51 protein-coding genes, 1 pseudogene and 1 riboswitch (1 of these 53 only partly in view) are annotated in these 54,859 nt (G+C 38.1%); of the genes and pseudogenes, 17 read left to right on the top strand and 35 right to left on the bottom strand.

Features of this window, described 5'->3' with window-relative positions; translation table 11 throughout:
• Nucleotides 1-602: IS3 family transposase (locus ACIQ2D_RS05500; RefSeq protein WP_402860603.1), on the top strand; the 602-nt coding region annotated here is incomplete at its 5' end.
• A gap of 93 nt (nucleotides 603-695) precedes the next feature.
• Here the strand turns inward: ACIQ2D_RS05500 and ACIQ2D_RS05495 are convergent.
• The 13 genes and pseudogenes from ACIQ2D_RS05495 to ACIQ2D_RS05435 form a co-directional block, all read right to left on the bottom strand.
• Nucleotides 696-1,952, bottom strand: coding sequence for a nucleoside permease (locus ACIQ2D_RS05495; RefSeq protein WP_402860600.1), 1,257 nt, complete (start codon nucleotides 1,950-1,952; stop codon nucleotides 696-698).
• Between the two features lie 50 nt (nucleotides 1,953-2,002).
• On the bottom strand, nucleotides 2,003-2,938 hold the full coding sequence (locus ACIQ2D_RS05490; RefSeq protein WP_402860597.1) for a nucleoside hydrolase: 936 nt from the start codon (nucleotides 2,936-2,938) through the stop codon (nucleotides 2,003-2,005).
• Nucleotides 2,939-3,181: 243 nt separating this feature from the next.
• A riboswitch (purine riboswitch) is annotated at nucleotides 3,182-3,283 on the bottom strand.
• A 476-nt stretch (nucleotides 3,284-3,759) separates the two neighbouring features.
• Nucleotides 3,760-3,954, bottom strand: coding sequence for a hypothetical protein (locus ACIQ2D_RS05485; RefSeq protein ID WP_402860594.1), 195 nt, complete (start codon nucleotides 3,952-3,954; stop codon nucleotides 3,760-3,762).
• A gap of 609 nt (nucleotides 3,955-4,563) precedes the next feature.
• A complete protein-coding gene (locus ACIQ2D_RS05480) occupies nucleotides 4,564-5,436 on the bottom strand; it encodes an AraC family transcriptional regulator (protein ID WP_402860591.1) in 873 nt (290 codons plus the stop codon).
• A 374-nt stretch (nucleotides 5,437-5,810) separates the two neighbouring features.
• Nucleotides 5,811-6,326, bottom strand: coding sequence for a DUF4871 domain-containing protein (locus ACIQ2D_RS05475; RefSeq protein ID WP_402860588.1), 516 nt, complete (start codon nucleotides 6,324-6,326; stop codon nucleotides 5,811-5,813).
• A 272-nt stretch (nucleotides 6,327-6,598) separates the two neighbouring features.
• On the bottom strand, nucleotides 6,599-6,982 hold the full coding sequence (locus ACIQ2D_RS05470) for a hypothetical protein (protein WP_402860585.1): 384 nt from the start codon (nucleotides 6,980-6,982) through the stop codon (nucleotides 6,599-6,601).
• Nucleotides 6,983-7,496: 514 nt separating this feature from the next.
• Nucleotides 7,497-7,856, bottom strand: coding sequence for a YhjD family protein (locus tag ACIQ2D_RS05465; protein ID WP_402860582.1), 360 nt, complete (start codon nucleotides 7,854-7,856; stop codon nucleotides 7,497-7,499).
• Complete coding sequence (locus ACIQ2D_RS05460; protein ID WP_402860579.1) at nucleotides 7,849-8,190, bottom strand: YolD-like family protein; 342 nt, start codon at nucleotides 8,188-8,190, stop codon at nucleotides 7,849-7,851. Before ACIQ2D_RS05460 ends, ACIQ2D_RS05465 begins: the two co-directional genes overlap by 8 nt.
• Before the next feature lie 15 nt (nucleotides 8,191-8,205).
• Nucleotides 8,206-9,462, bottom strand: a complete 1,257-nt coding sequence (locus tag ACIQ2D_RS05455; protein ID WP_402860576.1) for a Y-family DNA polymerase — start codon at nucleotides 9,460-9,462, stop codon at nucleotides 8,206-8,208.
• A gap of 20 nt (nucleotides 9,463-9,482) precedes the next feature.
• Nucleotides 9,483-9,638, bottom strand: coding sequence for a hypothetical protein (locus tag ACIQ2D_RS05450; protein ID WP_402860573.1), 156 nt, complete (start codon nucleotides 9,636-9,638; stop codon nucleotides 9,483-9,485).
• A gap of 478 nt (nucleotides 9,639-10,116) precedes the next feature.
• Nucleotides 10,117-10,257: pseudogene (locus ACIQ2D_RS05445) on the bottom strand (DDE-type integrase/transposase/recombinase); the annotation flags it as partial.
• Between the two features lie 22 nt (nucleotides 10,258-10,279).
• Nucleotides 10,280-11,836, bottom strand: coding sequence for a class I adenylate-forming enzyme family protein (locus ACIQ2D_RS05440; RefSeq protein WP_402860566.1), 1,557 nt, complete (start codon nucleotides 11,834-11,836; stop codon nucleotides 10,280-10,282).
• Nucleotides 11,837-11,962: 126 nt separating this feature from the next.
• The gene (locus tag ACIQ2D_RS05435) at nucleotides 11,963-12,910 is read right to left on the bottom strand and encodes an alpha/beta hydrolase (RefSeq protein ID WP_402860563.1); all 948 of its coding nucleotides are present in this window, start codon (nucleotides 12,908-12,910) and stop codon (nucleotides 11,963-11,965) included.
• Nucleotides 12,911-13,837: 927 nt separating this feature from the next.
• Here ACIQ2D_RS05435 and yfkAB point away from each other — a divergent pair.
• Nucleotides 13,838-14,950 (top strand): radical SAM/CxCxxxxC motif protein YfkAB, encoded by a 1,113-nt coding sequence (gene yfkAB / locus ACIQ2D_RS05430; RefSeq protein WP_402860560.1) that lies wholly within the window; start codon nucleotides 13,838-13,840, stop codon nucleotides 14,948-14,950.
• Between the two features lie 134 nt (nucleotides 14,951-15,084).
• On the opposite strand, the gene ACIQ2D_RS05425 is transcribed toward yfkAB, so the two are convergent.
• Nucleotides 15,085-15,510 (bottom strand): hypothetical protein, encoded by a 426-nt coding sequence (locus ACIQ2D_RS05425; protein ID WP_402860557.1) that lies wholly within the window; start codon nucleotides 15,508-15,510, stop codon nucleotides 15,085-15,087.
• Between the two features lie 420 nt (nucleotides 15,511-15,930).
• Between ACIQ2D_RS05425 and ACIQ2D_RS05420 the strand changes: the two genes are divergently transcribed.
• The 6 genes from ACIQ2D_RS05420 (at nucleotide 15,931) to ACIQ2D_RS05395 (ending at nucleotide 22,248) form a co-directional block, all read left to right on the top strand.
• Entirely contained in the window at nucleotides 15,931-16,698 is a 768-nt protein-coding gene (locus ACIQ2D_RS05420; protein ID WP_402860554.1) for a TSUP family transporter, read from the top strand.
• 235 nt (nucleotides 16,699-16,933) lie between these two features.
• Nucleotides 16,934-17,452 carry an RNA polymerase sigma factor SigV gene (locus ACIQ2D_RS05415; RefSeq protein ID WP_402860551.1) on the top strand — a complete coding sequence of 173 codons (519 nt, stop codon included), beginning with the start codon at nucleotides 16,934-16,936 and terminating at the stop codon, nucleotides 17,450-17,452.
• Nucleotides 17,445-18,335 carry an anti-sigma-V factor RsiV gene (gene rsiV, locus ACIQ2D_RS05410; RefSeq protein ID WP_402860548.1) on the top strand — a complete coding sequence of 297 codons (891 nt, stop codon included), beginning with the start codon at nucleotides 17,445-17,447 and terminating at the stop codon, nucleotides 18,333-18,335. Before ACIQ2D_RS05415 ends, rsiV begins: the two co-directional genes overlap by 8 nt.
• Nucleotides 18,336-18,509: 174 nt before the next feature.
• Nucleotides 18,510-19,634: an endospore germination permease gene (locus tag ACIQ2D_RS05405; RefSeq protein WP_402860545.1), complete on the top strand. Its 1,125-nt coding sequence runs from the start codon at nucleotides 18,510-18,512 to the stop codon at nucleotides 19,632-19,634.
• The gene (locus ACIQ2D_RS05400) at nucleotides 19,634-21,094 is read left to right on the top strand and encodes a spore germination protein (RefSeq protein ID WP_402860639.1); all 1,461 of its coding nucleotides are present in this window, start codon (nucleotides 19,634-19,636) and stop codon (nucleotides 21,092-21,094) included. Before ACIQ2D_RS05405 ends, ACIQ2D_RS05400 begins: the two co-directional genes overlap by 1 nt.
• Nucleotides 21,091-22,248, top strand: a complete 1,158-nt coding sequence (locus ACIQ2D_RS05395) for a Ger(x)C family spore germination protein (RefSeq protein WP_402860542.1) — start codon at nucleotides 21,091-21,093, stop codon at nucleotides 22,246-22,248. Before ACIQ2D_RS05400 ends, ACIQ2D_RS05395 begins: the two co-directional genes overlap by 4 nt.
• A gap of 78 nt (nucleotides 22,249-22,326) precedes the next feature.
• On the opposite strand, the gene ACIQ2D_RS05390 is transcribed toward ACIQ2D_RS05395, so the two are convergent.
• Nucleotides 22,327-24,081 (bottom strand): ABC transporter ATP-binding protein, encoded by a 1,755-nt coding sequence (locus ACIQ2D_RS05390; protein WP_402860539.1) that lies wholly within the window; start codon nucleotides 24,079-24,081, stop codon nucleotides 22,327-22,329.
• Nucleotides 24,082-24,546: 465 nt separating this feature from the next.
• Here ACIQ2D_RS05390 and ACIQ2D_RS05385 point away from each other — a divergent pair, with 465 nt between their 5' ends.
• Nucleotides 24,547-25,305 (top strand): TerC family protein, encoded by a 759-nt coding sequence (locus tag ACIQ2D_RS05385; protein WP_402860536.1) that lies wholly within the window; start codon nucleotides 24,547-24,549, stop codon nucleotides 25,303-25,305.
• Nucleotides 25,306-25,349: 44 nt separating this feature from the next.
• On the opposite strand, the gene ACIQ2D_RS05380 is transcribed toward ACIQ2D_RS05385, so the two are convergent.
• The gene (locus ACIQ2D_RS05380; RefSeq protein WP_402860534.1) at nucleotides 25,350-26,105 is read right to left on the bottom strand and encodes an alpha/beta fold hydrolase; all 756 of its coding nucleotides are present in this window, start codon (nucleotides 26,103-26,105) and stop codon (nucleotides 25,350-25,352) included.
• Between the two features lie 187 nt (nucleotides 26,106-26,292).
• Here ACIQ2D_RS05380 and ACIQ2D_RS05375 point away from each other — a divergent pair, with 187 nt between their 5' ends.
• The 3 genes from ACIQ2D_RS05375 to ACIQ2D_RS05365 all read left to right on the top strand — a co-directional run bounded on the left by ACIQ2D_RS05375 (nucleotide 26,293) and on the right by ACIQ2D_RS05365 (nucleotide 28,721).
• The gene (locus ACIQ2D_RS05375) at nucleotides 26,293-26,928 is read left to right on the top strand and encodes a Bax inhibitor-1/YccA family protein (RefSeq protein WP_402860531.1); all 636 of its coding nucleotides are present in this window, start codon (nucleotides 26,293-26,295) and stop codon (nucleotides 26,926-26,928) included.
• Nucleotides 26,929-27,068: 140 nt separating this feature from the next.
• Complete coding sequence (locus ACIQ2D_RS05370; RefSeq protein ID WP_402860528.1) at nucleotides 27,069-27,578, top strand: ferritin; 510 nt, start codon at nucleotides 27,069-27,071, stop codon at nucleotides 27,576-27,578.
• 162 nt (nucleotides 27,579-27,740) lie between these two features.
• A complete protein-coding gene (locus ACIQ2D_RS05365; RefSeq protein ID WP_402860525.1) occupies nucleotides 27,741-28,721 on the top strand; it encodes a DUF4030 domain-containing protein in 981 nt (326 codons plus the stop codon).
• A gap of 408 nt (nucleotides 28,722-29,129) precedes the next feature.
• Here ACIQ2D_RS05365 and ACIQ2D_RS05360 read toward each other — a convergent pair whose 3' ends face one another.
• Entirely contained in the window at nucleotides 29,130-29,312 is a 183-nt protein-coding gene (locus tag ACIQ2D_RS05360; protein WP_402860522.1) for a hypothetical protein, read from the bottom strand.
• Between the two features lie 65 nt (nucleotides 29,313-29,377).
• Here ACIQ2D_RS05360 and ACIQ2D_RS05355 point away from each other — a divergent pair, with 65 nt between their 5' ends.
• A complete protein-coding gene (locus ACIQ2D_RS05355) occupies nucleotides 29,378-30,061 on the top strand; it encodes a DNA alkylation repair protein (protein ID WP_402860519.1) in 684 nt (227 codons plus the stop codon).
• 101 nt (nucleotides 30,062-30,162) lie between these two features.
• On the opposite strand, the gene ACIQ2D_RS05350 is transcribed toward ACIQ2D_RS05355, so the two are convergent.
• The 17 genes from ACIQ2D_RS05350 to ACIQ2D_RS05270 form a co-directional block, all read right to left on the bottom strand.
• Nucleotides 30,163-32,022, bottom strand: coding sequence for a dynamin family protein (locus ACIQ2D_RS05350; RefSeq protein ID WP_402860516.1), 1,860 nt, complete (start codon nucleotides 32,020-32,022; stop codon nucleotides 30,163-30,165).
• A gap of 252 nt (nucleotides 32,023-32,274) precedes the next feature.
• Nucleotides 32,275-33,192 carry a ribose ABC transporter substrate-binding protein RbsB gene (gene rbsB / locus ACIQ2D_RS05345; RefSeq protein WP_402860513.1) on the bottom strand — a complete coding sequence of 306 codons (918 nt, stop codon included), beginning with the start codon at nucleotides 33,190-33,192 and terminating at the stop codon, nucleotides 32,275-32,277.
• A 15-nt stretch (nucleotides 33,193-33,207) separates the two neighbouring features.
• Nucleotides 33,208-34,149, bottom strand: a complete 942-nt coding sequence (gene rbsC / locus ACIQ2D_RS05340) for a ribose ABC transporter permease (RefSeq protein WP_402860510.1) — start codon at nucleotides 34,147-34,149, stop codon at nucleotides 33,208-33,210.
• Nucleotides 34,136-35,632 (bottom strand): sugar ABC transporter ATP-binding protein, encoded by a 1,497-nt coding sequence (locus ACIQ2D_RS05335; RefSeq protein WP_402860507.1) that lies wholly within the window; start codon nucleotides 35,630-35,632, stop codon nucleotides 34,136-34,138. The genes rbsC and ACIQ2D_RS05335 overlap by 14 nt, the downstream gene beginning before the upstream one ends.
• Before the next feature lie 17 nt (nucleotides 35,633-35,649).
• Nucleotides 35,650-36,039 (bottom strand): D-ribose pyranase, encoded by a 390-nt coding sequence (gene rbsD / locus ACIQ2D_RS05330; RefSeq protein WP_402860504.1) that lies wholly within the window; start codon nucleotides 36,037-36,039, stop codon nucleotides 35,650-35,652.
• Nucleotides 36,036-36,917, bottom strand: coding sequence for a ribokinase (gene rbsK, locus ACIQ2D_RS05325; RefSeq protein ID WP_402860501.1), 882 nt, complete (start codon nucleotides 36,915-36,917; stop codon nucleotides 36,036-36,038). Before rbsK ends, rbsD begins: the two co-directional genes overlap by 4 nt.
• A 4-nt stretch (nucleotides 36,918-36,921) precedes the next feature.
• Nucleotides 36,922-37,899 (bottom strand): LacI family DNA-binding transcriptional regulator, encoded by a 978-nt coding sequence (locus ACIQ2D_RS05320; RefSeq protein WP_402860498.1) that lies wholly within the window; start codon nucleotides 37,897-37,899, stop codon nucleotides 36,922-36,924.
• 311 nt (nucleotides 37,900-38,210) lie between these two features.
• Nucleotides 38,211-38,801, bottom strand: a complete 591-nt coding sequence (gene leuD / locus ACIQ2D_RS05315) for a 3-isopropylmalate dehydratase small subunit (RefSeq protein ID WP_402860495.1) — start codon at nucleotides 38,799-38,801, stop codon at nucleotides 38,211-38,213.
• A 33-nt stretch (nucleotides 38,802-38,834) separates the two neighbouring features.
• Nucleotides 38,835-40,244 carry a 3-isopropylmalate dehydratase large subunit gene (leuC, locus tag ACIQ2D_RS05310; RefSeq protein ID WP_402860492.1) on the bottom strand — a complete coding sequence of 470 codons (1,410 nt, stop codon included), beginning with the start codon at nucleotides 40,242-40,244 and terminating at the stop codon, nucleotides 38,835-38,837.
• 16 nt (nucleotides 40,245-40,260) lie between these two features.
• Nucleotides 40,261-41,361 (bottom strand): 3-isopropylmalate dehydrogenase, encoded by a 1,101-nt coding sequence (gene leuB, locus ACIQ2D_RS05305; RefSeq protein WP_402860489.1) that lies wholly within the window; start codon nucleotides 41,359-41,361, stop codon nucleotides 40,261-40,263.
• A 129-nt stretch (nucleotides 41,362-41,490) separates the two neighbouring features.
• Entirely contained in the window at nucleotides 41,491-43,032 is a 1,542-nt protein-coding gene (locus ACIQ2D_RS05300) for a 2-isopropylmalate synthase (RefSeq protein WP_402860486.1), read from the bottom strand.
• Nucleotides 43,019-44,053 carry a ketol-acid reductoisomerase gene (ilvC, locus tag ACIQ2D_RS05295; RefSeq protein WP_402860483.1) on the bottom strand — a complete coding sequence of 345 codons (1,035 nt, stop codon included), beginning with the start codon at nucleotides 44,051-44,053 and terminating at the stop codon, nucleotides 43,019-43,021. Before ilvC ends, ACIQ2D_RS05300 begins: the two co-directional genes overlap by 14 nt.
• Before the next feature lie 105 nt (nucleotides 44,054-44,158).
• The gene (gene ilvN / locus ACIQ2D_RS05290; protein WP_402860480.1) at nucleotides 44,159-44,674 is read right to left on the bottom strand and encodes an acetolactate synthase small subunit; all 516 of its coding nucleotides are present in this window, start codon (nucleotides 44,672-44,674) and stop codon (nucleotides 44,159-44,161) included.
• Entirely contained in the window at nucleotides 44,671-46,434 is a 1,764-nt protein-coding gene (gene ilvB, locus ACIQ2D_RS05285) for a biosynthetic-type acetolactate synthase large subunit (RefSeq protein ID WP_402860477.1), read from the bottom strand. Before ilvB ends, ilvN begins: the two co-directional genes overlap by 4 nt.
• A gap of 412 nt (nucleotides 46,435-46,846) precedes the next feature.
• Nucleotides 46,847-48,517 (bottom strand): dihydroxy-acid dehydratase, encoded by a 1,671-nt coding sequence (ilvD, locus tag ACIQ2D_RS05280; protein ID WP_402860474.1) that lies wholly within the window; start codon nucleotides 48,515-48,517, stop codon nucleotides 46,847-46,849.
• Between the two features lie 345 nt (nucleotides 48,518-48,862).
• Nucleotides 48,863-50,185 carry a D-arabinono-1,4-lactone oxidase gene (locus ACIQ2D_RS05275; protein ID WP_402860471.1) on the bottom strand — a complete coding sequence of 441 codons (1,323 nt, stop codon included), beginning with the start codon at nucleotides 50,183-50,185 and terminating at the stop codon, nucleotides 48,863-48,865.
• Complete coding sequence (locus ACIQ2D_RS05270) at nucleotides 50,173-51,348, bottom strand: amino acid deaminase/aldolase (RefSeq protein ID WP_402860468.1); 1,176 nt, start codon at nucleotides 51,346-51,348, stop codon at nucleotides 50,173-50,175. Before ACIQ2D_RS05270 ends, ACIQ2D_RS05275 begins: the two co-directional genes overlap by 13 nt.
• Before the next feature lie 423 nt (nucleotides 51,349-51,771).
• On the opposite strand from ACIQ2D_RS05270, the gene ACIQ2D_RS05265 reads away from it, so the two are divergent.
• Entirely contained in the window at nucleotides 51,772-52,317 is a 546-nt protein-coding gene (locus tag ACIQ2D_RS05265) for a cysteine hydrolase family protein (protein ID WP_402860465.1), read from the top strand.
• Nucleotides 52,318-52,442: 125 nt separating this feature from the next.
• Nucleotides 52,443-52,700, top strand: coding sequence for a GlsB/YeaQ/YmgE family stress response membrane protein (locus ACIQ2D_RS05260; RefSeq protein ID WP_402860462.1), 258 nt, complete (start codon nucleotides 52,443-52,445; stop codon nucleotides 52,698-52,700).
• Nucleotides 52,701-52,769: 69 nt separating this feature from the next.
• Here ACIQ2D_RS05260 and ACIQ2D_RS05255 read toward each other — a convergent pair whose 3' ends face one another.
• A complete protein-coding gene (locus ACIQ2D_RS05255; RefSeq protein ID WP_402860459.1) occupies nucleotides 52,770-53,462 on the bottom strand; it encodes a lytic transglycosylase domain-containing protein in 693 nt (230 codons plus the stop codon).
• A gap of 176 nt (nucleotides 53,463-53,638) precedes the next feature.
• Here ACIQ2D_RS05255 and mscL point away from each other — a divergent pair, with 176 nt between their 5' ends.
• On the top strand, nucleotides 53,639-54,028 hold the full coding sequence (mscL, locus tag ACIQ2D_RS05250; protein WP_402860456.1) for a large conductance mechanosensitive channel protein MscL: 390 nt from the start codon (nucleotides 53,639-53,641) through the stop codon (nucleotides 54,026-54,028).
• A gap of 689 nt (nucleotides 54,029-54,717) precedes the next feature.
• Nucleotides 54,718-54,859, top strand: partial view of a methionine biosynthesis PLP-dependent protein gene (locus tag ACIQ2D_RS05245; RefSeq protein ID WP_402860453.1) — the start only. Its footprint extends 974 nt past the window's final position; 142 of the gene's 1,116 nt are visible here — the first part of the coding sequence; the start codon lies at nucleotides 54,718-54,720; the stop codon falls past the right edge of the window.

Raw genomic sequence — 54,859 nt, 5'->3', positions numbered from 1 at the left:
TTCAACGTGTGATGCAAAAATATGGTTGGCAATGTCGAGTGAAGGTGAAGAAACGTAAGCGTACAGGGCAACCCGCATATGTAGCACCGAATTTACTGAGACGAGATTTCACGGCAACAAAACCATTGGAGAAGCTTGTCACGGATATTACTTACTTGCCCTTTGGTCAATCTATGATGTATCTTTCAAGTATTCTAGATGTCTACAATGGTGAAATTGTGGCGCAAACAATTGGTTCTACACAAGATACGTCATTCGTTTTGGATACTTTAAATCAATTACCTGATTTACCGCAAGGCTGTATCTTGCATAGCGATCAAGGTTCTGTGTACACATCATATGCGTATCAAAAAGCAGTCAAAGAAAAAGGAATTACCATGAGCATGTCGCGTAAAGGCACGCCCGCTGATAATTCCCCAATTGAAACGTTTCACTCCTCACTAAAGTCTGAAACGTTCTATCTCGACGGAATCTACCGCACGACAAATGCGCATATGATTCAAATCGTCGAAGACTACATTACCTATTATAACAATATCCGTATTCAAACAAAATTAAACAGCCAGTCTCCGGTAAAATACCGTAAACTGGCTGTACAATAAGGTGTTTTCTTATTGTCTCAAAAAAGACAGGCAGTGCCAAATTAGCTGCTTTTTTTATAACTCATATCCTAATTTCATTCTAAATCATACAGATCAGGTAGTTTTATGTACATGGTTCACTGTATTTTGGCTATTTTTATATTTAAAACTTAGCGCAAAAATGATTCCAAGAACGAGGGTATAGGTTGCAAAAACTAACCAGATATTCTGCCAGTCTTTTAGGCCGTCAACCGTAAAATAATCCACTATTTTTCCACTAATCACAGCGCCTAAATAAACCCCTAGGCCGTTCACCATTGTCATGAATAGGCCCTGTGCACTCCCACGAATACGGTGATCTACTTCTTTATCTACAAACATCGATCCAGAAATATTAAAGAAGTCAAATGCTGCACCGTAAACGATCATGGAAAATAGTAATAAGAGGAACCCGAGTCCAGTTGGGTCTCCAAAAGCTAATAAACCAAATCGCAATGTCCAAGCCGCTATACTCAAAAGCATGACTGTTTTAATCCCAAATTTACGTAAGAAAAATGGTATAGCAAGAATAAAGATTACTTCTGAAAATTGTCCAATTGATAATAAAATCGCTGGGTATTTCACAGCTAGACTTTCTTCATAGTCAGGATTTTGCGCAAAATCATGAAGGAATGGATCAGCAAATGTCACGTTAATTTGCAGTGCAGCACCGATCAGCATAGCAAACACGAAGAAGATGGCCATTTTCTTTTGTTTAAATAGGACAAAAGCATCGAGTCCTAAACGACTTACCAACGACTTATCCTTCCTAACACTTGATGTTGGACAATCAGGCAATACAAATGAAAAGAGTGCTAGTAAAATGGCAGCCCCTGCTGCAATGTATAACTGGATATTACTTAACTCAAATCCACCAATACTAATGATCCACATGGCAAGAATAAAACTAACGGTTCCATATACACGAACGGCTGGGAATTCTTTCGTCGTATCGAGCCCTTCTTTTTCTAAACTAATATAGGAAATAGTATAAGATAATGAAATCGTCGGTATGAAAACCATAGCATTAAATAACATCACCCAAAACATAGCGGTTGGGTCCGAAATTTGTGCGGCTATCAATAAGCAAATCGCACCAATAAAATGACAAATCCCATACAATCTATTCGCTTTCATCCATCGGTCAGCGATCACCCCTATAAGACTTGGCATTATAAGAGAAGCAAGTCCAGATGCGCCATAAACCGCCCCTACTTGTGAGCCAGAAAAATGTAATGTATTGATCATATACGAGCCAAGTGTAATTAGCCAACATCCCCAAATGAAAAACTGGAGAAAGATCATAATTTTAAGTCGATTTTTAATTGTCATTGTTTCCCTCTATCTAAGTTGTTAGTGTCTGCGCTGTAATTTTCTAGTCTTTAAGCCTTTTTAGCTAGTTCAGTAATATAATCAAAGAATGCATCGCGATTCACATCATAAACGACATTCACAGGTCGTCCCTCAGCGGTTTCAACTGTACGGCCTTGGCTTGGACCGTCTGTGTGTACAATGCTGTTAATCGTTTGTACTTTCACAAGATCACGATTGCCAACAAATGCAGTTGTTAACACATCCCATAAATAGTATGTAGAGTTCGTTGAAAAGTGAACAAGTGGTGGTACCATCGCATAACATTGTCCAATAAAATCAACACCCAGGTATTTGCGTTCTTTAGCCCAACGTTCACGTACATCTAAAGTTAACGGTACTTGGTTTGTACTTTCAAGCGCCACTAAATTAATTTCTATGCCGGTATCCCATACACGAGCGGCTGCTTCAGGATCCCAAAACACGTTCCATTCCGCTGTTCCATCATGTTCAGGTTCATGTACGTTTCCTGCTTCACGGAATGTACCACCCATCCAAACAAGTCTTTCGATTTTCTCTTCAATTTCAGGAGCTTCATCTAATGCACGAGCGAGATCAGTAAGCGGGCCTGTAAATAATAAAGTTGTTTTTTCTTCAGTTGCTAAAACCGTATCGATTAAATGCAGATGTGCTGGTTTATCAGCCACTGGTGTTACAACTATTCCAGATTCATTTAAAATCGGTAGGGCATCAACATAAAACGCATGCATACGCCAATCTTTTGGAAAAGGGTTTTTCGGGCGTGAATTTGACTCAGCTACGTCAAGGCCGCCGTTGCCAAAGCGATCAATAATTTTTCGGCTCGCAAACATTGCTGGTTCTAAATAACAATCTGCTGGAATGACTGAAACACCTGTGAGCTCAACCGTGTCCATTTTTAGTAATAAAAATAGCGAAATAAGATCATCAACTCCGCCATCATGATTAAAGTAAATTTTTTCTTTCAATTTTCTCGATCCCTTCGTGGTGAATTTTTCTAAGTTGTTTGGGATTCACCTAACTGTTTTATTGTTGAAACACTCGAATAACGTCACACTTTGTTCCACACCAAGCTCCACCGAAATCCCCTATCGTTCCATATTTTGTGATAAAGGTGACTTTTACACCTTAAAATATAAAAAATGCTCCGATAGCTACCGGAGCATTGACTAGGGCATGTATAAATACAAAAAGAAGAATTGATCGCCTCTTCCATTTAACACTTACCTCGTAGTCAAGCCCTTTATGGTGGCTTGGTAGAAACTTTTGGGCCATATCCCCAATTTTATACGACATTATTCTAATATTATTTCAGAATTATAATAACAATAGTTCAGGGTTTCGTCAACTAAATTACGAACATTTCAAATCAATGTATATGTTTTGTTCGCTTTTAAAGCATTTACACTATTATTCCCGCTAAATTTCTTTCGTATTTTTACAAATATGGGGTGATCCAAATCCATCGACTGCTATATTCAGCAAAAGTGGATCGCAGTGCCTCAGCGTTTTATTTTCTATAAAAACAGCGACAAACACCGATTTAACAGTGTTTGTCGCTGTTTGAAAATCCTTGTTGCACTAAAGCACCTCGTTCGTATCATAGGGTCAGCCAGAGAAATCTGGTTGACTATTTTTTATTCACTTTTTAGATTGATAATAGCCGGAATAGAACGTAAGCACCCATGGGATTTGATCCCGACAACTAACTGGTTCACCCTGTACTTGTACACACGTGATTAGTACAATACCATATAGCTTAATAGGAAAATTACTAGTACCTTCATCACTATTTTAAAATAAAAAAAATGGATTTCTTGTCATTTTTAAAATTTCGTACCTCCTCTACAAGTAAAGCTATAAATATTAAAATGAATGCAACTTCTGTTAAATTATCATAAGCAAACCCAAGGATACCTAGTAGTAATGCGACGCTAGCAATAACAATTTGTATCTTATTTAACTTAGTGAAAGTCCTTTTCATCGTTTCTCCTTTTCACCTTCATTTAAAACAAATTTTACCACAAGTAACCGTGACTTCTCGCACTTATCTGCGCCATTAGTTGAAGAAAGAATGTACCCAAAGCGTCCTTTTGTAACATTTCATTGAGATTCTATTTATATGTTACCGCCATTCAGCACAAGTCGAGCGTAGCGTCTCAGCTTGTTATTTTCTATAAAAAACAGCGACAAACACCGATGTAACAGTGTTTGTCGCTGTTTGAAATGTTATAAAGCTTACGTTTGGAAACGTTTATTAGGTTTACTTTATGAATCCTTGTTTCACTAATGCACATGCTATTTTAAGACGAAAAACAACACATATGGAATTCATAAACTCTTTGTGAAACTGCATCAGTTAGTTTTATATCAGGCGAATTGATTAGGGAATAATTGTATGGTTTTTATCTTTATTCTTCATAATTTCTGTGAAAAATATCCAAATTTATAATACCAACTTTAAAGATTGTCGCGAAGGGCTACTCGACTCTCGTGGGAAAGCGAAGCGTTAGCGGCAAAGCAAGTAGCCCGTAGTGGAAATCCACCTTTTCTATTATCAGCATTGGGTAAAATTAGTTAATCAACGCACCTATTACCTTTTCAAAACTGGAATCCAAATTTCACTTGTGACAGATGATGAAGTTAAATCTTTGGTTTTAATCGACAAGATTTCTGGTCCTACTGCTACTTGATAATTGGAAGATGGAAACCACTCAGAATAAATCCTTCCCCAAGTCTCCTGTAGTGTAGTAGGAAAAGGTCCGGTTGATTCAAATATCGCCCAAGTTAAGGCAGGAACTTCAAGTTTTGAAAAGTTTTCAGGGCATTCTTGTGTTGTTGCTACTCCTATATACTGATCAAGTTCCCCTTTTTCTTCCATACGCCCTTCAGAAAAGTTTGTCGATGCTTGAATAATCCCTACCGGTTCAACGTTTGAAAGCGTTTTTAATTGCTCTATTTTTTCCATCGTCAAGGATTTCCACATCGCCGTAATTTCCGGATTTTCCCCTTCAAAAATAATTGGAACTCTTTTCATAATACCAACTATATTAAACCCCACTTTTTCTTCAATTCGGTAATTCATTTCATTTCCTCCTTTAATTGATAATTGGAAGGTCATAGGTGGAAATGTTTTTAATTGCTGTCCGTTATTCCTTGCTTCTGATGGTGTTACACCATGAAAATTTTGAAAAGCTCTAGTAAAAGAGTCTGGTGAATTGTATCCATATTTAATCGCAATATCAATTATTTTTAAATTGATATTTGTAAGCTCAAATGCCGCCAAGCTCATTCGTCTACGGCGAATATATTCTGATAATGTTATTCCTGCAAGAAAAGAAAACATTCTTGTAAAATGATATTCGGAACAATTAGCAACTCTTGCCACCATTTTGAAATCTATTTCGCTAGTGAGGTGATCCTCAATATATCTCATTGCATCATTCATGCTCTTTAGCAAATCCATTAAATGACCTCCTTACATCAATAGAATAACAGGAATTGAATGTGTCAGTCCGACATTTCAGTCACCATTTTGTCGGATTAATACTCTGTTTTACGAAACTGTCATCGTATCATTTTAGAAAAGAATAGTATGCTTGTTCTTAAAGCTCCCTTCACAATCTGGCCCCATTACTGAAAAGGCACAATTCCAATTCAAGAAAATGCGCCCGATTGTTGAAGATCGTTATTCAAAGGAAAAACCAAGAAATGTTGGTTTAACAGCATTTCTTGGATTCCGGCCTCATTCCAAACTTGCATTTGGGAACATTTATTGGGTTTATTTTGTATACGTTATAAACCTTTGTTGCACTAAAGCCCTCGTTAGTCAAATTAGTTTTAACTATTTTCCACGTTTATAACTAGTTCCCCAAATAATTTCTCATTAAAATATATTTCTAATTTCCATAATCCACTTGTAGGGAACACCATATTCGATGGGATATGGGAATCAGCACCATCATTAGGGCTAATAGGAGTGTTGGGATATTGCCACACTGTTTTACTTTCAGATACCAACACAGGATGTTCTTTTCCCTTTTCGTCCGTGCCGACTATTTTAAAATCACCACTGATCGTTTCAGAATCTCCCCAAAAATGCCACATATACTTACTTTCTTTATTAGCAATAATCTTTTCTTCTACTACTTCACCTGTTTTACCCGATCCGACCAATAAACCAACTTTCCCTTCTTCGCCAATAAACAAATACTCACCTTCTGTCCCGTCACCAAAAGTAAAAGGTAGTGAAAAAGTAGAACTTAACTCCCGAGTTTCGTTCTTATCAGTATTGTTACAACCAACAAGTGTCATTAAGAATAGCAAAGAAATCAACATAATCATTTTGTTCCTCATATTGCCCCCCCTTATCAACTAGACATTTCCTGTTATTAAATAAGTTAGTTAAATTCTTCTTAGATGAACGATATTCTTTGTACTACTTCAACAATCTTGTAAAAATCCCTTTTTATTCAACTAACCTAACCTGTTAGCCATCCATGTCGCGTAAAATCAACGCTACACCACAGAATATGAAAGATTATTACGTTCTTTCATGGAAGTTGAATTAAAAAGCATCTAAAGCGAGGTTTGGTAACTTTTATCCTTAATTTCGTATTTCAATAAGGTTACTTATTATTTTTAGGGAAGAATTTAATACAGCTATTTTCATTTTCATTTAAGAATTGTAAATCTTCAATTGTTATTTGCTGTGGATTTATTCGATGTATGTTTTTAGAAGGCACTTTTTCACTGTGCCATATTGACCAAAATTCCACTCGGTTTTGTTCTTCAATATTCTTCTTAATATAGTCAACAAGTTGGTTTAAAAATGTCTCATTTGTCTTCCCTCTCACCTTATAGATATTAGGCTTTTGAATTTGTCCTCCTGCTGCTATAGGAGGATTTTTTCTACAAGGGAGAACTTCAAACTGTCCCTCTAAATTGTATTCTTCAAAAGTTAGAACCGTCGGCAAGGGATTTTTTGAAGCAAAATAATAATAAAAGCTCATTATATTCCTCTTTCTAAATAGTTTTAATTAAAAATAATATACCAAATAATGTAGTTATGAAGTTAGATGGTTACCAAATTGTCTTTAGGTTACATTTCATAAAAGAATGTTATTCCACAATCTGGCCCTATTGTTGAATTGAGTGACTCACATTTTTAAACCACTTTATTACCTCTGTACAATTACGGGCTTACTGATTACATACCTTAGTCAAAAACTATCAGTCACATGTGCAAAATATCCGTTTATCTGAGATTTTTTAGAATAAACGGGTATTTCTTGGGCGTAAAAGCCACCATTCAAGACAATAGCACTCCACATAAAAAAGCCACCCAAAAATAATTTGAGATGACTTTTGCATTTATATATTAGAATAGCTCTAATGCATGCCCGTCGTCGTTATCAACGTCCATACGTAGTCTGCTGGAACTTTTGGTAAGTCTTGCATGGCTCAGCTAGACTTCGACATATACTTTACACAGCATGAAATCACTTCGAAGATAATCGCGAAGTTTTATTTGATTTGTTTACACAGTTGACAATGAGCCTGGTTGAGCAATTGCTCTACTTCAGTTTTAAGTGCTTGGTTCGCATAACGAAATATTTCATCTTCACCCGCTGTAGCAATACGCACATCACTAAAATATTTATCGATCCGGTGCCATCCAACAACACGTATTTTTTGTTTCGCTAACTGTCGCTTCAAATTGAAATAATCCTGTCGTACACTTTTCATTAAATTTTCCACAAAAGGTAAGTAAATTGCTTTCATCTTCAACTGCTCCAATGTTTTATAATCACATTGCAAAGACTGAATCGCTAAATCTAAAATAAGATACTGGTGTAAGAGCTGTCTTTGTTCCGCGTTAATCATAACTCTCATCCTCTAATCTCGCTGCATATATTGAGTGAAATGGAATGCGTTTTACAGCGGTTAGTGTCTCGAGTACGAGTTGTTGTAATTCAATATCTAATGCAGTAATTGCACCAGTCCATTGTACGTACTTAGCCTCTTGCCACGTAGTAATCTTTACTATTTTATGCTGTTTAAAGGCTTGATTAATTGTTTGTTGCAAGTCCTCTAGCTCCCATTCAGATAAAGTTCGTGGAGCTTCAGCATACGCTTCCCTCTTCCACTGTTTTATTTTTTGTATATGTTCAGGGAGCATCATTGCCGTCCATTTAATCGTCCCTCTATCTTTTATCATAAAATATCACTCCTATTACGCTAAATGACCACCAACTAATTTATCACGCTTTAAGGCTGTGCCTGCATCAGTGAAAGAAACTGCTCGTAACAATGCCGTAGCACCGAACTTTCGCCTAATAGAGTCCATTGTGTGCCCTAAGATTTGGCGTTGTTCTTTTTTGACATCAAACAGATCGAGTTGAATGCTGTGTTCCGGCTCAAGATTAGATATACGTACTGAGAGCTGCCTTGCTGGCTCACCAGCAAAATACTCATCGAGTAATTCAAGACAAACATTATACATAACAAGGGTTTCACTAGTTGGTACTTTTATCGTTTTTGATCGTTGGAAACTTTTTGTCATAGCACTACGGCTATAAGACAAACCTAGTGTAATTGTCCGACCAACATAGCCTGCTTCGCGCGTTCGTCGCATAACGTCCTCACACATTTCAAGTAACGCCACGGATATTTCTTTTCTTGTATGGTAGTCGCGCATTAACATCTGGCCTTTCCCAAAGCTTAGAGCTGAGTTTTTAACTAGAGGCTCTCCAAGTGTGGAAAGGTCAATCCCATGCGCATGGTGATACAGTTGATTACCCATGATGCCAAATTTTTTCTCTAATTCATTTAAATCAGCATTTGCTAATCCACCGACTGTTAATATCCCCATTGCGTTAAGCTTCGCTTCCATCTGTTTTCCGATACCCCACATCTCGGATAAAGGGCGCACAGGCCAAAGTTTCGTTGGTACATCCTCGTAATTCCACTTTGCAAAACCTGACTTTTTAGCTTCCAAGTCTAAAGCGAGTTTTGCCAGCAGCATGTTAGGACCCATTCCAATAGCACTTGGGATACGAAACTGATCATATATCGCTTTTTGAATTTCCTTTGCTGTATCTTCAGGATGTCCCCAAAGCCTTTCCGTTCCTGTTAAATCCACAAAACTCTCGTCAACGCTATATACATGAATCGCCTCTGCAGGTACATACTTTGAAATAAGACGAGTAATAGCCATAGACATTTCAATGAAAAAACTCATCTTCGGTTCAAAAAGTTTGATGTCTGGATGCTTTGGTATTTCAAAACGACGATTGCCTGTTTTTATCTTGAATCGTTCCTTCATAGGTGGCGATGCAGCTAAGACAACGCTACCAGGTTGAGTGAAATTAGCTACGATTGCGATTGGGGTCGTCATGACGTCTAAACCTTCAAGCATTGCCATGCAACTAGCGTAAAAGCTTCGCATATCAATACATATAATCGAACGCTCCGGCAGATTTCCATACATTAAATAATCCCTCGCTCTTTTTAGACAACTGGAACAATAGTAAGAACATTATCGATAATAAAAGTACGCTTTACCTTTTTAGGAATACACATTTTCGTGATGACTCCAGACTTTGAAATGTACATCATGTATACTAACTGATTGCGTTGCATCACTTTTATTAATGGATCTTTCATTGTTTTTACTCTCCCTCCGAAATAAAACAGAACGTTTGTTTGTATATATTATACGCACAAACGTTCTGTTTTAGAAGTGGTAATTTTTACATTAGTCCTTTAATTGATTAAGAACTAATTTAAAATCCTGTAATTCCCCAATATCTCGGAAGTTTCTAAATGGATTACCCACAGCTCTTACTCGTTCCATATATGCAAATCTTTCAAGGTTACATTTCGCTCATTGAAGCTTATCAACCGCACACTTTTACGTAGCATGTAATTCATGAATACGTGCGAGAAGGCAATAGTGTAAGAACAGACGATTTTAATAAAGCAGCGTAGACCAGAAGTTCTTGCTGATGATTTACTATTTTAAGTGATTCAAGAAACTCCCATTGAACACAGACCTATCACCCGATACTCGTCCTTCATAAGCAGAAACATACGCAGTTTCAAAATGGCTTTGAAATCCAGCCGAATGACCGCCGATGCCACAAGGCTTAGAAACATGAATAGACCGCAAAGCTTTCTTGAAGAAGCGCTTTGCGGCCTGTTTATCTCTTGTTTCACTGTGATAAAATGTGTTTCCTCCAGAATCTACTTCACAATACAGATACATCCATTGACCTTTTACTTTTTTTATTAGAGCCTTAATTATTTTATTTAGATTCGATCGCAATTCCATCACGTAATGATTGTTTTAAAATTTTCCCAGCAGTATTACGCGGCAATGCAGGTAAGAACTCTACAAACTTAGGCTTTTTATAAGAGGCTAAATTTTGTAAACAATACTCAATTATATCTTCCTTTGTGAGTGTTTGATTTTCCTTTAACACTACGAAGGCCTTCACACTTTCTCCCCACTCTGCATCCGGTACACCAATGACAGCAGCTTCAAAAATAGCCCCATGACGATATAAATGATTTTCTATTTCGGCTGGGTAAATATTTTCACCAGCACTAATAATCACATCTTTTTTACGATCACGTATATAAATAAAGCCCTCTTCATCTGCAGAAACTAAGTCCCCACTATGAAACCAACCACCCTCAAAAGCTTCTGCTGTTTCTTCTGGGTTTTTATAATATTCTTTCATCACTGTTGGTCCTCGGTACACAATTTCCCCAATTTCCCCGACTGCTACATCATTCATATTCCCATCAACAATGCGTACCTCTATATTTAAAATAGGTTTTCCCAAAGCAGCTGGTTTCCGCATTGAATCAACTGGTTTCATGGCAATAGTAACTGGACTCGTTTCTGTTTGGCCAAATAAATCATACATACCTTCTATTTTAAAATGCTCCATTATTTGCTCTTTTAATTTTACTGGGCACGTTGCTGCTCCAGCAATACAAGTTCGTACAGAAGATAAATCATAGTCACCTATATTAGGCGTATTCACAACAAAGTTCCACATCGCTGGCACTAAAAATAAAGATGTGATTTTTTCCTTTTGAATAGCTTGTAACACAGCATTCGGAACAAAATCTTTCTGAATAACAGCTGTCCCTCGGGCTAAGGTGCAAAACACTAATGATGCAAGTGCTGCTGTATGAAAAAGCGGAGCGACGATCAGCTGTTTAACATTCATATCTAAATCTAATTCTCGAACCAAATTTTGTGCATTCAATACTAGATTTTTATGTGTAAGTACAGCCCCTTTTGGTTTCCCAGTCGTCCCAGATGTATACATAATGATGCTTGCATCATTATCACTTTGTTGTTCGGGAATATAATCATATGTTTCTTCAAACAAATGATCATATGAAAGCATCCCTTCAACTGGTTGTTCAGAAGCTACTATTATTGTACGCAAATTCGGTAATTCGTTACGAATTGATTGAATAACATCTACATACTCTTTATCAATAAATAAAAGTTCAATATCAGAATCATTAATAATATAAACCAATTCTTCACTTGCTAGTCGGAAATTCATCGGTACACCTACGCCACCAGATAATGTAATAGCCCAAAATATTTCTACAAATTCTATAGAATTTTTAAACAGGAAACCTATTTTGTGATCTTTTTTAATACCTTGCTGCTGTATCCACCCTGCTAATTGCAACGCTTTACTCTCTACTTGGGCATAAGTAAATTCTTGATTTTCAAACGTAAAACATACCTTATCTGGTACAACATGCGCCGCACTTCTTAATATATTGCCAAGTAGTAACTCCCTCGACATCTCTAAAGATTTTGTTGTCATAAACTCACTCCTTTGAATTGGCTATAACTATTAAAACCTTTACTTGAATAACTCTTCCGCAATTTCTTCCATTGTTGCACCTTCATCACCTTAAACTTCATTTTACGTTTAGTTTAATACTTGTTATCAAAGTGACTGGAGTACTCGTATACGGTCGGACATCGAGCGCTGAGTTACTTGTGCAGATCGTGCTACTTGTTCAAACGCATGCTGTGCACCTGGGTGTACATGTAATTCAACCGAAATACCAGATTGCCAAAGTTTCTTTGCATAATCAACATCTTCATCTCGGAAAATATCGAGTTCACCTACCTCAATGTAAGCAGGGGCAAGTCCTTCAAAATTTGTATTACGTGCCGGTGCGGCTATAGATGAAACATTATCTCCTGCTAAATCTTCTCCAAGAAGTGCCTTCCAACCAGTATAATTATTGTCATATGTCCATGAGGCGAACGGGACAATATTCATATCCGGCTCAAGATTTCTATCATCTAGCATGGGATAAATAAGAATTTGTTTCAAAAGTGGTGTCTCACGATCACGAGCAAGAATAGCTACACCTGCAGCTATACCTCCTCCAGCACTATCCCCCATTACAGCAATTCGATTTGATTCAATACCTAATTCAGAAGCATGTTCAATTAGCCATGTAATTGCAGCATAAGTATCTTCCACAAGCCCTGTTCCTGAATTTTCCGGAGCTAATCTATATTCAACAGCTAGAAATGGTACACCACTCAAAGATACATAATGAGAAACAGTTGGATCATACATGTCAAGATTTCCACATACCATCCCTCCACCGTGTGCATATACAACAGCTGAACCAGGATTAGAGCCTTTTTTGGTATACCAGCGAAGCTCAATTTCGACATCGTCTTTAGTAGTGAGATTAAACGTTTTGATTTCCACATCTGAAAATGATGGAGCTTGGGTCCCCGTATGTTCAATAATTGCATTTACCATCTCTCGCAAAGCTTTCCAATCTCCACGTTTTGGCAATGTAATTTCTTCGGAATTTTTCGAAATTTCATCGAGCACAGCCTGAATTTCTGAATCAAATTTAAACGTCATTGTTCCATACCTCCTTTGAGTAGTAGACTACACAACACTTCTAGTTGTAATCATATGAAAGTTATCGTTGTTAAAGTACTAACCCTATATCAAAACATCCTAACTTTTACATCTCGAAAATAAATAATAAAATGAAATCTAAAAAAATTAAGAATATATTCACTACCAAATTATTGAGGCACTTTATCAAAAACATCTTTTATTACTTGTGCTACATTAACGGCATCTCATACTAATCCTTTACTTTTTCTTTAGTCCTATTCTACGTATGCTATCCACTCCCCTCAACAATGCTGGTATGAAAATTGGTAACATAACAAATCTTAATAAGAACAGACCTGAATTACAGTCATTGCTACTTCAATGAGCGTAAAAACCCCTGAAGGAATCAGCGCTGCAAACGTACCGCCGATAATAACAGTTGCTGAAATAGCAACTCAATCGATATGACGCGCACCATCCAGAATCATTTCTGTAGCATTACCATCTAACTCTCTATAGAGCATCATTAAGAAGATACTGTAGTCAACTCCTAGCGCTACGATCATAAATTGAAACAATGGGGAAAATGGTTGAGTTTCTTAATTATTTTAAAGATATTGATCTAGTTCAAAACCCTACGCCATTCTTACTTAAAGTGGCTCATTTTTTTGATCAGGATATTGAGTTTTATCGTATGTTAATCTACACAAAAGGTGCCCCTTCCTTCTGCAAGAGGCTAACTTATTTATGTGAGTACTGATACATCACACGGATGCTAGTGATATCCTTTATTTGTTAAACTACACAACCATTGAGCATACAATTACCTTAAAGACGTTGAAAAAATGTTCGCCTAGCACAAAATAAGCACTTCCAAGAGTTTCATATTTGAAAATAGCGCTGAATATGAGAGAATAGAATGCTAGAAAGGAAGATGTATGAATTATGACGACCTTACAAAAACTTACGCCATCATTTGATCCATGGGAAGCGTATTTAGATGTTGAACAACATGGACAAATGACTCTATCGAATATTGAATTTACAACAACTAACCTTTGCAACATGCGCTGCGCTCACTGTGCAGTCGGCTATACATTGCAAAATAAAGACCCTGAGGCACTGCCAATGGACTTAATCACGAAACGCCTTGATGAAATTCCGCATTTAAAAACACTCAGCATCACAGGCGGCGAGCCAATGATGAGCAAAAAATCCGTGCAAAACTATGTACTCCCTTTATTAAAATACGCACATGCACGTGGAGTACGTACACAAATCAACTCTAACTTAACAATGGAGCCAGAACGCTATTTACTCATTGCACCGTATTTAGATGTCCTACATATTTCACACAACTGGGGCACAGTCGATGAATTCGTCGAAACAGGCTTTGCAATGATGGACCGTAAACCTACATATGAGCAACGTGCAGCGCTTTTCCAACGCATGATTGATAACTCTCGTATGTTAGCTGAGCACGGTGTTATGGTATCGGCAGAAACGATGCTCAACAAAAAAACATTGCCGTATTTAGAGCATATCCATAATCAAATCATCAATGAAATGAAATGTGCGCGACATGAAGTACACCCAATGTACCCATCAGACTTTGCGAGTTCGCTAACTTCTCTTTCACTAGAGGAAACTCGCGAGGCTATTCATCACCTACTTGATGTGCGTGATGAAAACACGTGGATGCTGTTTGGTACACTACCATTCTATCCATGCAGCACGAACGAGGAAGATCAAAAGCTGTTAAAACGTCTACGTGAGGAGAAAAACGTCACAATGCGAAATGATCCAGATGGTCGCTCTCGCCTTAACATTAATATCTTTACAGGCGACGTCATTGTCACGGACTTTGGTGACACGCCTGCACTAGGTAATATCTTGAACGACGAACTTCCAGCAGTTTTCGATAAATGGATGGCTACAGAATTAGCTAAATCACTAAATTGCCACTGCCCAGCGGTAAAATGCTTAGGGCCAAACGTACTTGTGAAAAATATGTACTATAAAGACGCCACTTTTGTTAGTGGCTCTGCGAAAATATAAACATGAAAATGTCCAATGCGGCTCAAAATATTCCTGCATTGGACATTTTTATATCGATAAAATCCTATGTGTACATAATTAACAATCAAAAAACACCCAACTCTGACACGAAGCAGAAACTGGGTGCTACCATTCTATTGACGCGCAAGTTTCTTGGCATACCAATCTTCATAAACACGAGCAACAAGCGCAAACTTGTCCTCTTTTTTCTGGACAACATCATTAAATTTCATAGCCCCCACTTTGAATTCCGTGGCTGACTCATTGACGATAAATTGCAAAATAGCGTGCCCGCTTTCGCCAGAATGTGTAATTTCCCCAGAAAGTTCTACCACATGCTCACCTGTTTTTGCCTCATAATAACGCCAATATGGTTCTGTAAAATAATAATTGAATGCAGTACTGACGGTGACATCCGAGAACTCAGTCACATACCCCTCTTTTACAGCGTCAATGTACACTCCATCCGTTACATCACTTTTCGCTGTATAAACAACACCTACCAGAACCCCCATAAACACAACACAAATAAAGACCCTAATATGATTCCCTAAACTCAAATGTCATCACGTCCCCTTTACGTAAAAAACATCATTTCCTACATAATACCATTAAATAAACTGCATAAAACAGAATATTTTAACTTAAAAGAGAAATTCAGCTCTCGAACAACAATTTACTTATTCCTATATAATAATTGCGAGCGAAAATGAACAAAGTGATTTTAAAAATTTCAAGTGGCATTATCAATAGAAGGAAAATTACTTTGAGTGATGGTTCTGAAAATTATAGCGTAGCCATTCGTATTCCCTAGTTATTACCTATAGTTCACAAAACATTACAAGCACAATACCCAAAAGACATGCTTTATATGATGTTTTATCACAAATTACATAACCATTTTCCACCAAATTCTATTTACAGCCTTCCATTGTTCCGCTACTATCAAATTATTACAACTAGAAAAGAGATGACCTATTTTGCCATTTGATTTAGACCTTAATATTTTACTTATACTCCTTCTTTTTGGCTTTTTAGCGGCGTTTATTGATTCCGTCGTTGGTGGAGGTGGGTTAATTTCGCTTCCAGCCCTAATGTTTGTGGGGCTTCCACCTTCAACAGCCGTGGCGACAAATAAACTAGCTGGTACGATGGGGTCTCTCACAAGCACCATTACGTTTTACCGTTCAGGCAAACTAGATATTAAATCTGTCTATAAGCTGTTTCCATTTGTATTCATCGGCTCCATGATCGGCGCATGGATTGTCCATCTGTTGGACCCAAGTGTCTTAAAGCCGCTAATGCTGATTATGCTTGCAGTTGTAGCAGTTTATACGATTCTCAAAAAAGACTGGGGTGGCGTTTCTACTTATAAAAAACTCACACCCAAACGTTATGTGCTGTTTATCGTTGCTATTACGTTAATTGGATTTTACGACGGCTTTTTAGGTCCTGGGACAGGCTCTTTTTTACTCTTCGCCTTTTTAATGGTCGGCTTTGACTTTTTAAAATCCGCTGGCAATGCTAAATTTTTAAACTTCGGTAGTAACATTGCTGCACTCCTAATGTTCATGTACTTAGGGCAAATCAATTACGCCTATGGTCTCCCAATGGGACTTGCGCAAATAGCTGGTGCCATTGTCGGTTCTAAATTTGCTATCAAACGTGGGAGTGGCTATGTCCGCAAACTGTTTATCGTCGTTACAATTTTATTACTTGTGAAAAATACATATGATTATTTTTCGTAAACCATTAAATCTTACCTAAAGTTGGGTAAGATTTTTTTAACGTTATTCAATTGAATAACGTTAAAACCTCCGGTGGATGTCACAGATATTGAAAGGAGTTAATTGTGCAAGCACAATTCAAAATCTGTACACAATTACGCTTAGGCGTAATTGATTAATATAAACTTTTTCACCCCTTTCGCACGTCTAGTAGTTGTATACAAATGAATTTGTTTAAAAAGGAGCTTCTTTGGACATGAAAACCAGAAATGCATTTCAACATGAAGAGGTGTTTGTCCAGTTCATACGTGAAAATAAGGAACGTTTTTATTTGCTAGCTTATAGCTATACGAAAAACGAGCAAGATGCACTCGATGTCGTACAGGACAGCATTCAAAAAGCCATGATTGCGCTAAACAACATCGAAAAAGTCGATTACATGAAAAGCTGGTTTTACAAAATCGTCGTGCGTACTGCCATCGATTTTTTACGCAAGCATAAACGTTTACAAATCATGGATGATGAAACACTTCATCACTTAACCCCCGCACAAGAGGACAAATATGAAAACGTCGATTTAGAGCATGCTTTGGCTGAACTGCCACAAATGTACCGTGAAATCATCATTTTACATTATTTCGAGGATTTAAAAATCGCTGATGTGGCAGATATTCTCGGCATTAATCTCAGCACGACAAAATCACGTCTTTACAAAGCGTTAAAAATACTTAAAATTCAACTGCAAGATACAGAAGGAGAAATGACACATGAATGATAAAAAATTAAAGGATTTACAAAAACAATATGATAATAGGCCAATACCAAAGGAGTTAGACTTTATCGTGGAAAATGCGTTAAAGCAAGGAAAGAAAAAGAAAAGGCGCTCACCTCAGTGGCTACTTGGAACAGCCGCTGCGGCAATGCTCTTTACAGCTAGCTTAAATATTAGCCCTGCAATGGCACGAACACTTGCAGACATCCCCGTTGTTGGTAGTGTCGTAAAAGTATTAACGTGGACAGAATATAAGGTGACTGAAGAAACATATGATGCAGACATTAAAGTCCCGTCTATTGAAAATCTAGAAAATAAAGAGTTAGCAAACAAATTAAATGAGCAGTACCGCGCAGAAGGCAAAGCCCTTTATGAACAATTCATTGCAGAAGTTGGTGATTCAAAAGCGAATGGTGGCGGACATTTAGGTATCGACAGTGGTTATGAAATCAAAACAGATAACGACCAAATCTTATCGATTGGTCGCTACGTAGTAAACACAGTTGGTTCTTCTTCTACAGTCATGCAATACGACACGATTGATAAGAAAAACGAGATTTTATTGAGCCTACCAATGCTCTTTAAAGACGATGCCTATATTAACGTTATAAGCGAAAATATCAAAGAACAGATGCGCGCAGAAATGCTTGCATCAAATCAAGAAAAAACATACTGGGTCAAAGGTGCAGGTATTGCTGACGAAGATCTATTTTTCGATTTCACAGCCATTGATGCTGAGCAAAAATTCTATATTACCGATAGCGGAAAACTAGTGATTTCCTTCGACAAATATGAAGTTGCTCCAGGCTATATGGGCGTTGTCGAATTTGAAATTCCAACAGAAGTATTACAAGATGTCCTTGTAAGTAACGAATACATTCACTAATCAAAATAGCACTATCCCATATTATTACGGGATAGTGCTATTTTTAATTAATTACGAAGCGGCGACCCTAGATTCATTCAGTGTTTGAATACCCACTGAATATAGTTAAAACTTATAATCCTACATATTTTTGTCAAAGCTAATTGATATCAATAAATGTTAGAGGGTTATGATATGAAAAGCATAGGGCCAATTAGTATTTTACATGTAATCTTTCTGTCAATGACAGTAATTGGATTAAAAAATCATGTAACTATTCTACCTCCACTATTAAATGATGCAGGAAGAGATGGGTGGGTATCCGTCATATTCTCAGCAATCACGTTACTCCCTTGGCTGTTTCTATTAGTGTACATCCATACAAAAACAAATCAAGAACCGCTAAAAGATTGGCTGAAGCAAAAAATCGGTAAAATCGGCTCCTCCATCATCATATATAGCACTGCTATTTTTCTAATTGTCATATCTGCATTTACGATGGTTGAAACATTGCAATGGGTGAATACAACCTTTTTACCACAAACACCTGTCATTATATTATTACTCATTTATGTCATCCTCTGTATTCTTCTTGTTTCCACAAATATACAAACGATTGTAATTGTAAATGTATTCGTGTTATTTGGAGTCGTTGTCTTTGGATTTTTTGTAGCCTTTACCAACATACAAGTAAAGGATTATGAGCTATTGCGCCCTTTTTTTGAGCATGGATTCCAGCCTATTTTAAACGGAATGATCTATCCCGCTTCTGGATTTATTGAATTGATGATACTTTTATTTATTCAACATCAGATCAAAGACCGAATGCGTTGGTATCATTTCGCAATCATGCTTTTTATTTTAATGGGACTGACGATCGGGCCACTTATTGGGGCAATTACAGAATTTGGGCCAATTGAGGCGGCTAAGCAACGCTACCCTGCTTATGAGGAATGGGGACTTGTGTCGCTCGGTCGTTTTATCGAACACCTTGATTTTCTTTCGATTTATCAATGGCTAACAGGAACATTTATACGAGTCGGTTTCTTGTTGTATGTGGTTGCGGATCTATTGAATATGACCGGTGATAATAAACGAATTTGGAAAATGCTAGCCCCACCATTTTTCTTCATATGTTTACCGCTAATTATTTTGAATGAGAACTTATTTCTTAAGATTAAAGGAGAATATATATTAACCACGACGTTCGTATTCTTTTTCATATTATCCATATTGTTAGGGGTTGTTGCTTTCATGTCAGAAAAGTCATCAAAGAAGCTCAAAACTGATAAACAAGACATAGAAAGTGGTGAAGCATGATGCCATCAACGGGAAAGGTAATGGATTTAAACACCTTAAAGCAGTTATTTCAGAAATCCGCAGATGTCCTGTTCCAACAGTATACATTTCAGCAACACAACGTACACTTCATTACATGTGACGCGATGATTGACCTACAACTACTGAATGATGTCATTGTAAAGCGAGTCCAACTTCTTTTCGAAAACCTAGAAGAAAAATCGCTAGAAGAAACCATAACAGCACAATTACACATTCCAAATATAAAGCAAGTTGTAGATAAAGAAGAGGCCATTTCTCTTGTCTATACTGGCCATCTACTGCTTTTTTTCGAAGATGAACAGCTTCTGTATTCAAGCAATATCGCGAAGAAACCAAATCGAAATCCTGAAGAAACAAAAATGGAAGTAATTATAAAAGGACCGCGAGATAATTTTATTGAAGACATTTCGGTCAATATCGCTATATTGCGTAAACGACTCCCCACTAATTCACTATGTGTAGAAAAAATGGAATTAGGAAAGCGTTCAAAAACGGCAGTAGCCATTCTTTATTTTGACGATATTGTCGATATGGATATTTTGAAAGGCATCAAAAGACAGCTGGCAACCGTTGATACGGATATTGTTTTTAGCGGCGACGTGTTAATGGAAAGTGTCAATAAAAATTCTAAATTATTCCCTAGGTTTGAATATACCGGAAGACCGGATTATGCCATTCAAGCCCTAGTTCGTGGCCGATTTCTTATACTTGTTGATGGCGTTTCATATGTGATTATTACACCTGTCAATTTATTTTTACTGTTAAAGTCAGCAGAGGATAATGAATCCCCTATTTTTTTTAGTTCACTTGAACGAGTATTACGTATAACAGGGATTCTAGTCGGTTTACTTTTACCTGGATTTTGGCTTGCATTAACGACCTATCATCAAAATCAATTACCTTTGCAGCTATTAGCAACCGTTGTTCAAGCGAAAACCGGACTTCCCTTACCGTCATCCGTTGAAATGTTGCTCATGCTACTCATGTTTGAATTGTTTCGCGAAGCAGGCTTACGTCTTCCCACTGCCATTGGTGGAACCATTAGCGTAGTTGGTGGATTAATTATTGGGGATGCCGCCATCCGAGCCGGCGTCACGAGTCCAGAGATGATTGTCATTATCGCTATTTCTACGATTGCGTCATATACACTCGTGAATCAGTCACTTGTAGCAGCAGTCAGTATATTACGTGTGGTATTCATTCTGTTGAGCGCATTTTTTGGTTTATTCGGTTTCTTTATTGCCCTATTCTTCTCACTGCTTTACTTAGCAAACATCAGAATATTCGGTTACTCTTACCTAAATCTTGCAACAGATTTAAATTGGACAACCATCGCAAAATCCATCTTCCGATTATCACCTAAAGGCTATGCAGAGCGTCCCGAAACACTAGCTCCTCAAGATCAAACACGTAGCTCTGAAGATGAGGACAAAAAATGAACAAGAAAATACTATTACCACTCTTATTGCTTGTTACATTACTCTCGGGATGTTGGGACGTATCCGAACCACAAAGAATGTATTATATCGAAGGGATCGGTATAGATTTTAAAGATGGCCAGTACGAGGTATATATGCAAATTATTGATTTCACAAATATAGCAAAATCCGAACAGCGTAATCCTGAAGCTGAGCAGGCTGAAGTCGGCCATGCCAAAGGAAAAACAATTGATGAAGCAATTTTCAAAATATACCGCTCCATCGACCAAAAAGTATTTTGGGGGCATATGACATACCTAATTTTTTCTGAAGACGCACTAAAAAAAGAGAACCCCAATCAAATGATCGACAGTTTTCTTCGTCATAAGGATACAAGATATACAATTTGGGTATATTGCACACAGGATTCCATCGAAGATATTCTACTTACGACACCTATCATCAATAAAGCAATTACATTGTCTAAGCTAGGAAATCCTCTAAATTCATATGAACAGGAATCGTTGATTGAACCAGTTAATTTACGAAGGTTAATTATCGGTCTTAATGAACCTAGCCATGAAGTAAGTATTCCATTAATCGCTCTTAATAAGGATTGGAAGAAGTCAAAAGAAACATCTGAGGCTACTGAAATAACTGGTGTTGGTGTAATTTCAAAAAATGAATTTAAAGGTTATATCCAAGGAGATCAGGTACATGGGATACAGTGGATGTCCGATGAAACGATAAGAGGCGATATGACTATCGAGTTAGGCGAAGATGACAATAACTACTTAACAATTACACTTAAGAAAATACATGTGATAATAGATCCGATTGTAACGAACAAAGACGATGTAAAATTTAACATAAACATTAAGTTTGATGTAACCATTGATGGAATACAAGGAAAAATAACGGATCAAGAAATCAGAGAAGCTGTCATAAATCAAGTCCAAAAAGACATTAAATCCACCTATGAAGAAGCATTAAAAAAAGATATTGATATCTACCGACTTTCAGAAGTGCTCTATCGTAAAAATGTGAAGAATTGGAGAAAAATTGAAACGAACGGAAAAATAGACTTGACTGAAGATTCTATCAGCAATATCGAAGTAAACGTTAATAAGATAAATCCTGGAAGAAAAAAATTTATAGAGACAATCGAACAATAATTGAATGTAAACAATATAACCCCGAAGGCTCTACGGCCATTCGGGGTTATATCGTTACCCTACACCAAAACTCCCCGCTTAAATTTCAGCGAATGTTTGTATAGGTTTTTCTCCTTCACTTTTACGAAATTGAATATGATGCAATTTCGCAAATATCCCATTTTGAGCGACAAGTTCATCATACGTGCCGTCCTCTTCAATGCCGTTTGGTGTAACAACCAGCACACGGTCAGCATTACGAATTGTAGCTAAACGATGTGCAATCACAAGTGTTGTACGATTTTCAGCAAGCTCTGTTAAAGACTGCTGAATAATCATTTCTGTTTCAGTATCGAGTGCAGACGTTGCCTCGTCCAAAATAAGAATTGGCGGGTTTTTCAAGAACATACGTGCAATAGCTAATCGCTGCTTTTGTCCACCTGATAATTTCAGGCCACGCTCACCGATTTGTGTCTCGTAGCCATCAGGTAACTCTGCAATAAACGCCTCTAAATGCGCTTTTTTCGCCGCTTCTACAATCTCTTCCTGACTAGCATCTAAACGACCATAAGCAATATTTTCACGAATCGTTCCCGTAAATAGGAAGACATCTTGCTGTACGATCCCAATCTGAGCACGAAGCGAGGCTTGTGTCATATCTCGCACATCAATACCGTCAATAGTAATTGCTCCACTACTCACATCATAAAACCTAGGAATGAGCGAACAAATAGTCGTTTTCCCTGCGCCAGATGGTCCAACAAATGCAATTGTTTGCCCTGCACGAACATCTAAAGAAACACTCTTTAAGACATGTTTTGTATCATCATAACTAAAATCAACGTCGTTAAAGACGATATCACCACAAAGATGTGTGACTGCTTTTGCTCCCTCACGATCTTGCACTTCAGGCTCCTGCTCAATCAAATCACGGAATCGCTTGAAACCAGCCATTCCTTTTGGGTATAGCTCAAGTAGCGCACTGATTTTATCAATAGGCTTAATCAACACATTTGTATACAACACAAAACTTACTAGCTCCCCGTATGACAGTTTCCCATTAAAACTCAACCATGCACCGACAACAAGTACAACTAGCGTTAATAAACGAGTCATCATGTAGATACTTGAATGTGTGCCTGCCATAATTTTATAGGCATATAATTTCGCCGTACGGAAATTGCCATTTTGCTCACGGAAGCGTTCCATTTCAAACGTTTCATTTGTAAAAGATTGTACGACGCGTACGCCTGAAACACTGTCTTCCACACGTCCGTTGACATCAGCAATTTTGCCGTACATCGTTTTCCACGCTTTATTCATCTTGACATTACTAAATGTAACAAGCCATGTTAAAAACGGCACCATGATGGCTGCAATAAGAGCCAGTGTTGGATTTACATTGAACATAATGGCAAATGCACCAACAAAGGTCATAATGGCAATAAACAAATCCTCTGGACCATGATGCGCAAATTCACCAATATCAAATAAATCATTAGTAATACGACTCATAATATGACCTGTTTTCGTATTGTCAAAGAAGCGGAACGACTGGCGTTGCACATGATTAAACAACTCCTGGCGCATATCCGTTTCAATGTTAATCCCAAGTTTATGTCCTAAATAATTGACGATGAAATTCAATCCTGTGCTTAGAATATACACAAGTAATAAAAGGACACTGACTTTAACAATCATGCCCCACTCCCCTGTTGGTAGTAGTTCATCGATAAACCACTGTACAGCTAACGGGAAGGCTAGCTCTAAAATCGCTACGATAATGGCACTTGAAAAATCAATGACAAATAATCGTTTATGCGGCTTATAATATGAAAAAAACTTTTTATACATATGTGGCTCCCTTCTAGATGAGAAATAATATCATTTACTACATATAGTAACATTAGTTTGATAGATTCTACTAATTATTTTTTCTGCATAATAATTACTTTTTATTTGCTTTTTCATATCTGCATGCTATAATCCTTATAAGAAGAACAGAATATCTTTTGACGATTTTGTCAAAGGGGAGTAGCTAGCAGATGCGAACGATGCATCTGGTTTCACATCCGTCATTACATGGCTCTTGCCATCGGGTGTGATAGCAAAAACATTTGTGCAATAGCGCAAATGTTTTATGTACCGAAAGCGTAGCGACAGGTACAAAATATTTGTCTACATAATAGACCGATATTTGCTTAGCAAGACCTTTGCCTATTTATTAGGCATGGGTCTTTTTCTTTTGCCTAAAATAGGGGAAATTGCATGAGAGAGAAATATTCTTTTTTCTACCATTTATTTTAAGGAGGACAAAAATTGGAAGCAATATTATTAGAATACGCATGGGTACTTGTCGTATTAATCGTTCTTGAAGGTTTATTAGCAGCAGATAACGCTGTCGTAATGGCTGTTATGGTCAAACATTTACCGAAAGATCAACAACAAAAAGCATTATTATACGGGTTAGTTGGGGCATTTGTTTTCCGCTTCGCTGCTCTATTCTTAATTACAATACTAGTGAACTTCTGGCAAATCCAAGCAATTGGTGCCGCATACTTATTAATTATGTCAGGTAAGCATTTATACGACACCTTTAAGGGGAATAATGAGCCTGATGAAATTAAGGAACCTAAGAAACAATCTGGTTTCTGGATGACAGTTTTAAAAGTTGAATTGGCAGACATCGCGTTTGCAGTCGATTCTATTTTAGCTGCTGTAGCTATTGCAGTAACACTGCCTCATTTAGGTAACTTTGATATTGGTGGCATTAATGCTGGTCAATTCGGGGTTATGTTCCTAGGTGGTCTGATCGGCGTTATTATGATGCGATTTGCAGCACGTTGGTTCGTAAAAGTTCTAGACAAATTCCCATCACTTGAAACAGCTGCATTTTTAATCGTTGGCTGGGTAGGTGTAAAACTTGCAGTACTTGCGTTAGCGCATGAAAAACTAGGCATCATTCCACACGATTTCCCACACTCAACAGTATGGAAAACAACGTTCTGGATTGTCTTACTTGCAATTGCTGTAGGTGGTTATTTAATCGGAGTAAAAAATCAAAAGAAACATGCATAATTGTGCATAAAAAAATCGCCATGACTTAAAGTCTTGGCGATTTTTTATATTACTTCATCACACAACCATTTTGCTAGTATATCATTGAATAGTCTCGGCTCTTTTAAAGATATACCATGTCCGATATCCGGCCACACAATTTTATGGCAATTAGCATTACGCATGGCTAAATCATGTGCAGATTTTTTCATCATTCCCCTCTCCTTCTCACCAACTGTCACAAGCATTTTACTTGTAACCTTTGAAAAGGTTTCAGGTATTTTGAAAGACATATTTTCATCTAATACACGAGTAAGACCTTCTACAGTAATGTAACAGCTTTCTTCATAATAACGATCAAAGAAATTAGGTGGAATATAAAGCGCTTTTGCCTGCATTTTTGCAAACGCCTTTTGCCGAATAAGTGGGTATGTAAGCTTTACTGTAACTCCCAAAATACTCTTTGGCAAAGCAATTGGTCGCGCAAGTGCACTATTAATCATCGCCTTATCGATAAGTGTAGGTTGTAAACTAAGCATCTCAACTAACACTTGTGCTCCTATTGAAAAGCCAACAACATTGACTGTTTGCCCATTCGCTTTTTCAATGATTAAGTCATTCAATAGTTTTGCACTCTCTCTTATTGAAAAAGGAATGCCCCCCTTCTGTCCACCATGCTCTGGCAAAGTGGGTACTATGCAATGGAAACTTTGAAAGAACTTTATCTGTTCCTCCCACATCCAGCCCCCCACTCCACCACCGTGAATAAAGACTAACAATGGTGCATCCAGCTGTCCATATTCCTCAAAATGTATTGGCAAATAAAACAACTCCCTTCCTATGTGTACTCTACTATACGAAATAACGCTGGAAGAGTTTCACAAAGCTTTTAATTCCCCACAGTAAGCAACAAAATTCACCAAAAAACACAAACAACCCCGCATCTTTTTTTATACTCATTCGTATACATAGTATGAAGTTACTTCATACACAGAAAGGGTTATGCAGATGGCATTTTCTAGACGCAATCGAAACATCAATAATATTTTAAAACACTTTGCCTGCATGTGGGTATTAACAGTAGTCGGTATGTTTGTCGCAACACTATTACCACCTGCAATTGTGTTACCGTTATCGATTATTTGTCTTGTGCTACTTATCATCGTGTGCTTTGTACGTAGTGTGAAGCTTGCCAACTCCATCATATATACAATTCCATTTTTAATGGGCGTTTTATTATTTTGGATAACACAATTTTTCATCGGTGAGCTGGGACAGGAATTAGTTTTACTCGTATTTGGGTCAACCGTGGCAATTTTCATTATACTAGCGCTTCTCGGCATTATGATGAATCGGGATATTTCAAATTGGGGAAGCTATTTATTTACCGTGTTAGTTGTTGTTATTGTATTTTCACTTATTTTTATGTTTATACCTGTGAGCAATATGGTAGCACTCACTTTAGCTGTGGTAACCGTGTTGCTGTTCAGTATCTATACCGTCTATGACTTCAATCAAATAAGCCATAACTATGTGTCAGACGATCAAGTTGTTAGAATGGCCCTAAACCTATATTTAGATTTCATCAATCTGTTTACCAATCTTTTAGAAGTTATTTGGCGATTGAAAAACGAATTCAACTAATTCTTCTAATTGAGAACTGGTATCAATTGTTTTGCGCAACATTTCCTATGAAAAACATGTTTTTTTGTACGACTCCCTTCATTCACTGTATACTAATAAAGTAATCGTATGGTATTTATTGCAAAGGGAGGAATACTTTTATGTTATCTGAAAAACTACACACAGCATTAAACGAACAAATGAATTTTGAATTTTACTCTGCACATGCGTATATGGCAATGGCTGCTTATTGTACAGCTGAAGCATATGACGGCTTTGCGAATTTCTTTTTAGTACAGGCTGAAGAAGAGCGCTTCCACGCGATGAAGTTTTATAACTTTTTAAGTGATATGGGCTATCGTGCAACAATTCAAGGCTTCGACAACCCAGAAAATGATTTTGATTCCATTTTAGATGCTTTTAAAACAGCACTGTCTCATGAAAAAGAAGTGACACGACGTATTTATAACTTATCAGACATTGCTTTAGATGAACGAGAGCACGCGACGATGGCTTTCTTAAAGTGGTTCATCGATGAACAAGTAGAAGAAGAAGCGACATTCGATACGTTGATTCACAAAATTGAACGCATCGAAAAAGATTCTAATGCAATCTTTATGCTCGATGGAGAACTAGCAACTCGCACTTTTACACCTCCAAACAACGCGTAAAGAGCAAACTCATCCGCAACATTTTGTGGATGAGTTTTTTTATGATCTTCCTCTCCCACTCCCTTCAATATGTAGTAATAAATGCCATAAAAATTGTCGATTGTAGTGGTAACACGATACCTCCTTTCATATGAATCTAATAAGAGAGGAGGATACATATTTATGGAGCAAGAGAAACGAAACGGAAAAATCCGAAAACGGGTACCGATTATTATTGCTTTCCTCTTATTAATGTTTATAGCAACCTGGACCTTGGCTTCTCCAACTATTAATAATGCACTTGCTAAGACCCCTTTCTTCGATCAAATTTTCAAACCTAAACCTGACAATCACACCATCGTTAATTCTATTCATGAACAATTAATCAACAAAAATTTTGATATTGAAAATGTTGGATTGAACCTCCTGAAAAAAGTCATCACTGTGAATATTAAAGGTTCAAAAAACTATTTCAATAATACGAGAAACGATATTGAGAAAGAAGTAAATGTCTTTTTACATTCAATAGAGCTCGATACATATAAAGTAGAAATTGCCCATTATCCTTTGGAAGAATCGGAGGATAAGCTAACTGACGCAGAAAAGAAAAGAATCAAAAAAGCCAAAGAACTAGAAAAAGCGATTATGAATGATCCTAGAATGCAAGAGTATAAGCTCATCTCAGCATTTGTACGGATAAATGATGTAGAAAACTTTATTCCACTCGTACTATCAGATAAGGAAACGAAAATCGGCGATATTATACGAGTAGTTAATAGCATTGTAAAAGAGCAAGGTATGGAGCCTTTTACCATTAAGCCGTTTTATGTGGATTCTGAAAAAGAGAAAATCGCACAAAAATTACAACCAGTTATCAACACGATGATCGGGGAATTAAGTAAAAATGGGGAATACCAAGTAACGAGAGTTTACTATTCCTTTGACACACCCATTACTTTTTCCGTATTAACAGCGCTCAGTACATCTAATGCAAACTCTAAAAAGCAAGCACATAAAATTGAAGAAATGATGGAGGATATTCTTTTATCTAAAAAAGCAACAAGTTTCATGCCAGATGGTCAATACAAAATTGTAATTTATAGCAGAGATAATACGCCCTTTGAAAGCGTAAACTCTCGGCTAGCAGACTTTCAATGGAAATAAAAAGCTTGAGGCTGTCCTATAAGTCTCTTTAAGCAGAACAACTACCTTTCTATATGGTAAAAATCCGCTTCGCTTTCCGCGGGCACAGCGTAAGTCGCAACCCTCGCTACACGCGGTTTGTTGCGTCTTACTTCTTGTGCTATTCCCGCAGGAGTCTACGCGTATTTTTACCTGTATATCAAAAAGATAAAATACTAAAAGTACTCTCAGCATACTATCTTTTCTTTTAGGACAGCCCATAAATTTTTTTATTGTAAAGGCACTTCGATCTCCGCCTCACCTTGTAAATAATTTTCATACTGAGAGAAATAAATGCGGACAAGTCATGTTCCACTTTTAAGGTATGTATCTTTTTCTAGCTACGATATGTCGCCTCTTGCACCGCCTCAATTGAATCATGTTCATTTTTTAATACGCATATGCCGTACGATGCATTGTATTTTCATATATTTTTTGCACCTGTAAAAATGATGTTTCATCACCCGCCATCGCGCGTTTCACTAGCACTGTTTCATCCAAGGTCCTCACCTCTTCCATCATCCTTCTATCTACTAGACAGCCCAATGTTTGAAATCGTTCAACCTTTTTCATTTTATTGTACTTTTATTTTCAAAGTTCATTTTTCCAAGTACAATACAAAGGAAGGAGTGTTTATAATGACAATTCGTGAACAATTATTCGCCCTACAAGATCTGGGCTATCAAAAATTTTCATCCGCATTAATTCCCAATATTGATGCGAGTACAATAATTGGTGTACGTGTTCCACTACTACGAACACTTGCCAAAGATATTGCTAAAGGCGAACCACTACACTTTTTGCAAACAGCTGAGGATACATATTTTGAGGAGTTATTACTGCAAGGCATGGTCATTGGCTATATAAAGGCATCACCACAAGAAAAGCTACCACTGATCGCGCAGTTTATCCCTAAAATCGATAACTGGTCGGTTTGTGATAGCTTTTGCTCAGGGCTTAAATTCACGAAATCCAATCAAGCACTTGTTTGGGATTTCTTACAGCCTTACTTTAAATCAAAAGAAGCATACGACATTCGCTTTGCTGTAGTCATGCTACTGAATTATTATGTTGATGAGCAATATCTTCAAAAAACATTGCAGCTGCTCGATGATGTTTCTCATGAGGACTATTACGTGAAAATGGCTGTTGCTTGGGCTGTGTCTATTTGTTACATTAAAATGCCACAGGAGACGATGCCATACTTACAAAACAACAACCTCGATCTCTTTACGTACAATAAAGCACATCAAAAAATTACGGAATCATTACGCATCGATAAAGAAACGAAAACAATGATTCGAGCAATGAGACGGAAATAATTTTACTAGAACTTGTTCATTCACGTTTCTTTGAATTGTGGATTATGGTATACGACTTATCAAAAATAAATTGTATACCATAATAACCTCTTCATTATTTGTTAAGATTCACTACCGTATTGAATATCGAGTTTTTTTGGAATTTCTGGAATATCGTTTGATTTTATATCTAGTTCTGTTAACGCTAGTGCATGTAGTGGATATTTTTCTTCAAAATCAAACGGGATCGCTTTACTTTCCATTTGATTATTCATATGGCTACGTACCAATAAACCATTATTCGATAAATCAATTGTAGAAATACTATGGATTGTTTCTTTTAGCATCTGACGATTTTTGTCACTTAATGGCAAGTCCTCATCCACTAAGAACGGTTCAATGGAATCCTTTAAATATCTCTGTGCATCAATTAAACATGTGAATTCATTTAATTTTGCAGCATACGCTTGTAATTGACGTTTTTCTTTTGCACGCTGATTGTTTAATTCTACGACTTTTTGTTCAATTTGTGATAGGCGTTTTTTCGTTAGCTCTATTAAATAACGTTGTATTACATCGATATCTTTTAGCAATGCAGCTTCTGCCACATGTATCTGGTTATATGAATTAACACAAACTTCTTGCTGTTCATTCAGTTTATCAACACGCTCTTTGAAAAATTCATTTTGTGTGTGATGACCAAAAATTGCTTTCATGAGTCCTTTCCCATGAATTTTTTTATGCTGTGCGTCAAGTCGATCATATTCACGAATATATTCACTATGCATACTTCGGTATTCTCGAAGCACTTGCTGATAGGCAATTACTTTTTCTGAAAAAACATCCACGATACGATCCTGTAAAAAATCATACTGAGCAATTGTTTGCAAAAGCTGATAGAGTGTATGTACATTCGTAAATACTTCTGTTACTTGTTTATATTCTTGCTCATATTCTGAAACGATAGCTAAATCTCTTTGATAGCGCGAAAATTCATATTGTGAATCATCCGTATACTTTTCAATGTTTTGCACCGCAGATTTGAACGGTTCTCGCTGAGGAATAATCGTTAATTCAAAGCGGAATCGCTCTAACCATTGTAAAAAACGGATTAAAATTGCAGACATCTTTTTATCACTATTTACTGCTACATGGTTAATTTGCTTAACGAGTTCAGCATATTGGCTCTCTCGCCATAGCAACTCATCTTCAGTACGTTGGGCTTCTAACGCATCTTTAGCTGAAACAGTCACGAAGCCACTCATTAAATGTCCGATACGTGCCTTTTCACTTATGATAAATGCTTCTGGTTCCGTATTCTTAATATCGATGGCATTGACAACACAAAGCGGCTCTTTTCCTTTGTTTTTTAACGCTTCCATTAACTTAACTTCTGCATCAATAGCCCTTGAGCCACTACGTAACACCCAATAAATTTCATCGACACGATTTAGTAGTGATTCAGGAAAATACGCCTTATCGCCATTACCTGCTTCTAGAGAAACCGAGTCAATAATCGTCACTGATTTTAGCAATTCATGTTTCACATATACTTCTAAGTAATCTAAATGTTCACGTAAAATTTTAGAAGCAGATGTATCACCTGTTGTTAACAACTCAAGCTTACTAATATCAAAAACTGCTATTACGCCATCTAAAAAATAGGCTTTGATTTTCTCCTGCTCCCCATAGCGTAGAAATGTATTCACGCCTGTCGGATTACAGTCATTAACAGGTAAAATCGTACGACCTAGTAAACCATTTACAAGCGTTGTCTTCCCTACACGCTCTTTTCCAACAATTAACACCATTGTCTGATTGTTGGCATCTTGAATAATCCGATCTAAATGCTTAGACGTATCTTTTACATATGTATTTTGTATTATCATGCCATGCAGTTGACGTAAACTATCAACAAGCTGCGGGAGAACAATATTAGTAGAAGCTAGATTCTCAACTAACTTTTCATCTAAATTCGTCATACCCCAAACCCCCTTATATAACTATTCTTCTATTATAAATGAGATTCTCCCATTCCTTATATAGTAATTACAATATACTGAAAAAAAGGACAATTTACTTATCTGAGATTGTCACAAATAGGATTTCTTTCACAAGGATTTCTTCTATTATCTTTATTTTTATACCAAATACACATCAATAATATATTTTACTCAAGAATAAATTACGAGAACCTCTCTTCCAATTGAAAGAGAGGTTCATCTATTAACGAGTTACTTTTTTATGAGTTCAAGCTCTACTGGAACACTAGCGCCTACAGTTTCACCTTTTAAATATTGGATGGCAGTTTCAACCGCTTTAAAGCCAATTTCATCTGGTTTTTGTGCAACTGTTGCAGCCATTGTACCAGCTTTTACTGCTGCTTGGGCATCATCGGTTGCATCGAAGCCAATCACTTTAATATCTTTACCACTTGCCTCGATTGCTTCTAAGGCACCTAAAGCCATCTCATCATTATGTGCAAATACACCAACTACTTTAGGGTTTGCTTGTAAAATATTCTCCATAACTGTTAAGCCTTCTGCACGATTAAAGTTTGCTGTTTGTTTAGCGACAACTTTTAACTGTCCATCGATTGCTTTGTTAAAGCCTTCCCCACGATCACGCGCAGCAGATGAACCTGGAACACCTTCAAGTTCTACTATTTTTGCGCCCTTGCCAAGAAGTTCTGCTAAGTATTCACCAGCTAGTACGCCACCTGCTGCATTATCAGAAGCAATGTGAGATACTACTTCACCACCCTCAGAAGTACGGTCCACAGTAATAACTGGAATACCGGCTGCATTCGCCGCTTCTACGGCTGATGCTACTGCTGCTGAGTCAACTGGGTTGATTAATAATAAGTCTACACCTTGCTGAATTAAATCTTCTACGTCACTTGTTTGTTTTGATGCGTTATCTTGTGCATCTGCTACTGTTAGTTTTGCACCTAATTCTGCAGCTTTAACTTTCGCACCTTCGTTTAATGTGACGAAAAATGGGTTATTCAATGTTGAAATGGAGAAACCAATTGTCATAGTATCGTTTAATGTTTTATCGCCAGCTTTTGAAGAACTTCCACTCTCTAATGAACAAGCTGCTAACACGAATACAAGCGCAAACGCAGCGAATAATAAGTTTAACTTCTTCATGTGTTTACCTCTTTCCTACACTGTTTTTTTACGGTCGATTAATACCGCAATTAAGATCACCGCACCCTTTACAACTTGTTGGAAGAAGGATGATACCCCGATTAAGTTCAGTCCATTATTCAGTACACCAATAATGAGTGCACCCACTAACGTACCGAAAATCCAACCGCGTCCACCTGTTAGGCTTGTACCCCCTAGTACAACAGCTGCAATGGCATCAAGTTCATAAGATGTCCCTGCAGTTGGCTGAGCAGAGTTTAGGCGTGACGTTAAAATCAGCGCAGATAATGCCGCAAGCGTACCTGTCAATGAGTACACCATAATTTTCACGCGGTCTACATTTATACCAGATAAACGAGACGCGTCTTCATTGCCACCTACGGCATACACACGGCGACCAAATGTCGTTTTATGTAAGATGAAATATAAAACACCAAAAGCAAGTGCTGTTGTCACAACCGGCACAGGAATTCCAAAAAAATAACCCTTACCAAGCATTTGGAACGAGATTGAATCACCTAAACCAGAAATGGGACGGCCTTCTGTATAAACAAGCGTTAACCCACGATAGATGGTCATTGTTGCTAAAGTTGCAATAAATGGTGCCACTTTTCCTTTAGCAATAATAATTCCGTTAATTGCACCTAGAATTGTTCCTAGTAATAACGCAACAAACATTGTTAAAATTGGATCCATGCCGCTGGCAAGCATACTTGCTGCCACAGCCCCTGTTAGTGCTAATGTAGAGCCGACCGATAAATCGATACCACCCGTTAAAATAATAAATGTCATACCAAAGGCAATAAGTGCACTAATGGATACTTGACGTAGTACGTTTAAAATGTTTGAAGCTGTCGCAAAGCTTGGATTTAAAATCGTTATAATAATAACAATTAGTAATAGTCCTAATAGTGGACCCAGCTTGGATAGCAACGCTTTGGAATTAGATTTGAACATCTTTTTCCCCTCCTGTTGCATAATGCATGATAGTTTCTTGTGTTAGTTCATCTTGTTGTAAAATAGCTGTTTGTTTACCTTCATGCATAACGAGTACGCGATCTGCCATTCCAATAATTTCTGGTAACTCCGATGAGATCATAATAATCGCCACACCTTGTTCGGCAAGCTCATTAATGATCGAATAAATCTCCTTTTTCGCGCCGATATCCACACCGCGGGTCGGTTCATCTAATATAAGTATTTCAGGCTCTGTACCTAGCCATTTGGCAATAACCACCTTCTGCTGATTCCCACCACTTAGTGATTTAACAGCCAGATTGGCACTGGCAGCACGAATACGTAATTGCTCCATATAGCCTTGGCAAATTTCGTCTTCACGTACTTTATGGACAATCCCTGCTTTTGAAATTTTCTCTAAGTTCGTCAACATCATGTTGTCTTTAATGGAGAAATCCAGAACTAAGCCTTCTGATTTACGATCTTCCGTCACAAATGCAATTTTATGATTCATCGCTTGAATCGGATTGCCAATGGATACTTCTTGCCCATCGATGACAATCTCACCTGCATTTTTCTTTCGATAACCGAAAATTGCTTGTGCTACCTCGGTACGGCCAGCACCCATCAAACCAGCAACCGCCAACACTTCACCTTTACGTACTGAAAAATCGATATTTTGACATACATTGTCGCAGCTCAAATTTTTCACTTCTAGTTTGACTTCGCCGATTTTCGCATGACGTTCTGGGAAACGCTCCCCAAGCTCACGCCCTACCATCATTTGTACAATTTCATCGAATGTCGTGTCTTTAATCGTACGAACGCCAACATATTGCCCATCACGTAAGATTGTAATACGGTCACAAATCGCAAAAATCTCTTCCATACGGTGAGAAATGTAGACGAATGAAATGCCTTTAGCCTTTAGTTCATGGATCGTCGTAAATAACGTTTCGATTTCACGGTCTGTAAGTGCCGCTGTTGGTTCATCCATAATGATGTACTTTGCATCACTAGCAATCGCTTTGGCAATTTCAATAATTTGTTGTTTGCCGACTGATAGTTCCCCTGCAAGTTGACGAACATCTAATTCAAGCCCAAGTTTAGCTAAAATTTGACTCGCTTCTTTATTCATTTCTCGTGTTTTTAAAATACCCGTACGACCATATGTTTTTTCATTCCCTAAAAACAAATTTTCTGCCACTGTTAATGCAGGCAAGATGTTTAATTCTTGGTGAATCACTGCAATCCCAAGTGCTTCTGCTTCTTTAGGCGAATGAAAAACAACCGGCTTTCCATCTACTTTTACTTCTCCTGTATCACGCGCATAAATGCCTGTTAATATCTTCATTAACGTTGATTTACCAGCACCATTTTCACCCATTAGCGCGTGAATTTCACCGTCAGCGATTGAAAACTGTACATCTTGCAGTACAACATTTCCACTAAATGCTTTCGATATATTAGACATTTCAATCATGACTACGTACCTTCTTCCTAAAAAATGACACCACTTTGCAAAATCACATTTGCGTAAGGCGTTGTTTCACCGGTACGAATTATGACTTTTGCTATTTTTGTTTGTTCCTTAAATTGTTCATGCGTTATATACGCAATTTGTGATAACTTCTCCTGTACTGCCCCGTATACAAGTGGATTCCCATCTTTTATTTCTTCCGCTAAATAGGCATGCTCTACTTTTAAATCATCCAACACAGTGTCTAAAATCGTTAAAAAGCTTGGTTCGCCAAGTTTATAGGCTAAATCGATGCATGTAACACTTTCTGGAATTGGTAACCCGCAGTCTGCGATCACAATTTGATCGGTATGACCAAGCTTTGCAAAAATACCTGCAAGCTCACGGTTTAATATCCCTTGTTTTTTCATTCTTCATAGCCCCCTAAACGGGCATATACCGCATTCAATGTTGGCATACCCGATTGAGCACCAAATTTCTCAACAGATAAAGAACCAGCAATATTTGCAAAATACACAGCCTCATCCAGTGATTGTCCTTCCACTAATGCATGTGCTAACGCTCCGTTAAATGTATCGCCTGCTCCAGTTGTGTCGACTGCTTTTGTCATATACCCAGGCACATGAATATGATGCTCTCCATCAAAGAAACGTGCACCGTCACTGCCAAGCGTTACAATCAATTTATTAGGATACTTTTCTAATGCTTGCTCAAAATCTTCACCAAATAATAGCGCACATTCCGTTTCATTTGGCGTAATATACGTAATATCGTCCATCCATTTGATATCAAAATTTGCTGCTGGTGCTGGATTAAAAAGTACCGGCACCTTTGCTTCTTTACACATCTTTAATGCATATTCAGTCGTTTCAATAGGAATCTCTAGCTGCATAATGACCATTTGGCTGTTTTGAATAACATCCTTCACTGCGTCAATATGGGCTGGGCTCATTTCATAATTTGCACCGGGAACGACAATGATGCGATTATCGTTTTCATGCACTAAAATATTCGCAATTCCTGTCGGAGCATTCGTTGTTTTTACTGCATCCACGTTGATATTTTCATTGTGCAAAATCGTACGCATCGTTTCTCCGAATCCATCATCGCCGACACAGCCGACCATTGTCACTTGACTACCCAAACGAGCTGCAGCAACTGCTTGATTGGCCCCTTTTCCTCCTGGTATTGTCTTGAATAATTCACCAAGAATCGTCTCTCCCTGCTTCGGGAAAACATTCATTTGTACTGCTAAGTCCATATTTAAACTACCAATGACTGTAATCATATTTTTAGTCCTTTCTCGTCGTGCCACGCACAATCAACTCGGCAGATACTGTGACATTTTTCTCTTGTAAAGAACTGTCTTCAATCATCTTTATGAGCATTCTCGTTGCATGGGCACCCATTTTATAAATATCTTGAGCAACTGTCGTTAAGCCTGGTGACACCATGTTTCCAAGCTGTACACCATCAAAACCGACAATTTGCAAATCATTTGGTACAAGTCTCCCCATCGACTGAGCCACCTTTAGCGCAGCAATAGCCGAAGTATCGCTACTAGCAAAAATCCCATCAATATCGGGGAAATCCAGTAAAATCTGTTCCGCAATTTTTTCAGCAGATTCAAAAGAAAACGGACATTCAATAATTCGTGTTTGTACAGCTTTCCCTGAAGTTGCCTGCAAAAATCCTATTACTCGATCATCTGCCGGACCTAGACCCACTGGACCTCGCATACAAACAATGTTTTTCGCGCCGCACGTAAGTAAATATTCAGTGCCAATACGCGCCCCTTCTACGTTGTCTGTTGCAACAGTAGGAATCGAAGAGTTGATTGTACGGTCAAGTGCTACTATAGGAGCAGAGACATCCTCATAATGTGGCGCCTTTAACAAATTAGTCGTGACAATAAAACCTGCGACATATTTTTGCGTCAACATATTAATATATAATTCTTCTTTTTCTGCCTTTTCATCCGAATTACAAAGCACAACCGTATATCCATAAGAAAGCGCAATATCTTCTACCGCTCTTGCTAGCTCTGGAAAAAATGGGTTCGTAATATCCGGTACAATGAGACCAATTAAATTGGTTTGTTTTGTACTAAGAGAACGTGCCACTTGATTAGGACGATAATTAAGTACCGCAATCGCCGCCTCAATACCTTCCTTAGCAGCCTCACTCACATAGCCTTTTTTATTTAAAAATCGTGAAACCGTTGCTACAGACACGTTAGCATGCTTTGCAACATCTTTAATGTTCGCCATCGCCATCATCCTTTAAGGAGGTATAATTCGATGTGTAATCGGTTACACATTCAAATATCTACTATTTTTTAATGTGTTGAGTATAACGTAAATGCCCAATCAGTATGACCTAAATGTGTAATCAGTTACACCAATATAAAATAGCTATTCTAATTTGTCAACAGAAAATGATACACATTAGTATTTTTTTGTTCTGTTTTATAACAAAGAACGTAAATTTCATTAATTACTACGAACAAAATATCAAATCCCATATAAAAATAGCTGTTTAATAAGTCGAGAAAGACTTATTAAACAGCTATCATTTTTACTTAATACGCTACACGTTGCGCTTCGTATGCAGCAATTTGTTCTTCGTATTTAATCGTTAAGGCAATTTCATCCCAACCATTTAATAACGTTTCTTTGTAATAAGGATCGATGCTGAAGTTATATACTTTGCCGTCTTCACCAGTTACTGTTTGATTTTCAAGGTTTACTTCTACACTGTATGGTGCTGTTAAACCTTTCGCTAAAATTTCATCGCACTCTACTTCAGTTAGTTTAATTGGTAAAATCCCATTTTTGTAGCAGTTATTATGGAAGATGTCTGCAAATGATGGTGCAATGACAACGTTAAAGCCGTAGTCAAGAATTGCCCATGGTGCATGCTCACGTGATGAACCACAACCGAAGTTATCTTGGGCAACTAGAATCTTTGAGTCTTTAAATTCTGGTTTGTTTAATACGAAGTCTTTTACTTCATTACCTTCTGCATCAAAGCGCCAGTGAAAGAATAAAAACTCTCCGAATCCAGTACGTTCAATACGTTTTAAAAACTCTTTTGAAATAATTTGGTCTGTATCTACATTTTTACGATCAAGTGGCGTAGTGACACTATTTACGATATTAATTGGTTCCATTATCTTATCATCCTTCCAATGCGAAGAAATTTCTTACACTGTTTCTTTAATGAATTCACGTACATCCACGAAATGTCCTGCAATAGCTGCGGCAGCTGCCATAGGAGGTGATACTAAGTGTGTACGAGCTCCTGTTCCTTGACGACCTTCAAAGTTACGATTTGATGTCGATGCACAACGCTCACCAGCTGGTACAACATCGTCATTCATCGCCAAACACATTGAACAGCCAGTCTCACGCCACTCAAAGCCAGCCTCTGTAAAGATTTTGTCTAAACCTTCTTCTTCAGCAAGTTTTTTCGTTGTATGAGAACCGGGCACCACTATAGCTGTTACGTTTTCATGTACTTTGCGCCCTTGAATAACGTTTGCAGCTGCACGTAAATCACTTAAACGAGAGTTAGTGCATGAGCCAATAAATACATGTTGAATATCAATTGATGTAAGTGGTTGCCCTTCTTCTAATCCCATGTAAGCCAGTGCTTTTTGAAGTGCTGCTTTATCTGATTCGTCCTCGTAATCTGCTCGAGTTGGCACATTTTGTGAGACGCCAGATCCCATTGATGGGTTTGTACCCCATGTTACGATAGGTTCGATTTCTTCTGCTTGGATGATACGAACTTCATCATATGTTGCATCTTCATCTGAAACTAAACCTAACCAGTAAGCTGTTGCTTCCTCAAATTTCTCGCCTTGTGGTGCGTAACGACGTCCTCGAATATAGTCCACTGTAATTTGGTCGGGTGATACAAGACCTGCCTTTGCTCCTGCTTCGATTGACATGTTACAAATTGTCATACGCTCTTCCATAGAAAGCTTGTGGATTGCCTCTCCAGTGAATTCCACAATATGCCCTGTTCCAACACCAATGCCGAACTTTGCAATTATCGCTAAAATAATATCTTTTGCTGCAACACCAACAGGAAGTTCACCTTCCACACGGATTTCCATTGTTTTAGGTTTGTTTTGCCATAATGTTTGTGTAGACATTACGTGCTCAACTTCCGATGTACCGATACCAAATGCAATTGCACCAAATGCACCATGTGTAGATGTATGAGAATCACCACAAACAATAGTTTTACCAGGTTGTGTTAAGCCTAATTCTGGTCCGATAACGTGCACAATCCCTTGGTCTGGGTGGCCCATACCCGCAAGCTCAACACCGAATTCCGCAGCATTTTTTGCTAATGTTTCGATTTGATTTTTTGCGATTGGATCATTGATTGTTGGTAAATTTTTCGTCGGTACGTTGTGGTCCATAGTAGCAAAGCTTAAATCTGGTCGACGTACTTTTCTTCCGTTTATACGTAGACCTTCGAAAGCTTGCGGAGATGTTACTTCATGAATTAAATGAAGATCAATATATAACAGGTCCGGTTTGCCCTCTTCCTGATAAACAACATGTTTATCCCAAATCTTTTCAATTATATTTTTTCCCATTGTCTTCACCTATTTCTTAAATGTATGTTGTCATAATGCTTTCTGATACAAAGCTAGTATCAATTTCATTAATTACTTTATCTGTCCATTCATTCGTTGAAAGCGTGCGAGCACCATCACGAGTTAAATCAGCAGTGAAGTAACCATCTTCGAATACAGAATTTACGGCACGTTCAATCTCTGCTGCTTCTTCTTTTAAACCAAATGAATATTGCAGCATCATCGCTACTGAAAGAATTGTTGCAGCTGGGTTTGCTACACCTTGGCCTGCTAATTCTGGAGCAGAACCATGGACTGGCTCATAAAGTCCAAAGTTATCACCACGAATTGAAGCTGATGGTAACACGCCAAGAGAACCTGTAATAACAGAAGCCTCATCACTTAAAATATCACCAAACATATTTTCCGTTACCACGACATCATAATGTCCTGGATTTGTTATTAGTTTCATTGCCACAGAGTCTACTAAGTTATGTTCAACTTGCACATCTGGGTAGCCTTTTTTCTTTGCTTCAACCACTTCACGCCATAAACGACTTGTTTCAAGAACGTTTGCTTTATCTACAGAGCATAATTTGCCTCCACGTAAACGTGCTAATTCAAAAGCATTTTCAACGATACGTTCAATTTCTGCAGTTGAGTAAACTGTTGTATCAATTGCGCCATTTTCAGTACGCATACGTGGTTCCCCGAAGTATACGCCGCCTGTTAATTCACGTACGATCATTAAATCTACGTTTTCGGCTACTTCACGTTTTAATGGTGAAGCATCTAGTAAACTCGGGAACGCCTTTACTGGACGTAAATTTGCAAATAAATCAAAGTGCTTACGAATACGTAATAACCCTTTTTCTGGACGTAATTCAGGTGCGTTATTATCCCATTTTGGACCGCCAACAGCTCCTAGTAAAATGGCGTCACTACTCTCACACATTTCAATTGTTTCATCAGGAAGTGGATTATTGTGCTGATCGATAGCAGCACCTCCGATTGTTGCATAACTTAAATGGAATGTATGGTTGAATCGCTTGCCAATTACTTGTAATACTCGTACAGCAGAAGCGACAACTTCTGGTCCAATTCCGTCACCAGGAAGTACTGTTATTTTTTTCTCCATCGTAAAAACACCTTTCTTTGTATAGCGCGTGCGCCAATTTTCTATTGAGTGAACGTGCGCTAAAAACGCGCTGTACTTTTATTAAAATCTCTCACCCGTATATTTGACAGGTGAGAGCAAGTAATCATCTTAAACCGTTAGTTGTTGCACACGAAGGCTCGCTTGTATTAAATGACGATTAATGGCATTTAAGTACGCTTTCGCAGATGCTTCTAATACGTCTTGTGACGAGTTACGACCTGTTGTAGAAACACCGTCATAGCGAATATTGATAACAGCTTCACCCAGTGCATCGCGGCCTTTGCCCACTGATTTAACACGGTAGTCAATGACATGGATATCTCCTGGTACTAGCTGTTCAAGTGTATTGAAAATAGCTTCCACAGAGCCCGATCCTGTCGCCACAACATTTTTGACAAGACCTTCTGGCGTATTAACTGTTGCAATAGCTGTAGGAATATTTTCTGTACTGTATTGCACTTGTACGCTTTTCAGCTCAAATAACGGTACATCTTCAATTTGCACTTGTTGCTCCGTAAGAAGCGTCATTAAATCTTCTTCAGTAATCTCTTTTTTGCGGTCTGCAAGCTTTTTAAATTCATCAAATGCTTTGTTGAGCTTTTCATCTGATAGATTGAAGCCCATTGTTTCCGCACGATCACGGAATGCAGCGCGTCCAGAATGTTTACCCAGAACAAGAGGTATTTCTCCTTCACCGATCAGTGCTGGTGAAATAATTTCATATGTCTCAGGATTTTTCAGCATGCCATCTTGATGAATACCTGATTCATGGGCAAATGCATTTTTCCCAACGATTGCTTTATTCGGTTGAATCACAACATTCGTTAATTTACTTACTAATTGAGACGTGCGTTTAATTTCTTGTAGGTTAATGCCTGTTTCTACAGGATAAATATCTTTACGGATATGTAGTGCTACAGCGATTTCTTCAAGCGCAACGTTACCTGCACGCTCACCGATTCCGTTAATAGTACCTTCTACTTGCGTGGCACCATTTTCGATTGCAGCAATTGTGTTAGCAGTTGCCATTCCTAAATCATCATGACAGTGTGCAGAGAATTTAACGTTTTCAGCACCCTTGACATTTTCAAGTAAGAACTTGAATAATGCTCCGTATTCCTGCGGCGATGCATAACCAACTGTATCAGGCACGTTGATTGTTGTTGCACCAGCAGCTACAACTTCATTCATAATACGTACTAAAAATTCACGATCAGAACGGAAAGCATCTTCCGCCGACCATTGCACAAGTGGGAAAAGTTTTTTCGCGTATTTTACCGCTTCAACCGCTTGCTCAACAACTTGATCGGGTGATTTTTTCAGCTTATACTCCATATGAATTGGAGATGTTGCTAAGAAAATATGGATATGTGGTTGTTCCGCTACTTTAATAGCTTTCCACGTTGTATCAATGTCCTTTTGCACACAGCGCGCAAGACCTGTAACGATTGAATTTTTGACAGTACCAGCAATACGGTTAACTGCTTCAAAATCACCAGGTGAAGAAGCAGGGAAACCTGCTTCTATAATTGAGACACCTAGGCGTTCAAGTTGCTTGGCGATTTCAATTTTTTCAGCTGTATTTAAATTAATGCCAGCTGATTGCTCGCCGTCGCGTAATGTTGTATCAAAAATATCAATTTTTCGCACTAGCAGTCACTTCTCTCACAACTGTTTCTTTACCTTCGTTGATGAATGGCATCATAGCACGTAGTTTAGCGCCAACTTCTTCGATTTGGTGGTTTGCACCAGCTTCTTTATATTTCGTGTAGTCTGGACGACCGTTTTCATTTTCAGCGATCCAACGACGAGCGAATGTCCCGTCTTGAATGTCTGTTAATACGTCTTTCATACGACCTTTAACTGATTCGTCGATGATGCGTGGACCTGCAACATAATCCCCCCACTCAGCTGTATCTGATACTGAGTAACGCATTGTAGCCATACCGCCTTCAAACATTAAGTCAACGATTAATTTTAGTTCGTGTAATGTCTCAAAGTAAGCAAGTTCTGGTTGGTAACCAGCTTCTACTAATGTTTCGAAACCAGCTTTTACTAATTGAGTTGCACCACCGCAAAGTACTGCTTGCTCACCGAATAGGTCAGTTTCAGTTTCTTCTTTGAATGTAGTTTCAAGTAAGCCGCCACGTGCAGCGCCGATACCTTTACCGTAAGCAAGTGCGATGTCTTTTGCTTGACCAGATGCATCTTGGTGAATTGCGAATAGTCCTGGAACGCCAGCACCTTGTTGGAATTGACGACGAACTAAATGTCCTGGGCCTTTAGGAGCCACAAGGAATACGTCAACATCAGCTGGTGGTGTGATTTGACCGAAGTGAATGTTGAATCCATGAGCAAACATAAGTACTTTACCAGCTTCTAAATATGGTGCGATTTCTGCTTCGTATACTGATTTTTGACGCTCATCTGGAAGTAAGATTTGAATTACGTCCGCTTCTTTGGCTGCTTCTGCAACTGTTTTCACGTCAAGACCGTCAGCTTTAGCTGCATCGAAAGATCCGCCTGGACGAACACCTACTACTACGTCAAAACCTGATTCTTTAAGGTTAAGTGCATGTGCGTGACCTTGTGATCCGTAACCGATAATTGCGATTTTCTTTCCTTTTAGTACGTCCTCGTTGATGTTTTGTTCATAATACATTGTAGCCATTGTTAAATTCCTCCTAGTATGTGTGGGTTTATTTTTTTGTCCAGCTTTAGACGCTTGCACTTTCATATAGAACGCGCGTCTGAAACCTTTCGTTTTATATGCAAACTATTTTAAAATAGAGAGCTGCGGATTAACGATTTTTTGTGCTTCACGAACAGATGCTGTAGCGCCCGTACGTGTAAGTTCTTTAATGCCATACGGACGAATTAATTCGATAAAGGCATCAATTTTTTCAGGATGACCAACCACTTGATATGTCACAACATTTTTTGCTGTATCGATAATTTGTGGACGGAATGGTTCGACGATTGAATTCATTTCAAGCCGAACATTTGGTGGTGAAATAACCTTCACAAGCGCTAACTCACGAAGCACGATTGATTTATCGGTAATATCATTGACTTTTAAGACGTCAATTTGCTTCGATAATTGCTTCACGAATTGTTCAATTTTGCTTTCATCTTCAACATGAACGACAAATGTCATTTTTGAGAAGTTTGGCTGCTCTGTATGACCAACTGTGATGGATTCAATATTGAATTGACGCTTCATAAGTAAACCTGTTACACGGTTTAACACACCGCTTTGATTAATCACTGTTACTGTTATTACTCGTTTCAATTCTTTTTCACCCCAATCATTTCATGTAAGCCCTTGCCTGGTGCAACCATTGGGTATACACATTCAAGCTGTTTTACGCGGCAATCGATTAACGCTGGCTCATCTGAGAGAAGTGCCTCACGGAAAATACTCTCCGCTTCATCGATTGTGTTAATGCGGTAACCTTTAATGCCGTATGCATCCGCTAATTTCACAAAATCAGGCTGGATTGGCATTAGTGAAGATGAATAACGCTCTTCATAGAATGTTTGTTGCCACTGGCGCACCATTCCAAGACAGCTATTATTTATAATCACGATTTTTACTGGTAAGTTAAATTCTTTTAATAGGGAAAGTTCTTGTGCAGTCATTTGGAATCCTGCATCCCCTACAATTGAAACAACTTTTTTGTCTGGCTTCGCAAATTGGGCGCCTATAGCGGCTGGGAAGCCAAAGCCCATCGTACCAAGTCCACCAGACGTTACCCATCCGTGATCATTATTCAGGCGGTAATACTGTGCAGCCCACATTTGATGTTGACCAACGTCTGTTGTAACAATGGCTTCACCTTCAGTGATTCTATGCACAAGCTCCAATGCCTCTTGCGGTAGAACTTCTGTGTCGCCAGCTTCTTTGGAATACCATAATGGATATTCGTTCATGTGATCTTGTAAATAAGAAAGCCACTCTTCTGTTTGCGGACCTTTAAAATCTTTCTTTAGTAAAGATTTCAGTGCTTCTTTCGCATCCGCTACGATCGGAATATCTGTCGGTACATTTTTTCCGATTTCCGCAGGGTCTATATCGATGTGGATAATTGTTGCGTTTGGTGCAAATGTTGCTAAATTCATAGTTAAACGGTCATCAAAGCGGGCACCGATATTTAGTAGTAAATCGGCTTTTGTAATAGCCCTATTGGCAGTTGCTGTGCCGTGCATCCCCGCCATACCAAGGAATAATTCATGTTCACCATGGATTGAACCAAGACCTAGTAACGTGTTTATCACTGGAATACGATATTTTTCAGCAAAAGTTGTTAATTCCTCACGAGCATCCGCAAATAGTACGCCTGCACCAGCAAGTATTACTGGATTTTGCGCTAATGAAATCGCTTGGATTGCTTTTTGAATTTGTAAATAGTTCGGTTTGTATGTTGGTTGATAGCCAGGTAAGTAAATCTCATCTGGTGCTTGAGGTGGGTTCTCTACATCAAACAGCATTTGAGAAACGTTTTTCGGGAAGTCAACAACAACCGGACCTTTACGACCAGTATTCGCGATATGGAACGCTTCTTTTACGATACGCGGGATATCATTTACATCTTGCACTTGATAGTTGTGCTTGGTAATTGGTGTTGTAATTCCCATGATATCTGCTTCTTGGAAAGCATCAGTACCGATTACTGAAGTCGCCACTTGACCTGTGAAAATAACAAGTGGGATGGAGTCAATCATTGCATCTGCAATACCTGTTACTAAGTTCGTCGCCCCAGGACCACTTGTTGCAATTACGACACCCGTCTTATTAGACACACGTGCATACCCTTCTGCAGCGTGAATCGCACCTTGTTCATGTCTTGTTAAAATATGGCGGATTGGATTTTTGTACATCGCATCATAAATTTGAAGTACAGCACCACCCGGATAACCAAAAATAATATCTACACCTTGATCATGTAGCGCCTGTACTAAAACGTCGGCACCATCTTCAGGTTTATAGGTTTGTTCAGCTTGTGCTTCAACTAATTCTTCTTTTTCATTTAACGAAATATTCGCACTCATTAAAATACGCCTCCCTCATTTAGTTAAAAATAAATACTATTTCAAAGTCGTGAAAATAATAAAAAGCCTTTTTCTCCGCACGCAAAGAACAACCTTACGTAGGGATGAAAAAGACTTTTCATGGTACCACCCTTGTTTATAGCAAATATTTGCTACCTCGCGAATAAATGAAAGCATTTATGAACCAATGCAATAGTGCATCCAATTCGGTATCATAAATCATTTATTCATTAATAACGAGCACTTCGATTATGCCCGAAGCTATCTAATGGCGATCACGCGTTTAATAGCTCACTCCGAGGGGATGTCGGATCTAGTTGTATCGCCGGCTTCCAGCACGACCGGCTCTCTGGTAGATACAAGGCTCTAGAACCTTTAACCTCATCAACGTTTTAAAGTATTTTATTTTCTTTTAGATTTTCATCACGCCGCCAGTAGAGGCGCTTGTCACTAATTTCGAATATCTTGCTAACCAGCCACGTTTGATTTTCGGCTCAAAGACTGGCAATTTCGCTCGACGTTCTTCTAAAACTTCCTCTGAAACTTCTAAGTTAATTGTACGATTTGGTAGATCAATCGTAATAATGTCACCATTTTCGACTAAAGCGATTGGACCGCCTTCCGCAGCTTCTGGTGAAATATGTCCAATAGAAATACCACGAGATGCACCTGAGAAACGCCCGTCTGTTATTAACGCAACTTTTGTACCTAACCCTCTACCTTGAATAGCAGAAGTTGGAGCAAGCATTTCAGGCATCCCTGGGCCACCTTTAGGTCCTTCATAACGAATGACGACTACGTGACCCTCTTTAACTACTCCGTTATCAATATTTTCTTGTGCTGCTTCTTGTGATTCAAAGACGATTGCTTCGCCTTTAAATACCTTAATTGAAGGATCTACTGCACCAACTTTGATAACAGAGCCGTCTGGTGCGATATTTCCGAATAATACCGATAAACCACCGACTTGGCTATAAGGGTTTTCTTTTGTACGAATAATTTGATTATTTGTAATATGGTAATCCTTTACAAGGTCACCCATTGTCACACCTGCAACAGTTGGACGGTTAGGATGAATTGCGCCAGGAATATGTGCTAATTCATTAATGATTGCACTTACGCCACCAGCTTTATTGATATCATCCATTGAAACATCAGAAGCTGGCATGATTTTTGCTAAGTATGGAACACGCTCTGCTACTTTATTAATCTCTTCAATGTTGTAATCAATTTCCGCTTCATTTGCGATAGCTAATGTATGTAATACAGTATTTGTAGATCCACCCATCGCCATATCCAGTGCAAATGCATCGTCGATTGCTTCTTTTGTAATAATATCGCGAGGTTTAACGTCTTCTTCTATCATACGGACTAATTGTTTTGCCGCTTCCTTAATGAGCTTATGACGCTCATCAGATGTTGCTACGATTGTACCGTTACCTGGAAGAGCTACTCCTAACATTTCCATTAAGCAGTTCATCGAGTTCGCTGTAAACATCCCTGAACATGAACCACATGTTGGACATGCGTTGTTTTCAATATCTAGTAACTCTTCTGCAGACATATTGCCTGATTTATGAGCACCAACACCTTCGAAAACAGAAGTTAAAGAAAGTTGTTTACCTGATGCAGAAGTACCTGCCTCCATTGGACCACCTGATACGAAAATTGATGGTACGTTAGTACGAACTGCTGCCATTAACATCCCTGGTGTAATTTTGTCACAGTTTGGAATGTAGAACACACCGTCAAACCAGTGTGCATTGATAACTGTTTCTGCGGAATCAGCGATAATTTCACGGCTTGGTAATGAATAACGCATACCAATATGCCCCATTGCGATTCCATCATCTACTCCAATTGTATTGAATTCGAATGGGATTCCACCCGCTTCGATGATTGCTTCTTTGACAACATCTGCAAATGTACGTAAATGAACGTGACCTGGAATAATGTCGATATAAGAGTTACAAACCCCAATAAATGGTTTGCCTAAATCTTTTGCTTTTACTTTGCCAGTTGCATATAAAAGACTTCGATGTGGCGCACGATCTACGCCTACTTTAATCATGTCACTTCTCATTTTCAAACGCCCCTCATTATTGCTATCGATTGCTGTATCCGTTTCTATATACAAAATGTTCTGTCTTTTTAAATTTTGTTAATAATCAAGTGCACTTTCATGCGACTGTCTGTTGAAACGAATGTATTAAATTGTTGTTATCATAGTACGAAAAACAGGGTCTCGTCAACACTATTTTTTGAATTGTTTAAACAATTCAAAAAATCAACATACTTTGAAATCGTTTTCATGCTGAATAAGCATAGCTTTTATCTCGAATTGATAAATATTTTGACATTTCAATGAAATTTAAATTTTTTAAAAATAAACAACATTCAAATAGTGGATTATCCATTTCTGTAGTGTTTAATGCACAAATAATTTCTTCAAATAGTTTGTCATGAACACATCATCTGGGTCATATTGAGCTCGTAAAGCTAAAAACTCCTCTACATTTGGATATAGTTCTCGCACATATCCTGCTGATAAATGATTTTGTTTCCCCCAATGCGGACGTCCATTATACTTCTTCATCATCGTATGTACCCATTTGAAATAGGGCTCCTCCGACATTCCTTTATACATATGAAAAGCAATAAACGCTGATTCCTCCCCTTGTGTTGGACTTAAAAATCCTGCTTCCCCCGCTGTTGTACGGCATTCTAAAGGGAAATGAACATTGAATGCACCACTAGTAAAGGTGTCGTGTATTTCCTCCATACATGCCTCAAATTGTGTTAATGGAATTGCATATTCGCTTTCTTGGAACTTTACACTACGAGGGGACGGATAAATTTCATAGCTTATGCCTGTCTTTTCACCTTCCACGACACTAGCTGCAGATAACTTACTTATAGTACCGCTTAATGAAGGCCTCCATTTACAAAGTTCTGAAACCGCAAAGAACGCGCCATTTTCGACTATTTGTAACTTCAGTGTTTCAACCCGCTTACTCCATTCACTTTGAAAAACAGGTGCTACAGCATTCATCCTCTTTACTTGAATCGTTTCACATCCAGGGAAATAAAACCATTCAATATGCCGATTGCACCGAATATCTGCCGCAAATGTTGTAAGTCCATTTGATAATGGCTCTCGGGTTCCTACATAATGTAAACTGTAAAGTGGCATTACTTTAAGCGTCACTTTCACAAGTACCCCTAACATTCCAAGGGATACATGCAACGCCTCAGAGAACGCATCCTCTCCCCGTGTATGCTCCCTGTATTCTCCTGTACCATCCACAAAACCCCAACGCATCACAGTAGAAGATAAAGAACCCAGTGTTACCCCTGTGCCATGCGTCCCTGTAGAAACCGCTCCAGCAATTGTTTGCTCCTGAATATCTCCCATATTAATGAGTGCAAAGCCATGATTCGCAAGCAATGGTCCAATTTCATATAAATACGTCCCTGCCCATAATGTTGCCTCTTGCTTCTCTTTGTCGAGATGAATGAGGCCGCGTAATTCATGTAAAGATAACGCAATATGCTCTGGCATAGCTACCGCACTAAATGAATGCGCTGCACCCGTCACACGGATTGTTTTCTTCTTTTCGCGTGCACCCTTCACAATTGAAGCAACTTCTTCTATAGAACGTGGCAAGCACATTTCTCCTGGATATGAAATCATATTGCCTGCCCAATTCGTCCACTTACCGCCATCTCTCCACTTGTCTACAGAAAACATTGTCCATTCCCCCTATATGTTGTGTATGGTCCTACGTACTTATCCCCTCTTACCCCGTGTAATACTTGAAATCTTTCACAAAGTTCACCCGCCTTCGCATGACGGAAGTATATCGTGTCACCGATGTCTACCGCTCTTTCTTTCAGTAGTATCGGTGTTTGCACTTCTCCAGCTCCTTCTAAATCAAGAAATGCAAAATGAAATGGTTCATAAAATACTGGTAATCTATCAGCTCCTATTGCTCCTGAAGCCGTATAACCACCGCCATGACAAACGACAATGTTCTTATCAGGCTTTCTGGTCACACATAGCGCAAAACCAGCAGCCTTTGCTAACTGCAAATGGGTAAATTGATCAAAAAGCGCTGGTGCATAAAATGCAGAACCAACTGTGATTTCTGTCACTTCTTTTTGCTGTGCTGTATACGTCATACTGCCCGAACCACCTCCGTTTACAAAACGTAAATCTGGAAAGTATGCTTTTATATGTGCAATGGCAAATCTACGAAACTGCGTAACTTTCTTTTTCGCTTGTGCTTGCATCGCTGCAATTATTTTTCCCTTTACTGCACTGATGGGCTTGTTACCCACTCCTGCAATTTGTGCCTCGTATCCCATTGCCCCAACAACCTTGATATAAGGTTCATTTTTCACATATTCTAAAAACGGCGTAAGTTGCTCCAGTGATTGAAGCGAAGAACGTTTCGTACCGAAGTACAACATTTTAAAGTCCGTTGACATATTCACATCAATACAAATTGGTACTGTAACGTCCATTTCTCCGCCAAGCTTTGCTAAAAATGCAACATGCTCGGGTCTATCCACCATAAACGTTACAGTTTTTCCTTCTTTAACGAACTTCAATAAATACCGAACAGATGCTTCTTCCATAACCGGATATCCAAGTAATACATCATCAAAATCTTGTTCCAATAAAAAAATAGTTTCAGCTGCCGTAAATGTCATCCACCCTTGCGTATTTTCAAGATGCTGCCGCAAATAACGCAAGACCTCCACTGAACGTACAGATTTTGTTGCAATGCGTATCTTCTTTTGCTTACAAGCTTGTTGCACCGTCAAAATATTTTCATCGAGTGCATCGAGGTCCAACCATGCAAAAGGACGCTCTATCTTCGTAAATACGCGATCAAACCTTGTTGTCATTTTAATAACCACCTTTTTTACATATGTTATATGCATTAGACATATTTGCTAAAAACCCTTTATTTGAACATAAAAAAAGCAACCGTAAGTGACTTTGAAAATGTCTTTACGATTGCTTTAATATAAGATTAGCATTTTACTCACCTTTCTAGTTATTTTTCACGAGATTACGATACGAATAAAAATTCAACAGCTAAGTTCAGCATAACTACCATATGTAGTGCAGCAATGACCAAACCTTGACGATCTAAGCGTTTCATAACAGCCATATCCATAATTACCACCTCACCTTTTACACATTATACCAGTGACAATGTTAATTTGCAAAATAATCTGAATATTACAATAAGTTCATTTTTCTGACAAGACACCCCTGTTATGGCATGATAAAAGTGTATAAATACCTAAAGGAGTGTGGAATAAATGAAAAAAGCTTTACTTGTAATCGATTATACGTATGATTTTGTAGCAACTGACGGAAAATTAACATGTGGAGAACCTGGTCAAGCATTAGACAATCATATTGCTGCACTAATTGAGCAATTTATTGACGAAAAAGAAATGGTCGTATTTGCGAATGATTTACATGAGGAAAATGACAACTATCACCCTGAAACAAAACTATTCCCGCCACATAATATTCGTGGTACTGCTGGACGAAACTTATATGGCAAAGTAGGCGAAACCTATGCTGTACATAAAGAAAAAGTTTTTTGGCTCGATAAAACACGCTATAGTGCATTTGCAGGAACGAATTTGGCTTTTCTTTTAAAGGAACGAAACATCGAAGAAATTCATTTAGTTGGTGTTTGTACAGATATATGTATTTTGCATACTGCAGTGGATGCATATAATCAGGGTATTCAAACTGTGATTTATGAGAATTGCGTAGCAAGTTTTGATGCTGCTGGACATGACTGGGCGCTAAGACACTTTGAGCATACATTAGGAGCTAAGGTTATAAAGTAATTATGACCAAAAGCCCGATAATTATTATACAAAATTAAAAACAGCAATTTTACGTTTAACATCTTCTTATTAGGGCACAATTAAGTAATCGCCATTATGTCTAATATTTAAAGGAGATGAGTGATATGTTTAGCTTCATTTGGTTTTTAATTATCGGAGGCGTTCTAGGTTGGCTCGCTGGTGTTATTATAGGGAAGGACGTTCCTGGTGGCGTTATCGGGAATATTATCGCAGGGATTATCGGTTCTTGGATTGGCAGTATGGTACTTGGTAACTGGGGCTGGCAAGTCAGTGATTTCTACGTATTCCCAGCGTTAATTGGTGCGATCGTCTTAATCTTCATCGTAAGCCTTGTTTTAAAAAGTATGAACAAAGCAACATAAACATGCAAAAAGAGCTATCCATTTTGGGTAGCTCTTTTTTACTTAAAGCATTGATTGTATCTTACTTATTTATGTATTGGGTAACACCGCTTCTTTGATTTCAGTATTAAAACCATTATATAAATTATAAAAGTATAATACATCCTCAACATACTTATCACTATGATTATAGTTGAACACAGCTCGTTTTAAATCGCCACTTGCTGCACCGTATTTAGATAAATAATTCGCTGCACTGTAAACGGCATCTTCGATATCATATGGGTCTGCTTTGCCATCTCCATTAGCATCAATGCCATAACCACCATACTTTTTAATCGTTGCTGGATTTTTCAATTCAGATGATGAAATATCCCCTTTTCCAAGACCTGAACATGTTGGATGGTCCCATCCAACAAATGTACAAGGCATAAACTGCATATGCCCTTCCGCTCCTGCTGGTGATACGAGAGATTTCATCGTCGAAAATCTAGTTTCAATTCTATGATGAGCAGCAAGTAGCGTCCACGGTACACCGTATTTTTCTTCGGCGGCTACGTATACCGAAATATATTCTTCTGGAATTTCAATGTCAAAATTTTGCTGGATTTCAGCTAGTGCTTTACGTTGTTCTAATTTTTCGAAGATCGATAATGTTTGAAGCTCTTTCCACGCAAAAAAAGCGAGCACATACGCCGTAATGGATACAGGGATGAGTAAAAATATCATGCCTAGTTTTGTCGCTGGTGAAAGGAATGGTTTTTTTTGTTTCTTTTTCTTCATATGTCACACCTATATTTTTGTAGTTACCTTAAATATTAACAAATTTTAAGGGTGTGTGCGGAAATTTTTTAAATAACTCCATTTCTCCTATGATTATAGTTGAATAATAATGGGGAAACCTATAAAATAAGTTTTTGTTTATATAGTCTTTGGATAAATATAGGAGGTAAATTTATATGTGGAAGGATTTTAAAGCGTTTGCGATGAAAGGCAATATTGTTGATTTAGCGGTTGCTGTCGTTATTGGCGGCGCATTCGGTAAAATTGTCACATCCTTAGTAGAAAATATCATTATGCCATTAGTCGGTGTACTAACAGGTGGCGTTGATTTAACAACAAGCTTCGTGTACGGCTCAGGAGATGCACAAGTTAAATTAGGTGTATTTTTACAATCCATCATTGATTTCTTTATCATTGCCTTTGCAATTTTCTTAGCCCTAAGACTCATGGCAAAAATTTCCCGTAAAAAAGAAGAAGCTTTAGTAGAAGAACCTACGCCAGCACTAGATGCAAAAGAAGAATTACTTAAAGAAATTCGAGACCTATTAAAAAAAGAACAAGCCTAGAGGAAAAAGATTTTATACAATTAAGGTGTATAAATAAACCGTACTTGATTTTTGCTCCGAGCGGACGCTTTCCGCGGGCTTGGCTTCAATCTCCTCGTCACTACGTTCCTGCGGGGCTTTCCGCTCAAGCTCATCCCGCTGGAGTCGCCACTCTCCGCAAAAATCAACTATTCTCCATATAAATGACGAGGCGACAAGCTGAAACAAAAATAATATTCTATTAGGGCTATGATAAAGTGCTAATAAGATTATAGGGTTTCTCATTTTTTATGCTAGGCAAGACCCGCCACGTAGACTTCTGTGGGAAAGCGAGACAGGCGAGACCCCGCAAAAATTGCACTTGTGCAATTTGAGGAGGCTCGGCGCTCGCCCACGAAAAGCGAAGTGGTGGTGCTTGCCGTTTTTACAACTATACAGCGTTATGCAAACAACACCGTATTTGCATACAGTCAGAAGCAATTGCACAATGCAATTGCTTTTTTTATTCCAATTAAATCTTTAAACATTTATAATCTCTTTAATTTTCTGAAATCACCTTGTTCTTCTTGTATTAACATGGTAAATTGATAACAATTATAGAGAATACTATATATTTTGATGATTGCGTTATTTACTTACCCTGTAAGAAGTCGGGCCCATTAACGATACGTGGGCCCGTTCTATATATTGATGAAGAAAAGAGTGACGTTATGACAAACAAGCGAAGTATTGAAACAAAGTTAGTGCAACTAGGTAATTTAAGTGATCCTTCAACAGGAGCTGTCAACCCACCAATCTATTTATCGACAGCTTATAAACACAATGGAATCGGTGAATCTACTGGTTTCGACT

The organism is Lysinibacillus sp. NPDC097287, assembly GCF_044761695.1.
In the GTDB taxonomy this organism is placed as follows: domain Bacteria; phylum Bacillota; class Bacilli; order Bacillales_A; family Planococcaceae; genus Lysinibacillus.
This window is presented reverse-complemented; position numbering and strand designations above follow the sequence as displayed.

Coding starts and splice junctions, on each gene's coding strand:
- rbsC (WP_402860510.1), bottom strand. CDS start 34,149: ATGTTCAAATCTAATTCCAAAGCGTTGCTATCCAAGCTGGGTCCACTA.
- ACIQ2D_RS05335 (WP_402860507.1), bottom strand. CDS start 35,632: ATGATTGAAATGTCTAATATATCGAAAGCATTTAGTGGAAATGTTGTA.
- ilvC (WP_402860483.1), bottom strand. CDS start 44,053: ATGGCTACAATGTATTATGAACAAAACATCAACGAGGACGTACTAAAA.
- ACIQ2D_RS05480 (WP_402860591.1), bottom strand. CDS start 5,436: ATGGATTTGCTAAAGAGCATGAATGATGCAATGAGATATATTGAGGAT.
- ACIQ2D_RS05495 (WP_402860600.1), bottom strand. CDS start 1,952: ATGACAATTAAAAATCGACTTAAAATTATGATCTTTCTCCAGTTTTTC.
- ilvB (WP_402860477.1), bottom strand. CDS start 46,434: ATGAGTGCGAATATTTCGTTAAATGAAAAAGAAGAATTAGTTGAAGCA.
- rbsK (WP_402860501.1), bottom strand. CDS start 36,917: ATGATTACAGTCATTGGTAGTTTAAATATGGACTTAGCAGTACAAATG.
- ACIQ2D_RS05375 (WP_402860531.1), top strand. CDS start 26,293: ATGGCATTTTCTAGACGCAATCGAAACATCAATAATATTTTAAAACAC.
- ACIQ2D_RS05260 (WP_402860462.1), top strand. CDS start 52,443: ATGTTTAGCTTCATTTGGTTTTTAATTATCGGAGGCGTTCTAGGTTGG.
- ACIQ2D_RS05470 (WP_402860585.1), bottom strand. CDS start 6,982: ATGAGCTTTTATTATTATTTTGCTTCAAAAAATCCCTTGCCGACGGTT.
- ACIQ2D_RS05320 (WP_402860498.1), bottom strand. CDS start 37,899: ATGGCGAACATTAAAGATGTTGCAAAGCATGCTAACGTGTCTGTAGCA.
- ACIQ2D_RS05475 (WP_402860588.1), bottom strand. CDS start 6,326: ATGAGGAACAAAATGATTATGTTGATTTCTTTGCTATTCTTAATGACA.
- ACIQ2D_RS05455 (WP_402860576.1), bottom strand. CDS start 9,462: ATGTATGGAAATCTGCCGGAGCGTTCGATTATATGTATTGATATGCGA.
- ACIQ2D_RS05270 (WP_402860468.1), bottom strand. CDS start 51,348: ATGACAACAAGGTTTGATCGCGTATTTACGAAGATAGAGCGTCCTTTT.
- ACIQ2D_RS05255 (WP_402860459.1), bottom strand. CDS start 53,462: ATGAAGAAAAAGAAACAAAAAAAACCATTCCTTTCACCAGCGACAAAA.
- ACIQ2D_RS05440 (WP_402860566.1), bottom strand. CDS start 11,836: ATGACAACAAAATCTTTAGAGATGTCGAGGGAGTTACTACTTGGCAAT.
- ACIQ2D_RS05415 (WP_402860551.1), top strand. CDS start 16,934: ATGAAAACCAGAAATGCATTTCAACATGAAGAGGTGTTTGTCCAGTTC.
- ACIQ2D_RS05350 (WP_402860516.1), bottom strand. CDS start 32,022: ATGACGAATTTAGATGAAAAGTTAGTTGAGAATCTAGCTTCTACTAAT.
- yfkAB (WP_402860560.1), top strand. CDS start 13,838: ATGACGACCTTACAAAAACTTACGCCATCATTTGATCCATGGGAAGCG.
- leuD (WP_402860495.1), bottom strand. CDS start 38,801: ATGGAACCAATTAATATCGTAAATAGTGTCACTACGCCACTTGATCGT.
- ACIQ2D_RS05275 (WP_402860471.1), bottom strand. CDS start 50,185: ATGTTTTCTGTAGACAAGTGGAGAGATGGCGGTAAGTGGACGAATTGG.
- ACIQ2D_RS05435 (WP_402860563.1), bottom strand. CDS start 12,910: ATGACGTTTAAATTTGATTCAGAAATTCAGGCTGTGCTCGATGAAATT.
- ACIQ2D_RS05405 (WP_402860545.1), top strand. CDS start 18,510: ATGAAAAGCATAGGGCCAATTAGTATTTTACATGTAATCTTTCTGTCA.
- ACIQ2D_RS05400 (WP_402860639.1), top strand. CDS start 19,634: ATGCCATCAACGGGAAAGGTAATGGATTTAAACACCTTAAAGCAGTTA.
- ACIQ2D_RS05450 (WP_402860573.1), bottom strand. CDS start 9,638: ATGAAAGATCCATTAATAAAAGTGATGCAACGCAATCAGTTAGTATAC.
- rbsD (WP_402860504.1), bottom strand. CDS start 36,039: ATGAAAAAACAAGGGATATTAAACCGTGAGCTTGCAGGTATTTTTGCA.
- ACIQ2D_RS05365 (WP_402860525.1), top strand. CDS start 27,741: ATGGAGCAAGAGAAACGAAACGGAAAAATCCGAAAACGGGTACCGATT.
- ACIQ2D_RS05265 (WP_402860465.1), top strand. CDS start 51,772: ATGAAAAAAGCTTTACTTGTAATCGATTATACGTATGATTTTGTAGCA.
- rbsB (WP_402860513.1), bottom strand. CDS start 33,192: ATGAAGAAGTTAAACTTATTATTCGCTGCGTTTGCGCTTGTATTCGTG.
- rsiV (WP_402860548.1), top strand. CDS start 17,445: ATGAATGATAAAAAATTAAAGGATTTACAAAAACAATATGATAATAGG.
- leuC (WP_402860492.1), bottom strand. CDS start 40,244: ATGGGAAAAAATATAATTGAAAAGATTTGGGATAAACATGTTGTTTAT.
- ACIQ2D_RS05360 (WP_402860522.1), bottom strand. CDS start 29,312: ATGAAAAAGGTTGAACGATTTCAAACATTGGGCTGTCTAGTAGATAGA.
- mscL (WP_402860456.1), top strand. CDS start 53,639: ATGTGGAAGGATTTTAAAGCGTTTGCGATGAAAGGCAATATTGTTGAT.
- ACIQ2D_RS05460 (WP_402860579.1), bottom strand. CDS start 8,190: ATGATAAAAGATAGAGGGACGATTAAATGGACGGCAATGATGCTCCCT.
- ACIQ2D_RS05395 (WP_402860542.1), top strand. CDS start 21,091: ATGAACAAGAAAATACTATTACCACTCTTATTGCTTGTTACATTACTC.
- ACIQ2D_RS05485 (WP_402860594.1), bottom strand. CDS start 3,954: ATGAAAAGGACTTTCACTAAGTTAAATAAGATACAAATTGTTATTGCT.
- ilvD (WP_402860474.1), bottom strand. CDS start 48,517: ATGAGAAGTGACATGATTAAAGTAGGCGTAGATCGTGCGCCACATCGA.
- leuB (WP_402860489.1), bottom strand. CDS start 41,361: ATGGAGAAAAAAATAACAGTACTTCCTGGTGACGGAATTGGACCAGAA.
- ACIQ2D_RS05355 (WP_402860519.1), top strand. CDS start 29,378: ATGACAATTCGTGAACAATTATTCGCCCTACAAGATCTGGGCTATCAA.
- ACIQ2D_RS05370 (WP_402860528.1), top strand. CDS start 27,069: ATGTTATCTGAAAAACTACACACAGCATTAAACGAACAAATGAATTTT.
- ACIQ2D_RS05465 (WP_402860582.1), bottom strand. CDS start 7,856: ATGATTAACGCGGAACAAAGACAGCTCTTACACCAGTATCTTATTTTA.
- ACIQ2D_RS05390 (WP_402860539.1), bottom strand. CDS start 24,081: ATGTATAAAAAGTTTTTTTCATATTATAAGCCGCATAAACGATTATTT.